The organism is Trujillonella humicola (assembly GCF_046233715.1).
GTDB classification, from domain to species: domain Bacteria; phylum Actinomycetota; class Actinomycetes; order Mycobacteriales; family Geodermatophilaceae; genus Trujillonella; species Trujillonella humicola.
This window is the reverse complement of the sequence record NZ_JBJNRJ010000039.1, coordinates 1-46,971: the sequence shown is the minus strand read 5'-3', so window position 1 is coordinate 46,971 and position 46,971 is coordinate 1. Positions and strand designations below refer to the sequence as shown.

At 75.5% G+C, this 46,971-nt stretch carries 49 protein-coding genes, 2 tRNA genes and 1 pseudogene; 27 read left to right on the top strand and 25 right to left on the bottom strand.

Features of this window, described 5'->3' with window-relative positions:
* Positions 1–190 precede the first annotated feature (190 nt).
* Complete coding sequence (locus ACK586_RS17705) at positions 191–793, top strand: dTDP-4-dehydrorhamnose 3,5-epimerase family protein (protein WP_409331812.1); 603 nt, start codon at positions 191–193, stop codon at positions 791–793.
* Here ACK586_RS17705 and ACK586_RS17700 read toward each other — a convergent pair.
* Positions 790–1,179, bottom strand: coding sequence for a S26 family signal peptidase (locus tag ACK586_RS17700; protein WP_409331811.1), 390 nt, complete (start codon positions 1,177–1,179; stop codon positions 790–792). The genes ACK586_RS17705 and ACK586_RS17700 overlap by 4 nt on opposite strands.
* Before the next feature lie 50 nt (positions 1,180–1,229).
* Between ACK586_RS17700 and sodN the strand changes: the two genes are divergently transcribed.
* From sodN to ACK586_RS17665, 7 genes are all read left to right on the top strand, one after another.
* A complete protein-coding gene (sodN, locus tag ACK586_RS17695; RefSeq protein WP_409331810.1) occupies positions 1,230–1,634 on the top strand; it encodes a superoxide dismutase, Ni in 405 nt (134 codons plus the stop codon).
* A 266-nt stretch (positions 1,635–1,900) separates the two neighbouring features.
* Positions 1,901–2,314 (top strand): VOC family protein, encoded by a 414-nt coding sequence (locus ACK586_RS17690; protein WP_409331809.1) that lies wholly within the window; start codon positions 1,901–1,903, stop codon positions 2,312–2,314.
* Positions 2,315–2,378: 64 nt separating this feature from the next.
* Positions 2,379–3,638, top strand: a complete 1,260-nt coding sequence (locus ACK586_RS17685; protein WP_409331808.1) for a PP2C family protein-serine/threonine phosphatase — start codon at positions 2,379–2,381, stop codon at positions 3,636–3,638.
* A gap of 34 nt (positions 3,639–3,672) precedes the next feature.
* On the top strand, positions 3,673–4,338 hold the full coding sequence (locus ACK586_RS17680) for a phosphatidylserine decarboxylase (protein WP_409331807.1): 666 nt from the start codon (positions 3,673–3,675) through the stop codon (positions 4,336–4,338).
* 12 nt (positions 4,339–4,350) lie between these two features.
* On the top strand, positions 4,351–5,178 hold the full coding sequence (gene pssA / locus ACK586_RS17675) for a CDP-diacylglycerol--serine O-phosphatidyltransferase (RefSeq protein ID WP_409331806.1): 828 nt from the start codon (positions 4,351–4,353) through the stop codon (positions 5,176–5,178).
* Positions 5,175–5,660, top strand: a complete 486-nt coding sequence (locus ACK586_RS17670) for a GNAT family N-acetyltransferase (protein ID WP_409331805.1) — start codon at positions 5,175–5,177, stop codon at positions 5,658–5,660. The genes pssA and ACK586_RS17670 overlap by 4 nt, the downstream gene beginning before the upstream one ends.
* Positions 5,657–6,439 (top strand): HAD-IIA family hydrolase, encoded by a 783-nt coding sequence (locus ACK586_RS17665; protein ID WP_409331804.1) that lies wholly within the window; start codon positions 5,657–5,659, stop codon positions 6,437–6,439. The genes ACK586_RS17670 and ACK586_RS17665 overlap by 4 nt, the downstream gene beginning before the upstream one ends.
* Positions 6,440–6,443: 4 nt before the next feature.
* Here ACK586_RS17665 and ACK586_RS17660 read toward each other — a convergent pair whose 3' ends face one another.
* On the bottom strand, positions 6,444–6,962 hold the full coding sequence (locus ACK586_RS17660; protein WP_409331803.1) for a hypothetical protein: 519 nt from the start codon (positions 6,960–6,962) through the stop codon (positions 6,444–6,446).
* An 83-nt stretch (positions 6,963–7,045) separates the two neighbouring features.
* Between ACK586_RS17660 and ACK586_RS17655 the strand changes: the two genes are divergently transcribed.
* Positions 7,046–8,068 carry a diacylglycerol/lipid kinase family protein gene (locus ACK586_RS17655; protein WP_409331802.1) on the top strand — a complete coding sequence of 341 codons (1,023 nt, stop codon included), beginning with the start codon at positions 7,046–7,048 and terminating at the stop codon, positions 8,066–8,068.
* A gap of 320 nt (positions 8,069–8,388) precedes the next feature.
* A complete protein-coding gene (locus tag ACK586_RS17650) occupies positions 8,389–8,637 on the top strand; it encodes a WhiB family transcriptional regulator (RefSeq protein WP_091943317.1) in 249 nt (82 codons plus the stop codon).
* 70 nt (positions 8,638–8,707) lie between these two features.
* Here the strand turns inward: ACK586_RS17650 and ACK586_RS17645 are convergent, their stop codons facing one another.
* From ACK586_RS17645 to ACK586_RS17630, 4 genes are all read right to left on the bottom strand, one after another.
* Complete coding sequence (locus ACK586_RS17645) at positions 8,708–9,364, bottom strand: response regulator (RefSeq protein WP_409331801.1); 657 nt, start codon at positions 9,362–9,364, stop codon at positions 8,708–8,710.
* Positions 9,336–11,492, bottom strand: a complete 2,157-nt coding sequence (locus ACK586_RS17640) for a sensor histidine kinase (RefSeq protein ID WP_409331800.1) — start codon at positions 11,490–11,492, stop codon at positions 9,336–9,338. Before ACK586_RS17640 ends, ACK586_RS17645 begins: the two co-directional genes overlap by 29 nt.
* A gap of 30 nt (positions 11,493–11,522) precedes the next feature.
* Positions 11,523–12,218, bottom strand: coding sequence for a hypothetical protein (locus ACK586_RS17635; RefSeq protein WP_409331799.1), 696 nt, complete (start codon positions 12,216–12,218; stop codon positions 11,523–11,525).
* A gap of 145 nt (positions 12,219–12,363) precedes the next feature.
* The gene (locus ACK586_RS17630; RefSeq protein ID WP_409331798.1) at positions 12,364–13,848 is read right to left on the bottom strand and encodes a sensor histidine kinase; all 1,485 of its coding nucleotides are present in this window, start codon (positions 13,846–13,848) and stop codon (positions 12,364–12,366) included.
* 44 nt (positions 13,849–13,892) lie between these two features.
* On the opposite strand from ACK586_RS17630, the gene ACK586_RS17625 reads away from it, so the two are divergent.
* Positions 13,893–14,453: a GNAT family N-acetyltransferase gene (locus tag ACK586_RS17625; RefSeq protein ID WP_409331797.1), complete on the top strand. Its 561-nt coding sequence runs from the start codon at positions 13,893–13,895 to the stop codon at positions 14,451–14,453.
* Between the two features lie 25 nt (positions 14,454–14,478).
* On the opposite strand, the gene ACK586_RS17620 is transcribed toward ACK586_RS17625, so the two are convergent.
* Positions 14,479–14,736 (bottom strand): biotin/lipoyl-binding carrier protein, encoded by a 258-nt coding sequence (locus ACK586_RS17620; RefSeq protein ID WP_409331796.1) that lies wholly within the window; start codon positions 14,734–14,736, stop codon positions 14,479–14,481.
* Between the two features lie 32 nt (positions 14,737–14,768).
* On the bottom strand, positions 14,769–15,812 hold the full coding sequence (locus ACK586_RS17615; protein ID WP_409331795.1) for a biotin carboxylase N-terminal domain-containing protein: 1,044 nt from the start codon (positions 15,810–15,812) through the stop codon (positions 14,769–14,771).
* A 186-nt stretch (positions 15,813–15,998) separates the two neighbouring features.
* Here ACK586_RS17615 and ACK586_RS17610 point away from each other — a divergent pair, with 186 nt between their 5' ends.
* On the top strand, positions 15,999–16,073 hold the full coding sequence (locus ACK586_RS17610; protein WP_014377707.1) for a 50S ribosomal protein bL37: 75 nt from the start codon (positions 15,999–16,001) through the stop codon (positions 16,071–16,073).
* 102 nt (positions 16,074–16,175) lie between these two features.
* Here ACK586_RS17610 and rsrA read toward each other — a convergent pair whose 3' ends face one another.
* Complete coding sequence (gene rsrA / locus ACK586_RS17605; RefSeq protein ID WP_409331794.1) at positions 16,176–16,544, bottom strand: mycothiol system anti-sigma-R factor; 369 nt, start codon at positions 16,542–16,544, stop codon at positions 16,176–16,178.
* On the bottom strand, positions 16,541–17,263 hold the full coding sequence (locus ACK586_RS17600; protein WP_409331793.1) for a sigma-70 family RNA polymerase sigma factor: 723 nt from the start codon (positions 17,261–17,263) through the stop codon (positions 16,541–16,543). Before ACK586_RS17600 ends, rsrA begins: the two co-directional genes overlap by 4 nt.
* Before the next feature lie 232 nt (positions 17,264–17,495).
* Between ACK586_RS17600 and ybaK the strand changes: the two genes are divergently transcribed.
* Positions 17,496–17,969 (top strand): Cys-tRNA(Pro) deacylase, encoded by a 474-nt coding sequence (gene ybaK / locus ACK586_RS17595; protein WP_409331792.1) that lies wholly within the window; start codon positions 17,496–17,498, stop codon positions 17,967–17,969.
* On the opposite strand, the gene ACK586_RS17590 is transcribed toward ybaK, so the two are convergent.
* Together ACK586_RS17590 and ACK586_RS17585 are read right to left on the bottom strand one after the other, a co-directional pair.
* Positions 17,966–19,480 carry a fused MFS/spermidine synthase gene (locus ACK586_RS17590; protein WP_409331791.1) on the bottom strand — a complete coding sequence of 505 codons (1,515 nt, stop codon included), beginning with the start codon at positions 19,478–19,480 and terminating at the stop codon, positions 17,966–17,968. The genes ybaK and ACK586_RS17590 overlap by 4 nt on opposite strands.
* Before the next feature lie 16 nt (positions 19,481–19,496).
* Complete coding sequence (locus tag ACK586_RS17585) at positions 19,497–20,243, bottom strand: SOS response-associated peptidase (RefSeq protein WP_409331790.1); 747 nt, start codon at positions 20,241–20,243, stop codon at positions 19,497–19,499.
* A 153-nt stretch (positions 20,244–20,396) separates the two neighbouring features.
* On the opposite strand from ACK586_RS17585, the gene ACK586_RS17580 reads away from it, so the two are divergent.
* From ACK586_RS17580 to rsgA, 3 genes are all read left to right on the top strand, one after another.
* Positions 20,397–21,860 carry an NAD-dependent succinate-semialdehyde dehydrogenase gene (locus tag ACK586_RS17580; RefSeq protein ID WP_409331789.1) on the top strand — a complete coding sequence of 488 codons (1,464 nt, stop codon included), beginning with the start codon at positions 20,397–20,399 and terminating at the stop codon, positions 21,858–21,860.
* Positions 21,861–21,904: 44 nt separating this feature from the next.
* Entirely contained in the window at positions 21,905–23,173 is a 1,269-nt protein-coding gene (aroA, locus tag ACK586_RS17575; RefSeq protein WP_409331788.1) for a 3-phosphoshikimate 1-carboxyvinyltransferase, read from the top strand.
* A gap of 79 nt (positions 23,174–23,252) precedes the next feature.
* Positions 23,253–24,275 (top strand): ribosome small subunit-dependent GTPase A, encoded by a 1,023-nt coding sequence (rsgA, locus tag ACK586_RS17570; protein WP_409331787.1) that lies wholly within the window; start codon positions 23,253–23,255, stop codon positions 24,273–24,275.
* A 60-nt stretch (positions 24,276–24,335) separates the two neighbouring features.
* Here the strand turns inward: rsgA and ACK586_RS17565 are convergent, their stop codons facing one another.
* Both ACK586_RS17565 and ACK586_RS17560 read right to left on the bottom strand, forming a co-directional pair.
* On the bottom strand, positions 24,336–25,046 hold the full coding sequence (locus ACK586_RS17565; RefSeq protein WP_409331786.1) for a hypothetical protein: 711 nt from the start codon (positions 25,044–25,046) through the stop codon (positions 24,336–24,338).
* A gap of 138 nt (positions 25,047–25,184) precedes the next feature.
* Complete coding sequence (locus ACK586_RS17560) at positions 25,185–25,733, bottom strand: DUF2087 domain-containing protein (protein WP_409331785.1); 549 nt, start codon at positions 25,731–25,733, stop codon at positions 25,185–25,187.
* 43 nt (positions 25,734–25,776) lie between these two features.
* Between ACK586_RS17560 and hisN the strand changes: the two genes are divergently transcribed.
* Entirely contained in the window at positions 25,777–26,580 is an 804-nt protein-coding gene (gene hisN / locus ACK586_RS17555) for a histidinol-phosphatase (protein WP_409331784.1), read from the top strand.
* A 15-nt stretch (positions 26,581–26,595) separates the two neighbouring features.
* On the opposite strand, the gene ACK586_RS17550 is transcribed toward hisN, so the two are convergent.
* Entirely contained in the window at positions 26,596–27,135 is a 540-nt protein-coding gene (locus tag ACK586_RS17550; protein WP_409331783.1) for an XdhC family protein, read from the bottom strand.
* Between the two features lie 141 nt (positions 27,136–27,276).
* On the opposite strand from ACK586_RS17550, the gene ACK586_RS17545 reads away from it, so the two are divergent.
* From ACK586_RS17545 to nhaA, 5 genes are all read left to right on the top strand, one after another.
* On the top strand, positions 27,277–28,683 hold the full coding sequence (locus ACK586_RS17545) for a cystathionine beta-synthase (RefSeq protein ID WP_409331782.1): 1,407 nt from the start codon (positions 27,277–27,279) through the stop codon (positions 28,681–28,683).
* Positions 28,680–29,834 carry a cystathionine gamma-synthase gene (locus ACK586_RS17540; RefSeq protein WP_409331781.1) on the top strand — a complete coding sequence of 385 codons (1,155 nt, stop codon included), beginning with the start codon at positions 28,680–28,682 and terminating at the stop codon, positions 29,832–29,834. Before ACK586_RS17545 ends, ACK586_RS17540 begins: the two co-directional genes overlap by 4 nt.
* A gap of 23 nt (positions 29,835–29,857) precedes the next feature.
* Complete coding sequence (locus ACK586_RS17535) at positions 29,858–30,016, top strand: hypothetical protein (protein ID WP_409331780.1); 159 nt, start codon at positions 29,858–29,860, stop codon at positions 30,014–30,016.
* A gap of 76 nt (positions 30,017–30,092) precedes the next feature.
* The gene (locus tag ACK586_RS17530; RefSeq protein ID WP_409331779.1) at positions 30,093–30,602 is read left to right on the top strand and encodes a VOC family protein; all 510 of its coding nucleotides are present in this window, start codon (positions 30,093–30,095) and stop codon (positions 30,600–30,602) included.
* Positions 30,603–30,606: 4 nt separating this feature from the next.
* Positions 30,607–31,989, top strand: a complete 1,383-nt coding sequence (gene nhaA, locus ACK586_RS17525) for a Na+/H+ antiporter NhaA (protein ID WP_409331778.1) — start codon at positions 30,607–30,609, stop codon at positions 31,987–31,989.
* Positions 31,990–32,082: 93 nt separating this feature from the next.
* Here the strand turns inward: nhaA and ACK586_RS17520 are convergent.
* The 4 genes and pseudogenes from ACK586_RS17520 to ACK586_RS17505 form a co-directional block, all read right to left on the bottom strand.
* Positions 32,083–32,556, bottom strand: a pseudogene (locus ACK586_RS17520) (DsbA family protein); the annotation flags it as partial.
* 38 nt (positions 32,557–32,594) lie between these two features.
* A complete protein-coding gene (locus tag ACK586_RS17515; RefSeq protein WP_409331777.1) occupies positions 32,595–32,885 on the bottom strand; it encodes a GNAT family N-acetyltransferase in 291 nt (96 codons plus the stop codon).
* 95 nt (positions 32,886–32,980) lie between these two features.
* Positions 32,981–33,057 (bottom strand) — tRNA-Met (locus ACK586_RS17510).
* A 240-nt stretch (positions 33,058–33,297) separates the two neighbouring features.
* Entirely contained in the window at positions 33,298–34,878 is a 1,581-nt protein-coding gene (locus tag ACK586_RS17505; protein ID WP_409331776.1) for a BCCT family transporter, read from the bottom strand.
* A gap of 171 nt (positions 34,879–35,049) precedes the next feature.
* Here ACK586_RS17505 and ACK586_RS17500 point away from each other — a divergent pair, with 171 nt between their 5' ends.
* Positions 35,050–36,402, top strand: a complete 1,353-nt coding sequence (locus tag ACK586_RS17500; protein ID WP_409331775.1) for a threonine/serine exporter family protein — start codon at positions 35,050–35,052, stop codon at positions 36,400–36,402.
* A 10-nt stretch (positions 36,403–36,412) separates the two neighbouring features.
* Positions 36,413–36,781 (top strand): hypothetical protein, encoded by a 369-nt coding sequence (locus ACK586_RS17495; RefSeq protein ID WP_409331774.1) that lies wholly within the window; start codon positions 36,413–36,415, stop codon positions 36,779–36,781.
* A gap of 16 nt (positions 36,782–36,797) precedes the next feature.
* Here ACK586_RS17495 and ACK586_RS17490 read toward each other — a convergent pair whose 3' ends face one another.
* Both ACK586_RS17490 and ACK586_RS17485 read right to left on the bottom strand, forming a co-directional pair.
* The gene (locus ACK586_RS17490) at positions 36,798–37,673 is read right to left on the bottom strand and encodes an ATP-grasp domain-containing protein (protein WP_409331773.1); all 876 of its coding nucleotides are present in this window, start codon (positions 37,671–37,673) and stop codon (positions 36,798–36,800) included.
* A 7-nt stretch (positions 37,674–37,680) separates the two neighbouring features.
* A complete protein-coding gene (locus ACK586_RS17485; protein ID WP_409331772.1) occupies positions 37,681–38,562 on the bottom strand; it encodes an alpha/beta hydrolase fold domain-containing protein in 882 nt (293 codons plus the stop codon).
* 567 nt (positions 38,563–39,129) lie between these two features.
* Between ACK586_RS17485 and ACK586_RS17480 the strand changes: the two genes are divergently transcribed.
* On the top strand, positions 39,130–39,369 hold the full coding sequence (locus ACK586_RS17480) for a hypothetical protein (protein WP_409331771.1): 240 nt from the start codon (positions 39,130–39,132) through the stop codon (positions 39,367–39,369).
* 270 nt (positions 39,370–39,639) lie between these two features.
* Here ACK586_RS17480 and ACK586_RS17475 read toward each other — a convergent pair.
* The 3 genes from ACK586_RS17475 to ACK586_RS17465 all read right to left on the bottom strand — a co-directional run bounded on the left by ACK586_RS17475 (position 39,640) and on the right by ACK586_RS17465 (position 44,081).
* A tRNA-Met gene (locus ACK586_RS17475) sits at positions 39,640–39,713 on the bottom strand.
* Between the two features lie 85 nt (positions 39,714–39,798).
* Positions 39,799–42,810 carry a UPF0182 family membrane protein gene (locus tag ACK586_RS17470; RefSeq protein ID WP_409331813.1) on the bottom strand — a complete coding sequence of 1,004 codons (3,012 nt, stop codon included), beginning with the start codon at positions 42,808–42,810 and terminating at the stop codon, positions 39,799–39,801.
* A gap of 245 nt (positions 42,811–43,055) precedes the next feature.
* Positions 43,056–44,081: a YlbL family protein gene (locus ACK586_RS17465; protein ID WP_409331770.1), complete on the bottom strand. Its 1,026-nt coding sequence runs from the start codon at positions 44,079–44,081 to the stop codon at positions 43,056–43,058.
* 208 nt (positions 44,082–44,289) lie between these two features.
* Here ACK586_RS17465 and ACK586_RS17460 point away from each other — a divergent pair, with 208 nt between their 5' ends.
* The gene (locus tag ACK586_RS17460; RefSeq protein ID WP_409331769.1) at positions 44,290–45,639 is read left to right on the top strand and encodes a zinc-dependent metalloprotease; all 1,350 of its coding nucleotides are present in this window, start codon (positions 44,290–44,292) and stop codon (positions 45,637–45,639) included.
* Here ACK586_RS17460 and ACK586_RS17455 read toward each other — a convergent pair.
* The gene (locus tag ACK586_RS17455; protein WP_409331768.1) at positions 45,636–46,295 is read right to left on the bottom strand and encodes a M48 metallopeptidase family protein; all 660 of its coding nucleotides are present in this window, start codon (positions 46,293–46,295) and stop codon (positions 45,636–45,638) included. The two genes, ACK586_RS17460 and ACK586_RS17455, sit on opposite strands and share 4 nt — an antisense overlap.
* A 398-nt stretch (positions 46,296–46,693) precedes the next feature.
* Here ACK586_RS17455 and ACK586_RS17450 point away from each other — a divergent pair, with 398 nt between their 5' ends.
* Positions 46,694–46,846: a DUF5679 domain-containing protein gene (locus ACK586_RS17450; protein WP_170977676.1), complete on the top strand. Its 153-nt coding sequence runs from the start codon at positions 46,694–46,696 to the stop codon at positions 46,844–46,846.
* Positions 46,847–46,971 lie beyond the last annotated feature (125 nt).

Below are 46,971 nucleotides of genomic sequence, written 5' to 3'. Positions count from 1 at the left end.
AGCCACGTGTCATCCGCCAGCAGCTTGCGCAGTTGCTGCCCGCTCACCCGGCCCGGGCCACCCGGGTCGCCGGCCTGCTCATCGGTCACGGTCATCAGAATGCTCCCTCCCAAGGCCACAGCCCCAGGGCTCAGGCAGCTCCTACACAGACCATCTGACACGCCCGACGGAGGATCGCTACGGTGCGCCCGTGGACATCCGCGAGCTCGCCGTGCCCGACGCCTACGCCATCGACCTGGTGTCCCACGGTGACACCCGGGGCCGCTTCACCGAGTGGTACCGGGCCGACGTCCTCGCCGCCGCGACCGGCTCGGCCCTGCCGCTGGTGCAGGCCAACCACAGCGTCTCCGCCCGCGGCGCCCTGCGCGGCGTGCACTTCGCGCTGGTGCCCCCCGGGCAGGCCAAGTACGTCTACTGCCCGGCCGGCCGCGTCCTCGACGTCGTAGTCGACGTCCGCGTCGGCTCGCCCACCTTCGGCGCGTCCGAGGCGGTGCTGCTCGACAGCGAGCAGCCGCGGGCGGTGTACCTGGCCGAGGGCCTGGGCCACGCCTTCCTCGCGCTGGCCGACGGCAGCTCGGTCACCTACCTGGTCACCAGCGGCTACGACCCGTCCCGCGAGTTCGGGATCCACCCGCTCGACCCCGAGCTGGACCTGCCCTGGCCCGCCGACGTCGACGTCGAGCTGTCGGCCAAGGACCGGGCCGCCCCCACCCTCGCCGAGGCCCGGGACCAGGGCCTGCTGCCGACGATGGCCGAGTGCACGGCCCGCTACGCCGAGCGCCGCAGCGGCTAGCGACCGTCCGGGGCCGGCGGAGGGCCGCCCAGGCGCCCCGGCCGCGGCCACAGCCGGGTCACCACCCGCCCGACGACGACGGCCGGGCCGAACGCCCGGCTGTCGTCGGTGACGAACGGGTTGTCCCCCTGGACCCAGTGGCCACCGGGCAACGGGTGCACCACCCGCTTGACCACCAGCAGCTCCGGACGCGCCGGGAACCGGGCGAGCACGACGTCGCCGCCGCGCACCCGCCCGCCCGCGCGGACCCGCCGCGCGAGGAGACGGTCGCCGTGGCGCAGCGTCGGGGACATCGACGGACCGCTCACCCGGACGAGCACCCAGGGCGTGAGCAGGGCGGGGACCAGGTCAGGGACCCGCTCCTCCCCGCTGTCCGAGCCGCTCACCACGAGTAGGGTCGCAGACGACCGACCACACGATTCCCGGAGGCACGTCCATGCGTCTGTCCCGCATGCTCTCCGCCGTCGAGGCCACCGCGCACTGCGACCTCCCCTGCGGCGTGTACGACCCGGCCCAGGCCCGCATCGAGGCGGAGTCCGTCAAGGCCATCCAGGAGAAGTACCAGGCCAACGACGACCCGGCCTTCCGCACCCGCGCGATCCTGATCAAGGAGCAGCGGTCGGACCTGGTCAAGCACCACCTGTGGGTGCTCTGGACCGACTACTTCAAGCCCCCGCACTTCGAGAAGTACCCGCAGCTCAACGAGCTGTTCAACAAGGCCACCAAGCAGGCCGGCGCCGCCGGCGGCAAGGGCAGCATGGACCCCGCCGAGGGTCAGAAGCTGCTCGACTACATCGCCGAGATCGACAAGATCTTCTGGGAGACCAAGGCCGCGGCCTGAGCACACCGGACCTCCCACCGGCCGGTGCCCCCTCGGGGGCGCCGGCCGGTGGCGTCCGTACCCGCCGGCCGAGCGCGTCCGTACCCGCCGGCCGGTGACCGTCGTCCCGTCACCGGCCATCCCGGCCGCCCGGGTGGCCGACGGGGGGCCAACGCCTGCAGGCACCGCCGGCGGACGTCGCGCAGGACCGGGCGGACCGGTGCGCCGATGACTTCCCGCCGCGGCCGCCGTCTCCACCTCGACGTCCCACGACCCGAGGAGCGACCATGGCCGTCCGGCTCAACCCGTACCTGCACTTCGCCGGCGACGCCCGCGCGGCGCTGGAGTTCTACCGCTCCGTCCTGGGCGGGCAGCTCGAGGTGATGACCTTCGGCGACGCCGGCGGGGGCGGCGGGCAGTACCCCGACGACGGCGTGATGCACGCCTTCCTGCGCACCGACGCCGGCCTGGAGCTGATGGCCTCCGACGGCCACGACCCCGAGGCGGGCGGCCCGGACAAGGTCTCCTGCTCGATCTCCGGGGACGACGCCGAGACCCTCACCCGGTACTTCGAGGGGCTGGCCGAGGGCGGCACCGTCGACGTCCCCTTCGAGAAGCAGATGTGGGGTGACACGTTCGGCCAGGTCACCGACCGGTTCGGCGTCCGCTGGCTGGTCAACGCCTCCGCGCCCGCGTCCTGACCCGCTGCGGCCCCCTCCGGCCCGCACGGGCGTAACCTGCCCGCGGACCTGACGGGAGCGAGCGGTGGGACGAGGTGACGGCATCGACGTCGGTGCGCTGCTCGAGCTGGTCGAGGCCGCGCCTCCGGTCGAGGCGGTCGACGCCGTGGCGGCGGCGCTCGCGGAGCTGGTCGACGCCCGCGAGGTGAGCCTGCTGCTCGCCGACTTCAGCGGCCGCGCGATCGTGCGGCTGACCACGGCCGCCCGGGACCTCGCACCGGACGCGGGCTCCCGGGCCGCCGGCGAGGAGCGGGCGGAGACCATCCCGCTGCCGGGCAGCCGGTACGAGCGGGTGCTGCGCACCCAGGACCACGACGTCGAGCGGGTCGGCGACCTCTGGCGCGTGGTCGTCCCCGTCACCGACCGCGGTGACGCGATCGGCCTGGTCGAGCTGCTGCTGCCCGCCGAGCCGGTCCCCGCGGTGCTCGCCGAGGTCCGCACCGCCGCCCACGCGCTGGGCTACGTCGTGATCGCCGCGCGCCGGCACACCGACCTGTTCGAGTGGGGCCAGCGCACCACACCGTTCTCCCTGGCCGCCGAGATCCAGCGCCGGCTGCTCCCCGCCTCCTACACGTGCGAGGCCGGCCAGTTCACCCTGGCCGGGTGGCTGGAGCCGGCCGGCGAGGTGGGCGGCGACACCTTCGACTACACGCTCGACCGGCGCTCCCTGCACCTGTCGATCAGCGACGCGGTCGGCCACCAGGTGCCCGCCGCGCTCCTGGCGACGCTGCTCGTGGGCGCGCTGCGCAACGGCCGCCGCCGTGGCCACGACCTGGCCGCGCAGGCCGCCGAGGCCGGCCGGGCGCTGGCCGCCGAGGCCGCGCCCGGGCAGTTCGTGACCGGCCAGCTGCTGCGCATCGACCTGGAGACGGCGACGGCGACCGCGGTCAACGCCGGCCACCCGTTCCCCCTGCGGCTGCGCGACGGCCGGGTGACCGAGGTGCCGCTGGCGATCGACGCGCCGTTCGGCGTCTCCCCCGAGGTGCCCTACCGGGTGCAGTCCTTCCCGCTGGAACCCGGTGACCGGCTGGTCTTCCTCACCGACGGCATGCTCGAGCGCAACGCCGCCACGCTCGACGTCTCCCGGGCGCTGGCCGCCAGCGCCGACCTCCACCCCCGCGAGGTCGTGCACGAGCTGGGCGCGGCGGTGCTCGCGGCCACCGGCGGGAACCTCCGTGACGACGCGACCATGCTCTGCCTCGACTGGTACGGCGGTCCGCCCCGGGTCCGCACGAGCGAGCAGGGCGCCGACCGCGCGCGCACGTCCGGCCCGCCGTCCGTCTGAGCGCCGGAGGCCGTCCCGGTAGCGTGGGGCCACCATGCGCATCGACCCTGCCGGCTGGCCCTTCGTCGCCGGCCCGCTGGCCCCTGCCGCCGTCCTCTCGACCGCCGCCACTGTGTCCGGCCGCCGCTGGCCGGCGCTCCTGGCCTGGCCGCTGGTCGGCCTGTCGGCGTACATGGCGCTGTTCTTCCGCGACCCCGATCGCCGCTGCGACCGCGAGGCGGCCGCGCCCGACGACGTCCTCTCCCCCGCCGACGGCGTCGTCATGGTCGCCGGGCAGCCGCAGGAGGGCGTGGCCCCGCCCGGGGACTGGCAGCAGGTCAGCGTCTTCCTCTCGGTGGTCGACGTGCACGTCAACCGCTCCCCCTACCGCGGTGAGGTCGTGGAGAGCTCCTACCGCAGGGGCAGCTTCCTGGCGGCCTACCGCAAGGAGTCCGCGCACCGCAACGAGCGCAGCGAGCTGTGGCTGCGCGACGGTGACCGCACCGTGGTGTTCCGCCAGCTCGTCGGGGTGCTGGCCCGCCGGATCGTCACCCGCACCGGCGTCGGCCGGCACCTGGCCACCGGGGAGCGGATGGGCCTGATGAAGTTCGGGTCGCGGATGGACGTCTTCGTCCCGCCCGAGTGCGAGGTCACGGTGACCAGGGGCCAGCGCGTGCGCGGCGGCGAGACCGTCATCGCGCGCTTCCCGTCGGCCGGCTGAGGAGCCGCGGCCATGCCCAGTTCCGCGTCCGGTGCCGGCGTCCCGCAGACCCGGCGGACGGCGACGGTGGAGTTCGTCCGGGGGTCGGTGCGGGGCACCCGCCGCCGGGCGCTGGCGACGCTGCCCAGCCTGTTCACCCTGGCCAACATGATGTGCGGCTTCGTCGCCATCCTGGTCTCCATCCGCGGCGACTACACCCTGGCCGCCGTCCTGGTCGGCCTGTCGGTCGTCTTCGACATCGCCGACGGCGCGGTGGCCCGGCTGGTCGGGGCGGTCACCCCCTTCGGGCTGCAGTTCGACTCGCTGGCCGACCTCGTCTCCTTCGGCATGGCTCCGGCGCTGCTGGCCTTCACGCTGTTCTCCGAGGGCCGCGACGGCTGGGACCCGCTCGGCTGGATCGTCTGCGGCCTGTGGATCTCGTGCGCCGCCATCCGGCTGGCCCGCTTCAACACCACGATCGACCCGACCGCCGACAAGCGGTACTTCACCGGCCTGCCCAGCCCGGGCGCTGCCGGCGTCGTCCTCGCCTCGGTGTTCGCCTTCGGCGACCAGATGCAGGGCCGCGACCGGCTGTGGGTGCTGCTGATCGTCGCCGTGCCGGCCCTGCTGATGGTGAGCACCGTCCGCTTCCGGTCGTTCCGCTCGCTGGTCAGCCCCAAGAGCGGCCGCCCGTACGGGCTCATCGCCGCTGCGGTCGTGATCGTCATCGGCTTCGCCACCGTCCCGGTGGTCACCGGCTGCGTGCTGGCCTACGGCTACCTGTTCGCCCCCGTCCTGGTGCCGGTGCTGTCACCGCTGGCCCGTCTCGTCCCCGGCCGCGTGAAGGAGCTGCTCACATGACGATCCGGGAGATCCGGCCCACCGACGTCCCCGCGGTGGTCGGCCTGGTCCGTGAGCTGGCCGAGTACGAGAAGGCCGCGCACGAGGTGCGGCTCACCGAGGACGCGCTGACCGCGGCGCTGTTCGGCGACTCCCCCGCGCTCTTCGGCCACGTGGCCGTGGCCGGCGACGGCGCCGTCGTGGGGACGGCGCTGTGGTTCCTCAACTTCTCCACCTGGCGGGGCACGCACGGCATCTACCTCGAGGACCTCTACGTGCAGCCGGCCGCCCGTGGCACGGGCCTGGGCCGGGAGCTCCTGCGGACCCTCGCCGAGGTCTGCGTGCAGCGCGGGTACGACCGGCTGGAGTGGTCGGTGCTGGACTGGAACGCCCCCTCGATCGCCTTCTACGAGGCCGCCGGTGCGGTGCCCATGGACGAGTGGACGGTCTTCCGGCTGACCGACGACGCGCTCACCGGCTTCGCGGCGGACCGGCGGCCGTGAGCACCGAGCGCCGGCCGGCCGAGTGCTGGCTGACCGACATGGACGGCGTCCTCGTGCACGAGGGGCAGGCGCTGCCGGGGGCCGCGGAGTTCCTCGCCCGGCTGGTCGAGCGCCGTCGCCGGTTCCTCGTGCTGACCAACAACTCGATCTTCACGCCCCGCGACCTCGCCGCGCGGCTGGCCCGCTCGGGTCTGCAGGTCCCCGAGGAGGCCATCTGGACCTCGGCCCTGGCGACGGCGCACTTCCTGTCCACCCAGCTGCCGGGGGGCTCGGCCTACGTGATCGGCGAGGCCGGGCTGACGACGGCCATGCACGAGGTCGGCTACACGCTCACCGACGTCGACCCCGACTACGTCGTCCTCGGGGAGACCCGCACGTACTCGTTCGAGGCGATCACCCGGGCGGTCCGCCTGGTGGAGGCCGGCGCCCGGTTCATCGCCACGAACCCCGACGTCACCGGGCCGTCCGCGGAGGGGCCGCTGCCGGCCACCGGCGCGGTGGCCGCGATGATCACCAAGGCGACCGGGGCGCAGCCGTACTTCGTCGGCAAGCCGAACCCGATGATGTTCCGCAGCGCCATGAACCGGATCGAGGCGCACTCGGAGAGCACCGTGATGATCGGCGACCGGATGGACACCGACGTCGTCGCCGGGATCGAGGCGGGGCTGGACACGATCCTCGTGCTCACCGGCTCGACGCGGATGGCCGACGTGTCCCGCTTCCCCTTCCGCCCCGGCCGGGTGCTCGACTCGATCGCCGACGTCGTCGACCTGGTGTGACGGCCTAGGTCTCGGCACGCTCCGAGCGCTCGTGGAAGGCGAGCCGGGCCTCCGGCGTGGCCAGCAGGTACAGCTCCACGGCGACCAGGACCAGCACCGGGATGCCGATCTCGGGGCGGTCGGCGTTGGCGATGGTCTCGTAGGCCAGGGCGGCCAGGACGAGCTGCAGGACGATGACCGGCCCGCGCGCCCACGCCGACACCCGCCAGAGCCCCACCGCGGCGGCCGCCATCGCCACCCCGAAGATCGCGACGTAGACGACCTCAGCGACGGCGTTGCGGACGCTCTGCGCCTCGCTGGTGAGCGTCAGGTACAGCAGCACGACAGCGCCGCCGAGCAGCAGCAGCGCCTCCAGGCCGGCGACGAGCGCGGCCCGGCGGACGGCGGCCGGCGCCTGCGGCCGCTCGACCCGCGGCGCGGGGGTGCCCGGCTCGGCCGCGCCGCCCAGCAGCCGGTCGGCCCGGCTGCGCCGCTGCGGCCCCTCGGCCCCGCCGCGCCCGGCCGCTGCGCTCTCCTGCGTCACACCAGCGAGGCTACGCGTCAGGGGTCACAGGATCGGGCCGCTGCGGTGCGGGGGCGGTCACCTGCGTGGTTAGCCTGGCGGGCATGCGTGCGCTCGTGGTGGCCAATCCCGCGGCGACCTCCACCAACGCCAAGGTGCGCGACGTCCTCGTCGGCGCCCTCGGCAGCCAGCTGAAGGTCGACCTCGCCGAGACGACCCACCGCGGCCACGCCCGCGAGCTGGGCTGCCAGGCCCGCGACGACGGCGTGGACATCGTGGTGGCCCTGGGCGGCGACGGCACCGTCAACGAGGTCGTCGACGGGCTCCTGCACGCCGGCCCGGGCGCGGAGGTCCCCACCCTCGCCGTCGTCCCGGGCGGCTCGACCAACGTCTTCTCGCGGGCGCTGGGCCGGTCCCGGGACCCGGTGGAGGCGACGGCGGAGATCCTCGACAGCATCCGGGCCGGGCGCACCCGGCGCGTGTCGCTGGGCACCGCCAGCGCGTCGGGCACCAGCACCGCCCCGGCCGAGCCGGTCGACCCCGCGGCCGCGCCGGTCCTCGCCGCCCGCGACGCCGCGGCCCACCCGGCGTGGACCGAGCCGCGCTGGTTCGTGTTCGCCGCCGGCCTGGGCTTCGACGCCGAGGTCATCGCCCGGGTCGAGGGGCAGCGCGCCCGCGGCCGCCGCTCCACCGGCGCGCTGTACGTCCGGGAGGCGACGGCGGCGTTCCTGCTCGGCCGCGAGCGGCGCCGGCCGGCGGTGACCGTCCAGGTGCCGGGCGAGCCGGCCCGGGACGCGGTGTTCCTCTGCCTGGTCTCCAACGTCAGCCCGTGGACCTACCTGGGCGCCCGGCCCATCAACCCCAGCCCCGAGGCCTCGTTCGACGCCGGGCTCGACGTCTTCGCACTCGGCCGCACGGGGTCGGTCGGCATGCTCCGCACGCTGCGGCAGGTCATGAGCCCGCAGCCGGCCGTGCGCGGCCGGCGGGTGCACCGCTGGCACGACCTCCCCGAGGTGACCCTGACCGCGAGCCGGCCGCAGGGGTGGCAGCTGGACGGCGACCACCTCGGCACCGCCACGGGACTGCGGCTGCGCTCGGTCCCGGCCGCGCTGCGCGTCATCGCCTGACGCACCGGCTCCGCGGCCCCCTCGCGCGCTGCGCGCCGGCCGTCGAGGGCACGGACAGGGCCTCCTGTCAACGATCCGGACCCACCCGAGTGGCGGCCCTATCACGGCCGTGGTGAGCTTGCTCACGAGGGGTCCCACCGGGCCCTGGTATCGCTTGACAGGCGTCCGTGTCGTGAAAACATCGCGACCAGGAACGCAACCTGCCGGTAACAAGAGCAGGCGGTCGCTGGTAGACGACACGGAGTGGTGTCGCCCGCGCAGACGCCCGGAGACAGCGGCCCGACCGGCACACCGTAGACGACTTCGAGGAGCACACCACCATGGACTGGCGCCACCGCGCCCTCTGCCGCGACGAGGACCCGGAGCTGTTCTTCCCGATCGGCACGACCGGCCCCGCCACCGTGCAGGTCGAGCAGGCCAAGGCGGTGTGCCGGCGCTGCCCGGTCGTGCAGTCCTGCCTGGACTGGGCCCTGCGCTCCGGCCAGGACTCCGGCGTCTGGGGCGGCCTCTCCGAGGACGAGCGCCGCGCGCTGAAGCGCCGTCAGTCCCGGACCCGCGTCCGCGCCTGACGAGGCACCGCACCACCACGCGAGAGGCCGGCCCGGCTCCCGGGCCGGCCTCTCGCGTGTCCGGACCCGGTCAGCGGGCGGGGCCGCCCAGCCCCGAGCGCTGCGCCATCTCCGCGGCGGCCGCCCGGTCGGCGACCTGGAGCTTGGCGAACACGTTGGACACGTGGTTGCGCACCGTCTTGCCGCTGACCCCGAGCGCGTCGGCGATCTGCGGGTTCGTGCGGTTCCGGGCGACCAGGTCCAGCACCTCGCGCTCCCGCGCCGTCAGCTCGGGGAACGGCGGCTCCGACAGCGTCGCCGGCGGGGTCGCGAAGAACGCCGCCAGCCGCAACGCGATGCTCGGCCCGAAGATGGCCTCCCCCTCGGCGACCGCGCGCACCGACCGCAGGATCTCCCCCCGCCCCGCGCCCTTCAGCAGGTAGCCGCGGGCGCCGGCCCGCAGCGCGGCGAACACCGAGTCGTCGTCGTCGGACATGCTGAGCACGAGCACCCGCGCGTGCGGACTCGCCGCCACCAGTGCCTCGGTGGCCGCGACGCCGCCCATGCCGGGCATCCCCAGGTCGAGCAGGACCACGTCGGGCGAGGTCCGGCCGACCACGGCGAGCGCCTCCTCGCCGCTGGCCGCCTCCCCGCAGACCTCGAGGTCCGGTGCGGTGCCCAGCAGCGCCCGCAGACCGGCGCGGAAGTGCGCGTGGTCGTCAACCAGCAGGACGCGGATGCGCTCCACGGTCCCCTCCGTCCTCCCCCGGCTCCAGCGGCAGCTCCGCGCGGACGACGGTCCCCCCACCCGCGCGGGCGGTGACGGTACAGCTCCCGCCGAGCTCGGCCGCCCGCTCCCGCATCGAGGCCAGCCCCACGCCGGTCGCCGAGGAGCGCGCGCCGCCGCGGCCGTCGTCGGCGACCTCGACCAGCAGGAGCGCGGCGCCACCGGTGAGCCGCACCCTCGCCGCCGCGGCGCCGGCGTGCCGGTCGACGTTGGCGACCGCCTCGACGGCGATGCGGTAGGCGGCGACCTCCACCGCGGCCGGGAGGGACCCCAGCGGCTCGGGCACCTCCAGCGTCACCGGCGTCCCCGACCGCGGCCGGCCGGCCAGCGCGGCGGCCAGGGCACCGGCGAGGCCGAGGTGGTCCAGCGCCGGCGGGCGCAGCCCGTCGACGAGCCGGCGGACGTCGGCCAGCGCCGTCCGCGCGTCCTCGGCGATCTCCTCGAGCAGCCGCCGGACGACGGCGGGGTCGTCGACCTCCTGCGCGGTCTCCGCCCTCATCGCCAGGCCGGCCAGCACCGGGCCCAGGCCGTCGTGGAAGTCCCGGCGCAGCCGGCGCCGCTCCTCCTCGCGGGCGAGCACCAGCCGCTCGCGCGAGCGCTGCAGGTCCGCCGCCAGCCGGCCGGCCCGCTCGCTCTCCCGGGTGGCCCGCACCGCACCGGCGATCGCCGCCGCTAGGTCGCGCAGCACCCGCAGGTCCCGCCGGCCGAGCGTCGCCTCCCCGGGACGCGGGGCCAGGAGCAACCGGCCGACGGGCTCACCGGCCGACAGCAGCGGCAGCGCGACCGGGGCGCCGGGCAGCTCACCCGCCGCGATCCGGGCGCCCCCGGCGACCTCGATACCGGCGCCGGGCAGCTGCAGGGCGTCGCGGACCGTCTCGGCGGCCGCGGAGAGGGACACGGCACCCGGCGCGGTCTCCAGCTGCCGGCCGAGCCGGGCCAGGATCGCGTGCGGGTCGCCGCGCTCGCCGTACAGGAGCCGGTCCACCCGCCGCTGGAGGACGCTGCGCACCGGCGCCAGCAGGACCGCGGCGACGACGGCGGCCCCGAGCGAGGCCGGCAGCCGCACCGTGCCGCCGAGCAGGGAGCTCGCCGCCGCCACGCCGGCGAGGTACAGGCCGGCGACGGCCGCCGTCAGCCCGACGAGCACGACCGTGCGGCTGATCAGCCGGTCGATGTCGAGGAGCCGGTGGCGGACCACGGCCACCCCGAGCCCGACGGGCAGCAGGCTGGCCGCGACGGCGCCGGCCAGCTCCCACCCGTGCCCGGAGGGGAACAGCTCGCCGGGGGTGGCGTCGGTCGCCCCCACGAGGAAGCGCCCCGCGACGAGGAGCGTGGCCAGGCCGACGGCGTAGGCCAGCCACTCGCCCTGCTGGCGCAGCCGGGACCCGGCCGGGGCCCGGAGCACCCGGCGGACCAGGTCCGCACCCGCCGTCACCAGCACGACGCCGGCGACCACCGTGCAGACCCCGGCCACGGTGTCGGCCAGCGGGCCCAGCCCCGGCACCCCCAGCGGGTTGGGCCGGCCCGGGGCACCCAGCTGCTCGTCCCGTCCCGGCCGCAGCGCCGAGACCACGGCGGTGGCGGCGGTGACGGCCCAGAACACCCGCAGCGGCCAGCGCCAGCCCGGCGCCGGCCGGCCGTCGGGGAAGAACACCGGCGTCACGGTGAGCAGCGCGTTGGCCGGCACCCACAGCCACGTCTGCGGCCAGCCGAGCACCGCCGCGGCGACCGATCCCGCCGGCAGGTGGAGCGCCAGCTGCCCGCACCCCTCGAGCAGTGCGAAGGCTGCCGCGCTGCCCAGCAGGAGGTGGCCCAGCGGGTTGTCGGGGCGGCGGCGGACCACGAGGCCGCCGGTGACCGCGCAGACCGTGACGGGGAGCAGGTGCAGCGACCCGGCGACCGGCACCCCGCGGGCCAGGGCGAGGACGAGGCCGGTGGCGGCCAGCGCCACCGCCGTGGCCGGCAGGGCGGCGCGGCCCAGCCGCGCCGCGCCCCGGCCCCCCGCCTCGTCCGGCGCGTCCCCGGCGTGCGCACGGCCGGCCGCCGAGGGGGCGGGGGCGACCCGGGGACCGGCCGCGGTCGACGACACGGCGGGCACGGTAGCGGCCGGCGGCCGGGATCAGGCGCGCCGGCGGCCGAGCGCCGCGGAGAGCGCCGTGACGGCGACCCACGTCCCGCCGGGCAGGACGGCCACGTACTGGACCGGCAGCACCTGCGAGGCGGCCAGCAGCACCGCGAGGACGGCGCTCAGCACCGCGATCGGGCGCCCGACCGAGCCGTTGCGGAACCCGCCGACGGCCACGGCGGCCGCCGAGACGCCCAACGCGCCCCAGAGCCACGGGAGCGTGTTGTAGAGCGCCAGGTGGGCGCCGACGGTGTCGGGGTCGAAGGGCTGGTCGCCGGCCAGCGCCCAGTAGAGCTCGGTGCAGATGCCGCCGCCGACCAGGAGCGCCCCGGCGGTCACGACGAGGCCGGCCGCGGCCAGCCCGGGCACCAGGCTGCCGGCCGGCTCCTGCCGCGCCAGCGAGCGGTGCAGGCCCGCGGCGAAGACGAGGAGGCAGGTGGCCGCCACGGCGCACACGACCTGTTGGGCCCACACCAGGCCGGCGCTGCCGGTGACGGCCGCGAGCAGGGCGTCGTTGTCCTCGACGACGCCGGTGGACGCGTCGTAGGTGTTGCCGGTGAGCATCAGCCCCGGGACGCCGACGAGGGCGCCCGCCAGGCCCGTCCAGGCCCAGGCGCGGCCCGGGGGGCGGGTCGGCGACACCGGCGGCGGGGTGTACGGGGTGGCGGGGACGGGCTGGGTGGCGGTCACGGTGGTCCTCCTCGGGTCCGGTTCGAGGAGGGGACCCTCGCGCCGCGAATGACCCGGCCGCACGGGGCGACGCGTCCCGAGCGTCCGGGACATCCGCGGGACGTCGGGCGACGACCTGGTGCCCCGGCCGTCGGGCGGCCGCGCGTCAGCGGCGGGGGCGGCCCGCTCCGGGGAGGTCGAGCACCACCTCGGTGCCCGCGCCACCGTCGGCCGGCCGGCCCATCGTCAGCCCGCCGCCGAGCTCGCTGGTGACCAGCGTCCGCACGATCTGCAGGCCGAGCCCGTCGCTGGCGGCCGGATCGAAGCCCTCCGGCAGGCCGGTGCCGTCGTCCCGGACCCGCACGACGAGGTCGTCGCCGGCCCGCTGCGCCTGCAGCTCGATGCTGCCGGTCTCCCCGTCGGGGAAGGCGTGCTCGGCGGCGTTGTGCAGCAGCTCGGTGACCGCCAGGACGAGCGGCGTGGCCGCGGCGGCGGGCAGCTCGCCGAAGGCCCCGGTGCGGCAGGTGCGCGCGGCGGGGCCGATGGAGGCCAGGTCGCCGAGCATGGGCAGCACCTGGTCCAGGACGTCGTCCACGTCGACGACGTCCTCGCGGCTGCCGGCCAGCGTCTCGTGCACGATGGCGATCGAGGCGACCCGGCGCACCGACTCCTCGAGGGCCGCCCGGGCCGCGGGCTCGGTCATCCGCCGGGCCTGCAGCCGCAGCAGCGCCGCGACGGTCTGCAGGTTGTTCTTGACCCGGTGGTGGATCTCGCGGATGGTCGCGTCCTTGGTGAGCAGCGCGCGGTCGCGGAGCCGGACGTCGGTCACGTCGCGCACCAGCACCAGCGCGCCCTCCTCCCCGCCCGGCGCCTGCAGCGGCAGCGCCCGGACGAGCAGCGTGGCGCTGACCCCCTCGAGGTCCATCGGCTCGGGGAAGCGGCCGGCGACGGCGGCGCGCATGCCGGCCCCCACCGCCTCGCCCGCGACCCGGTCGACGGCCACCTCGCGGCTCAGCCGCGCCAGATCGGCGCCGACCACGTCCCCGGTCACCCCGATCCGGCGGTAGGCCGACAGGGCGTTGGGGCTGGCGTACACGGCGCGCCCGGCGCCGTCGAGCCGGACCAGGCCGTCGCCGACCCGCGGGCTGATCTCGGCGTCGAGCACCTTCTGCGGCGGGAACGTGCCGGCCGACACCATCAGGCACAGGTCCGCAGCGATGTCGAGGTACGTGAGCTCCAGCGTGGACGGCGACCGGGTGACGGCCAGGTTGGTGTCGCGCGCCAGCACCGCGACGACGACGCCGTCGTGGCGGACCGGGATCACCTCCCGCCGCCGCGGCGTCGCGCCCGACCAGTCCGGCTCGCCCTCGGTCACCGGCCGGCCCTCCTGGTGGGCGACGACGAAGGGCTCGGCGTCCTCCCCCTCGACCTCGCTGCCGACCAGGTCCTCGGGCTGGCTGGTGGGCGCCGTCAGCGGTCGCACCTGCGCCACGCACCACCAGGCGCCGGTCTTGAGCGGCACCCACAGGGTCAGGTCGGCGAAGGAGAGGTCGGCCAGCAGCTGCCAGTCGGCGACCAGGCGGCGGGCGTGGTCGACCTGGGACGGCGAGGTGGCCGAGCCACGCGTCAGGCGATCGGAGAGGCTGCTCATGGTGGCCCGAGGGTATGTGGCGGCGCCGCCTAGTCTCGGACGTCGTGACCCGCACGACGCCGCCCGCGGCCTCCGCTGCCTCCCCCGCCGCGCCCGTCGTCGAGCCGGCGACCGCCGCGGACTTCGACGACATCCGCCGGCTGACCGTCGGCGTCTACCGCGACGAGGAGCTCGCCTCGCCGGTCTACCTCGGCGAGCTCGGCGACGTCGAGGGCCGGGCCGCCCGCGCTCTGCTGCTGGTCGCCCGGCGGGGCGGCGCGGGGGCCGGTGGCAGTCCCGGCAGCGGCGTCACGGGCATCGTCGGGAGCGTCGCGCTCGTGCTGGACGGCGACTTCGGCGAGATCACGGCCGACGACTCCGAGGCCGCCTTCCGCATGCTCGTCGTCGACCCGGCGGCCCGGGGTGCGGGCATCGGCGAGCTGCTCGTGCGGGAGTGCCTGGCGCGGGCGCGCGCCGCCGGGAAGACCACGATGGTGCTCTCCACGGATCCGCGGATGAGGGCCGCGCACCGGCTCTACGAGCGGCTGGGGTTCCGCCGGCTGCCCGAGCGCGACTGGTCGCCGGTGCCCGGCGTGGACCTGCGGGTGTACGCCCTGCCGCTCTGACCGGCGCGCAGCTCGCCCCGGGGGCTCAGGACGCGTCGACGGTGGCGATCAGGTCGCCCTCCTGGAGCACCTCACCCTCGACCACGTGCAGCGCCGTCACGGTGCCGGACCGCTCGGTGAGGACCGGGATCTCCATCTTCATCGACTCGAGGATGACCAGCGTGTCGCCCGCGGCGACCGGGGCGCCGGGTGCCACCAGGACCTTCCACACGCTGGACACCATCTCGGCGTGGATCTCCTCGACCGCCACCGGCACCTCCCCACCTCGACGCTGCCGGTTCATCCAACCACTCCCCGCGTCGGCGGCGGACCGGGTCAGGCGTCCGGGGTCAGGTCCCCGGAGGCGAGCCGGTCCAGCACGGCGCAGACCTCGGGCCCGTCGTGCGGGACGCCGGTCCCGCCCAGGCCCGTGAGCGCGTCACTGACCGCCCGGGCCGCGGCCGGCACGTCGGCGGCGCCGGCGCTGACCGTGGCCAGCAGCGCGTCGTACCAGCCGTCGAGGCGGTCACCGGGCTCGTAGCCCCGGGTCGCCACGAGCTCCAGGGACCGGCGTCGCCCGCGCAGCCGACCCGGCCCCGGCAGCCTGCCGGTCACCCGTCCCGCCGTGCCCGGCGGCAGCGTGGCGCGCAGCTGGACGGCGACCGCGGCGCGCGTCGGGTCCGCGGGGGTGGGCAGCTGCCCGGTCGTGCCCGCCGCGCTGCGCAGCGCGAGCTCGACGGCGTCCACCGCGTGCGCCCGCTCGAGCACCGCCATGTCGAGGGAGAAGCCGGCGGCGACCTCGGCCAGCTCACCGTCCGGGTCGACCCCGACGGTGACCAGCCCCCGCCAGCCGACGTCGACCAGCCGGCGGACGGCCGCGGGCAGCGGCGGCGGCTCCCGCGGCGTCCACGAGACCCGGGCGATGCCCGCCGCCCGGTCCCGGGTCACCGGGGTGAGGCAGCGCAGCCCCTCGTCGGTCACCCAGCCCAGCAGCCCCCGCTCGCTGGCCGGCTCCACGCCGTCCCCGCCGAGCCGCTCGAGCACGGCGGCGTCGGGACCGACCCAGGTGAGCCCGGCGGCGACGACCGCGCCCGCGAGGCGGGCGTTGCCCGCCAGCGCCGGCGGGACCGGCAGGACGGCCCGGACGCCACTGCGGCGCGCGGCCTCCACGATCCGGTCGACGGCCAGGTAGGACTCGGCGGCCGGCGCCGGCCCCAGCAGCACCGCGTCGTCGGCCAGCCGCACGTGCAGCGCGTGCCGCTCGGCCTCGGAGTGCACGGCCACGGCCTTGACCTCCAGCCGCGAGCAGGCCGCGATCACCGCGCACGCCGCGGGACCGCGCCCGGCGACGAGCACGCTCTCGATCCCCAGCTGGGTCACGGCCAGCAGCCCTCCCCTGTCCGTCCGTGCCGTCCGGCGCGGTCCCCCGCCCCGGACGTGAGAGGCTTGTCCGGTCAGCTTGGCGGGTCCGCCAGGAGCCCGCACACCCGGGTCCCCTGCCGCCCGCCGGTCCGGGGCGCCCGCCGCCGATGCGTCGGGCGCACGAACGAGGAGAGGAGGGCAGCGATGTCCAAGCGTGGACGCAAGCGTCGCTCCCGGAAGGGCAACAAGGCCAACCACGGCAAGCGGCCCAACGCCTAAACAAGGACCCCCTCGCCCCTCGCCGCTCGCGAGCTCGCGGCGCCGGCCCCGTCCAGAGGCTCGCCCCGAGCTGGCGAGGGGTGAGGGGGACGGGGTCCTTCGTCAGGCGGTGGGGCGCTCGCCGGTCCGCTCGGTGACGACCTCGGTGGTCAGCCGCTCGACGCTGACCGTGGTGCCGTCCTCCTCGAAGGAGACGGTGGTCAGCTGCATCTTGATCCGGTCGCGCAGCCCGACCGGCGGCGCGTCGCCCCCGCAGCGGCGGCGGACCAGCGCCTTGAACTCCTGCTCGATCCCAAACTGCCGCAGGCAGGGCGAGCAGTCCTCGAGGTGCTCGGCGATGACGGCGCGGCGGCTGTCGTCGGTCTCGTGGTCGAGGAACTCGAACACGTGCGACAGGACGTCGTCGCAGGAGTCGATCTGCAGGGGCTCGTCCTGGTGGCCGTGCCCCTCGTGCCCGGAGTGCTCGCTCACGACGCCTCCTCCCCGGCACCGGCGCGGACGAAGCCCCGCTCGCGGGCGTAGTCGGCCAGCAGCTTCTGCAGCCCCCGGCGGCCGCGGTGCAGGCGGGACATCACCGTGCCGATGGGTGTCCCCATGATCTCGGCGATCTCCTTGTAGGCGAAGCCCTCGACGTCGGCGAGGTAGACCGCGAGCCGGAAGTCCTCGGGCAGCTGCTGCAGGGCCTCCTTGATGTCGGAGTCCGGCAGGTGGTCCAGCGCCTCGATCTCGGCCGAGCGCAGGCCGCTGGAGCTGTGCTCCTCGGCGGCGTAGAGCTGCCAGTCCTGGATCTCGTCGGTGGGGTACTGCTGCGGCTGCCGCTGCTTCTTGCGGTAGCTGTTGATGTAGGTGTTGGTGAGGATCCGGTACAGCCACGCCTTGAGGTTCGTGCCCTCGGCGAACTGGTGGAAGGCGGAGTAGGCCTTGACGAAGGTCTCCTGGACCAGGTCCTCGGCGTCGGCGGGGTTGCGGGTCATCCGCAGCGCGGCCGGGTAGAGCTGGTCGAGGTAGGGCAGCGCGTCGCGCTCGAAGCGGGCGTCGCGCTCGGCGCGGGTCTCGGCCGCCTCGGTGCGGCTGCCGCCCTCGCGCGCCTCCGGCACCTCGACGGGAGCGCCGGGCACGGGCTCGGTCGCGGGCGCGGCCCGACCGGCCGTCGGCTCCTCCGGGGGTGTGCTCGTGGGCTCCTGGGCCACCGACCGTCCTCTCTGCGCACCCCGGGCGCGGGGTGCCACCTCGGACGATCCTAGTCGCGCGGCATCGGGGCGGCCCGGCGGCCGGCGGTGCACGGTCGGGCCGGCACCGGCCCGCGCGCGGGCGGTGGGGAGGGCGCTGCTCACGGCGGGTGCAACCGGCACCGCGCGCGACCTGTTCCCCCGGTCGGGGAATCGACGCCGGCCGGGGGACGCCTGGTTAGAGTGCCGCCCCGTGGCGGCCACCCCCGCGGTCCGGGTCCTCGAGAAGGCCGGCGTCCCGCACACCCTCCACCCCTACGATCCCGAGCACCCCGACGACCAGGGGTACGGCGAGGCCGCGGTCGCGGCCCTGGGCTCGGACCCGCGCCAGGTGTTCAAGACGCTGGTCACCCGGGTGGACGGTGCCCTGACCGTCGCCGTCGTCCCGGTGGCGGGCAGCCTGGACCTCAAGGCGCTGGCCGCGGCCGCCGGTGGCCGCCGGGCCGCGATGGCCGACCCGGCCGACGCCGAGCGGACCACCGGCTACGTGCGGGGCGGGATCAGCCCGCTGGGTCAGCGCAGGGCGCTGCCGACCGTGGTGGACGACTCCGCCCTCGGCTTCGCCACGGTGCTGGTCAGCGCCGGCCGCCGCGGGCTGCAGGTGGAGCTGGCACCTGCCGAGCTGGTGCGGCTCACCCGGGCCCGCACCGCGCCGATCGGGCGCTAGCCCGGAGCGCCGTAGGGCGTCAGCAGCTGGTCGACCGGGGCGTGGTCGTCGGTGAGCACGCCGGCGTCGCCGATGAACGCGTCGAGCCGGGCGCCGTCGGCGACGTGCCAGGCGAGGTCCCGCTCGGGCAGCGCGGCGGTGATCTCCTGGACCGGCAGCGGCCGCTGCGAGGCGACCGCGACGACGTTGCCGCCGTCCTCCCCCGCGAGCACCGGCGCCCGCGCCAGCAGGACCACGTGCGCGAAGACCGCACGCAGGGTGGCCAGCTCGGCGCGCACGAAGTCCAGCGGCGGGTGGTCGATGAGGTTGACCACGTACACCCCGCCGTCGGCCAGCGCGGCGTCGACGTCCTCCAGCGCCTCCCGCGTGGTGAGCTGCCACGGCACCGAGAGGCCGCCGAAGGCGTCGCCGACCACCAGGTCACGCCCTCCGGCGGGCTCGTCGGCCAGGCCGATGCGGGCGTCGACGACCCGCACCGCCAGTTCCTCCGAGGTCCGCAGCCCCAGCTGCTCGCGGTCGACCTCGACCACCCCGGGGTCGACCTCCAGCACCAGGCTCTCGGTGCCCGGCCGGACCTCGGCGAGGTAGCGCGGCACGGTGAGCCCGCCGCCGCCCAGGTGCAGCGCCGACAGCGGCTCCCCCGCCGGGGCGACGACGTCGGCCACCGAGGCGATCGCGCGGATGTACTCGAACTCCAGGTGGGTCGGGTCGGCCAGGTCGACGTAGGAGTGCCGCAGGGTGTCCAGCAGCAGCACCCGGCCGGTCGGCCGGTCGGGGTCGGCCGCCACCCGCGCGCAGTGGTAGGCGGTCTCCTCCTCGCACGGGCTCGGCGCGAACGAGGCCAGGAGGGTCGTGGCGACGGCCAGCACGAGCAGGCCGCCGGTGAGCCGGCCGGTGCCGGCGGAGCTGCGGCGCAGGTACACCGCCGCGGCGATCCCCGTGGCGACGGTGACCAGGCCGGTGCCGACGAGGATGCCGCTGGTCGGGAACAGCGCGACCAGCACGAAGCCGGTGAGGAAGGTCGCCGCGATCGCGCCCAGCGTGCCGATGCCCGACAGCCGGCCGACGACGGCCCCGGTCTCGGCGAGGCTGGCCAGCTGCAGCTTGACCACCATCGGCGGCACGGCCGACAGCAGCGCCGCGGGCACCACGATCGCGACGAACGCCAGCACCAGCACGCTGCCGGCGTCCCCGCCGCTGAACGCCTGGCCGGTGAACCGCACCAGCGGGAGGACGGCCACGATCAGCGCGCCGCCGGCCACCATCAGCGGCGGGATCAGCCGGCGCGGGTCGGTGCGGTCGGCGAGGCTGCCGCCGGCCCACGCGCCGACGGCGATGGCGGCCAGCGCGAAGCCGATGACCGCGGTGTTGGTCTGCAGCGTGACGCCGACGTAGGGCGCGATGAGCCGCAGCGCGGCGATCTCCATCACCAGGACCGCGCCGGAGCTGAGGAAGGTCAGCGCGGCCGCGACCCAGCCGGGCAGCGCGCGGACGGCCGGCGCCGTGGTCACCGAGGACGGCGCCACCTCAGAACAGCGCCGGCTGGTCGGCCGGCTCGCCGACCGACTCCGACCGCTCGGTCAGCTCGCGGCCGTTGTTCTGCACGCTGTTCACCCGGGTGCTGACCGGTCGCAGCTCCAGGCTCTCGACGAGTTCGGCCGGGGTGGGCCGGGCCAGCGCCGCGACGTCGTCGCGGCCCGGGTCCAGCCACTCGGCCCAGCGGTCGCGGGGCAGCACCAGCGGCATCCGGTCGTGGATCTCCGCGAGCGCCCCCTGCGCCGGGGCGGTCACCACGGTGCAGGTGTAGAGCCGGTCGTCGCCCTCCCCCCACACCTCCCACAGCCCGGCCATGGCCAGCACCGACCCGTCGGCAGGCGTGACGAAGTACGGCTGCTTGCCCGGCCGGTCCAGCCGCCGGGCCCACTCGTACCAGCCGTCGGCCGGCACCAGGCAGCGCCGCGAGGCGGCCGCCCGGCGGAAGGCCGGCTTCTCCGCCAGCGACTCCACGCGGGCGTTGAGCAGCCGGTTGCCGATGGACGCGTCCTTGGCCCAGGAGGGCACCAGCCCCCAGCGGACGGCGCGCAGCTCCCGGTGGCCGCCGCCGGTGAGCGCCCCCTCGGCGTCGCGCTCGCGCCTGTGCCGGACGACGTACACGTCCTTGGTCGGGGCGACGTTGTAGTCGGCCGGCAGCGGCCGCTGCCCCTCCGCCGGGACCGCCTCGAACTCCACCACCAGGTCCTCGGGACGGCGGCTCGCCGCGTACCGACCGCACATGGCGCGGCTCCTCCTCGGGGGCTGACGGACTCCTCGCGGGACTGTCCCCCCGACCTTAGGTCTGGAGTACGACGGCCCGCGCCGCGCGTGAGACCACGGTCTCCGGGTAGGGGTCGGTGTCGGGACGCAGCGACGAGAGACGAGGATCACCGCGTGACCGCGACACAGCAGCCAGACACCCAGCAGCCGAAGACCGCCGGCGACTCCGCCGCCCGGAGGTACGCGACGGTCAACCCCTTCACCGGCGAGACCGAGCGGGAGTTCGACTTCACCCCGACCGGGGAGATCGACGGCATCGTCGGCCGGGCGCACGCCGCCTACCAGGAGTGGCAGCGGCGACCGGTGGCCGAGCGCGCCGCCGTCGTCGGCCGGGCCGCCGAGCTCATGGACGAGCGCCGCGAGGACCTCGCGAAGCTGATCACGACCGAGATGGGCAAGCGGCGCGACGAGGCGACCGGCGAGCTGTACCTGTGCTCGATGATCCTCAAGTACTACGCCGAGAACGGCCCGGGCTTCCTGGAGCCGACGCCGATCCAGCCGCTCATGGGCAAGGGCGAGGCGGTGGTCGAGACCCGGCCGATCGGCGTCCTGCTGGCCATCGAGCCGTGGAACTACCCCTTCTACCAGGTCATCCGCGTGGCCGGCCCGAACCTGGTGCTGGGCAACACCGTCATCCTCAAGCACGCCGAGATCACCCCGCAGTGCGCGCTGGCCCTCGAGCAGCTGTTCGCCGACGCCGGCGCGCCCGAGGGGGTCTTCACCAACACCTTCCTGCGGATCGAGGACGTCGAGCAGGTCATCGCCGACCCCCGCATCCAGGGCGTCACCCTGACCGGCAGCGAGCGGGCCGGCAGCGCCGTGGGGGCCCTGGCCGGCAAGCACCTGAAGAAGTCGGTGCTGGAGCTGGGCGGCAGCGACCCGTTCATCGTGCTCGACGCCGACGACATGGCCGCCACGGTCAAGGCCGCGACCTCGGGCCGCATGCAGAACACCGGCCAGGCCTGCACGGCGTCCAAGCGCCTGATCGTGACCGAGGAGCTGTACGAGCCGTTCGTCGAGGGGCTGAAGCAGGCGTTCTCCACCTTCTCCCCCGGTGATCCGGCCGACCCGTCGACGTCCCTGGCGCCGCTGTCCAGCGAGCGCGCCGCCCAGGACCTGCACGCGCAGATCCAGGACGCGATCGACAAGGGCGCGACCGTCGTCGCCGGGGGGAAGCGGCCCGACCGCCCCGGTGCGTTCGTCGAGGCCACGATCCTCACCGACGTCACCCCGGAGATGCGGGCCTTCCGCGAGGAGCTGTTCGGCCCCGCGGCCGTCGTCTACCGGGTGAAGGACGACGACGAGGCCGTCGCGCTGGCCAACGACAGCGACTTCGGCCTCGGTGCCACCGTCATGAGCAGCGACCTCGACCGGGCCCGGGCCGTGGCCGAGCGGCTGGAGGCCGGGATGGTCTGGATCAACCAGCCCACCGGCTCCTCGCCCGAGCTGCCCTTCGGCGGCGTGAAGCGGTCCGGCTACGGCCGGGAGCTCTCCGAGCTGGCGATGTTCGAGTTCGCCAACCGCCGCCTGCTCCGCACGGTGCCGGCGAGGAAGGCGTCCAAGCCCGTCGCCGGCTGACGCCACGGGGAGGGCGCGTGACCCCCGACCGGCAGACTGGGGACGTGACCGAGGTCTGGCCGGCGCCCTGCGCGCCCTCCCCCGTGGACGCCGTCGTGCCCCTGCCCGGGTCGAAGTCGATCACCGCCCGGGCCCTGGTGCTGGCCGCGCTGGCCGACGGGCCCGGCCGGCTGGTGCGGCCGCTGCGCGCCCGCGACACCGACCTGATGGCCGGCGCGCTGCGCGCGATGGGCGTGCGGATCGACGAGGACGGCGAGGACCTGCTCGTCACGCCGGCACCGCTGCGCGGGCCGGCCGACGTGGACGCCGGCCTCGCCGGCACGGTGCTGCGGTTCCTGCCGCCGGTGGCCGCGCTCGCCGAGGGCGCGGTCCGGGTCGACGGCGACCCGCGGCTGCGCGAGCGGCCCAACGCCGGCCTGATCGCCGCCCTGCGCGACCTCGGCGTCGAGGTGGACGACGGCGGCCGCGGCCGGGCCCCGTTCACCGTGCACGGTGCCGGCCGAGTCCGGGGCGGTCCGGTGACGGTCGACGCCTCCGAGTCCTCGCAGATCGTGTCGGGGCTCCTGCTGGCCGCCGCCCGTTTCGACGACGGCGTCGACCTGGTGCTCGCCGGCGGGCTGCCGTCGATGCCGCACGTCGAGATGACCGTGACCGCCCTCGCCGAGCACGGCGTCGCGGTCGCGGCGACCGAGGCCGGCTGGCGGGTCGCCCCCGGCCCCGTCCGGGCGGTCGACCGCGTGGTCGAGCCGGACCTGTCCAACGCGGCCCCGTTCCTGGCCGCGGCCCTGGTGACCGGGGGGCGGGTCACCGTGCCGGACTGGCCGGAGAGCACCACCCAGCCCGGCGCCCGGCTCGACCGGCTGCTCACCGCCATGGGTGCGCACGTGGAGCGCACCGCCGCGGGACTGACCGTCACCGGCAGCGGCCCGATCGCCCCCCTGACCGCCGACCTCGGCGAGGTCGGCGAGCTGACCCCGGTGCTGGCCGCGCTCTGCGCCCTGGCCGACGGCTCCTCCCGGCTCACCGGCATCGGGCACCTGCGCGGGCACGAGACCGACCGGCTGCAGGCCCTCGACGAGGTCCTCACCGCGGTCGGCGCCCGCGTCCAGCAGCTGCCCGACGGCCTCGTCATCGAGCCGGGGCCGCGCCGGGCGGCGGTCCTGGACTCCTACGCCGACCACCGGATGGTGCACGCCGCGGCCGTCCTCGGGCTCGTCGTCGACGGGGTCGGGGTGACCGGCGCCGAGGCGGTCACCAAGACGTTGCCGGACTTCCGCGAACGGTGGACGGCGATGCTCGGGGCGCTCCGCTGAGCGCCGCGATGACGACGGGCGAGGGAGCGTCGCGGAGGGCGCCGGCGACCGGGGAGCGGATCGAGCGCGGAGCCCAGCCGTGAGCCCCCGCCGGCTGGACAGCCGCTCGGACGAGGACGACGTCCGGCAGCGGCCCGGCAAGCACGGGTCGCGGCCGCGCACCCGGACCCGACCGTCGCACGAGGACGCCGTCCCGGGGCTGGTGACCGCCGTCGACCGCGGCCGGATGCAGGTGCGCATCGAGGGCCCCGACGGCGCCCCGGTCGAGGTGACCGTGATGCGCGCCCGGGAGCTCGGTCGGCACGGCGTCGTCGTCGGCGACCGGGTGCGGATCGTCGGGGACACCACCGGCCGGCCCGACACGCTGGCCCGCATCGTCGTCATCGAGGAGCGCGCCACGTCGCTGCGCCGCACCGCCGACGACACCGACCCCACCGAGCGCGTCGTCGTGGCCAACGCCGACCTCCTGGTGATCGTCACCTCGGTGGCCGACCCCGAGCCGGCGCTGGGCTTCCTCGACCGCTGCCTGGTCGCCGCCTACGCCGGCGGGCTCGAGCCCCTGCTGTGCCTGACCAAGACCGACCTGGCCAGCGCCCAGCCGCTGCTCGACCGCTACGCCGGCCTGGACATCGACGCCGTCCCGATGTCGCGGGAGGCGCCGCTGGACGACCTGCTGGCGCGGCTCGGCGGCCGGATGAGCGTGCTGGTCGGTCAGTCCGGGGTCGGGAAGTCGACGCTGGTGAACCGCCTGGTGCCCGACGCGTTCCGCGCCATCGGCGACGTGAGCAAGATCGGCAAGGGTCGGCACACGTCGTCGTCGGCGGTGCTGCTCGACCTGCCCGACGGCGCCGGCGAGGTCATCGACACCCCGGGCATCCGGTCGTTCGGGCTGGCCCACGTCACCGCCGGCGACGTGCTCACCGCGTTCGACGAGATCGCCGAGGCCGCCGAGGAGTGCCCGCCCGGCTGCGGGCACACCGCCGAGGACCCCGACTGCGCCCTGGACGCGTGGGCCGCCGCCGGTCCGGCCACCCGGCAGGACCAGCTGCGGGCGGTGCGGGTGCTGCTCGCCGCCGTCGGCCAGGTCGGCCCCGGCTACTGAGGAAGGACCTCCCTGCCCCCGCCGCTCGCGAGCTCGCGGCGGGCCCCTGCAGGCAGGCCGTCAGAACAGCGCGTCGTCCATGGGCTCGTCGACGGCCTCGATCAGCACCTCGTGCCCCTCGCCGGCCCAGGTGCCGTCGAGCGCCTCGGTGAGCACGCAGACGCCGGTGCCGACGTCGACGCGGACGCGGGTGGCGCTCGGGTACTCCGCACCCTCGAACGGCGCGCCCCACTCGAGCCGGTCGATCTCCGGGTCCCGCAGCAGCGGGCAGCAGGAGCAGCGCGGGTCGTAGGTCGACGTCGGGGTCACGACGGCCTCCCACGCCAGCCGCCCGCCGTGCACCACCTCTCGGAGGTCGCCGATCCGCACGGGCGGCCCCGCGGGACCGTCGTCGTCCCGGAGCTGACCATCGGCGAGCTCGAGCGGGTCCAGCGCCGCCACCCAGACGTAGTTCTGCCACATCGGGTCGTCGGCCTGGCTCAGCTCCCCCCACTCAGGGCGGACGGCGACCAGCCCGTCAGGGCGGAACACGGGCGTCGGCTCGGGCGGCGGCTCCACCGGTCCGATTCCGGCGACGAGTGTCGTGCTCGTGCTGGAGCGACCGCGCACGACGCCGATCCCGCCGGCGGCGTCCTCCACCCGCAACAGGTCCGGGCGGCGCAGCCACCCGCGCACCGCCGGCGACCGCCCCTGGCGGAACGTGAACCGCAGCGTGGACCACAGCCACGGCGAGGACCGGGCGAGCGCGCGGAAGTCCTCGGCGTCGGGCACCGGACGAGTGTCCGGCGCCCGTGCTCCCCCGTCGACCGAGTTCACCGGCGGGCGTTGCCCCTGGGGCGGCCACTCGACCAGCGGATGTGGCCGCTGGAGGGGCACCGCTGCCGGGAGCCGGCAGGACACCCCTCCGCGTCACACGTCGACCCAGCCGCCGCTGCGCCAGTACAGCCCGGCCTCCCGGGAGAGCAGCCCCTCGTCGACCAGGTACCGGCGCAGCGCCGCGGTGTCGGGGTGCCAGACCGCGAGCAGCGCGTTGACCTCGCGCTCGGGGTAGCGGACGCCGACGTCGAACACGCGCACGAGGTGCTCGAGCACCAGCCGCCGCTTGGTCGCCTGCGCCGGGATCGACACCAGCCGGCCGTCACGGACGAAGGCCGAGAGCACCGCGTCCTCGGCCGGGTCGTCCGACAGCGGCTCGGGCCGGGGGGCGGACCGTGCGGCGGCCCGCGCTGCGGCGCCGAACCGGTCGGTCAGCAGCTCCAGCGCGTGCCGGTCCCGCCGCACCAGTCCCGCCCGGGCCAGCCGGCGGGCGGCCAGCGCGACGTCCTTGAGCGACAGCCCCGACGCCTCGGCGGCCTCCTCGAGGGTGGTCGCGCCGAGCGCCAGCGCGCCGACGACGCGCAGCCGGACGGGGTCGGCCAGCAGCCCGGCGATCGTCGTCGCATCGGGTCGGGCGTCCACACGTCCGACGGTAACCAGGCCCCGCCCGCTAGGTTCGGTGTCCATGACGTCGGGGCGGGACCACACCGGGGACATGCACCTGGCGCACGTGCTGGCCGACCAGGCCGACTCCATCAGCATGGACCGCTTCCGCGCGCAGGACCTCCAGGTCGACACCAAGCCCGACCTCACGCCGGTCACCGACGCCGACCGGGCGGTCGAGGAGCAGCTGCGGATCACCCTGGCCCGGGCGCGCACCCGTGACGCCGTCCTCGGCGAGGAGATGGGCACGACCGGCCACGGGCCCCGCCGCTGGGTGCTCGACCCGATCGACGGCACCAAGAACTTCGTCCGCGGCGTCCCGGTCTGGGCCACCCTCATCGCGCTGTTCGACGGCGACGAGCCGGTGGTCGGGCTGGTCTCGGCCCCGGCGCTGAACCGCCGCTGGTGGGCGGCCAAGGGCGTGGGCGCCTGGACCGGGCGGCGGCTGGAGTCGGCGACCCGCTGCCGGGTCTCCGGCGTGCGCGACCTGGCCGACGCCAGCCTCAGCTACTCCTCGCTGTCGGGCTGGGAGGAGCGCGGCCTGCTCGGCGGCTTCCTCGACCTGACCCGCACGGTGTGGCGGACCCGGGCCTACGGCGACTTCTGGAGCTACGTGCTGCTGGCCGAGGGCGCGGTCGACGTCGCCTGCGAGCCCGAGGTGTTGGTGTGGGACCTCGCCGCCCTCGACGTCATCGTCCGCGAGGCGGGCGGCACCTTCACCGACGTCACGGGCACGCCCGGGCCGGCCGGGGGCAGCGCGCTGGCCACCAACGGCGCGCTGCACGCCGCCGCGCTGTCCTACCTGCAGGCACCCGCTCGACCCTGAGCCGCGCCGGCGCGGTCAGCCCGACGCCGCGGCGGCGCGGCCGTGCGCCGTGCCGCCGGACCGGCCGTTGCGGTCGGCCAGCAGCCCGGCGAGCGTGCTCAGCGCGATCTCCGCCGGCGCCCGGGACCCGATGTCCAGCCCGATCGGTCGGTGCACCCGGGCGATGTCGGCGGCCGGGACGCCGAGCGCGGTCAGGGCGGCGACGTGCGGGCCCTCGTGCCGCGGGTTGCCCATCACGCCGACCCAGCGCACCGGCCGGGCCAGCGCGTCGCGCAGGACCTCGCCGAGCTCGGGCCGGTGGTGGTCGGTGACGACGACGTCGGCGTCCCCGGCCGGCAGGTCGAGCCCGTCGAACCCGGTCGTCCCGGCGCCGCGGGAGGGGTCGGGGTCGAGCAGCACCGTCCGGTAGCCGAGCTCCGGAGCCCAGCGCAGCAGCACGTCGGCCACCGGAGAGGCGAAGACGGCCACCAGCACCCGGTCGGTCGCCCCGGCCGCCGGCGCCCCGTGGGCCACTCCGCAGGTCGGGTCGGTGCTCGGGCCGCCGGGAGTGGTCACCCCGGCATCCTCGCGCCGCCGCCCCGCGCCGCGCCAGGCCCTCGATCGGGGACACCTCCGACGCACGCGGCGCGCCGCTCTGCTGGGATGGGGACGGCGCCGCCCGACCGGGCTCCCGGGCGCCGAACGAGGAGGTCCGCCGTGCAGTACGCCGAATCCGTGGTCGACCTGGTCGGGAACACCCCGCTGGTCCGGCTGAACTCGGTCACCCGGGACCTCGGCCCCGACGCACCCCTGGTGCTGGCCAAGGTCGAGTACCTGAATCCCGGCGGCTCGGTCAAGGACCGCATCGCCGTCCGGATGGTCGACGCCGCCGAGGCCAGCGGCGCGCTGCAGCCGGGCGGCACGATCGTGGAACCGACCAGCGGCAACACCGGCATCGGCCTGGCCCTGGTGGCCCAGCAGCGCGGCTACCGGTGCATCTTCATCTGCCCGGACAAGGTCGGCCAGGAGAAGATCAACGTCCTCAAGGCCTACGGCGCCGAGGTCGTCGTCTGCCCCACCGCCGTCGACCCGTCCGACCCCCGCTCCTACTACTCGGTCTCCGACCGGCTCGCGCGGGAGACCCCCGGCGGCTGGAAGCCCGACCAGTACTCCAACCCGGCGAACCCGCAGTCGCACTACGAGACCACCGGTCCGGAGATCTGGGCGCAGACCGAGGGCCGCATCACCACCTTCGTCACCGGGATGGGCACCGGCGGCACCATCAGCGGCATCGGCCGCTACCTCAAGGAGGTCTCCGGCGGTCGCGTCCGCGTCGTGGGCGCCGACCCGGAGGGCTCGGTCTACTCCGGCGGGACCGGCCGCCCGTACCTCGTCGAGGGCGTGGGCGAGGACTTCTGGCCGTCCACCTACGACCGGGGGATCGCCGACGAGGTCATCCCGGTATCCGACGGGGACTCCTTCGCCATGACCCGGCGGCTGGCCCGCGAGGAGGGCCTGCTGGTCGGCGGCTCGTGCGGGATGGCCGTGGTCGCCGCGCTCCGCGCCGCCGAACGGCTGACCCGGGACGACGTCCTCGTCGTGCTGCTGCCCGACGGCGGCCGCGGCTACCTCAACAAGATCTTCAACGACGCGTGGATGGCCGACTACGGCTTCCTGGCGGCCACCGGCGAGGAGACCGTCGGCGAGCTGCTGCACATCAAGTCCGGCGAGACGCCGTCGCTGGTGCACACCCACCCCAACGAGACGGTCCGCGAGGCGATCGACATCCTGCGCGAGTACGGGGTCAGCCAGATGCCGGTGGTGCGTGCCGAGCCGCCCGTGACCGCGGGCGAGGTCATCGGGTCGGTCGACGAGAAGGTGCTGCTCGACGCGCTCTTCGCCGGCCGCGCCTCGCTGGCCGACCGGGTGGAGAAGCACATGTCCGCCCCGCTGCCGATCATCGGATCCGGCGAGCCGGTGAGCGAGGCGGTGAGCGCCTTCGGAGCGGCCGACGCGCTGCTCGTGCACGTCGACGGCAAGCCGGCCGGCGTCGTCACCCGGCAGGACGTGCTCGGCCACCTCGCCGGCATCCCCGCCGGCACCGCGCCTACGGTCGGCGCATGAGCACGCACGGCTTCAGCACCCGCGCCATCCACGCCGGGCAGGACCCCGACCCGGCGACCGGGGCGGTGGTCCCGCCGCTGCACCTGACGACGACGTTCAAGCAGGACGGCGTCGGCGGCCTGCGGCAGGGCTACGAGTACAGCCGCAGCGCCAACCCCACCAGGACGGCGCTGCAGGAGGCCCTCGCCGCGCTGGAGGAGGGCACCGCCGGGCTGTCGTTCGCCTCGGGCCTGGCCGCCGAGGACACGCTGCTGCGCACCGTCTGCACGCCGGGCTCGCACGTGGTGCTGGCCGGCGACGCGTACGGCGGCACGTTCCGGCTGCTGTCGAAGGTGGCCGCCCGCTGGGGCGTCGAGCACACGCCGGTCGACCTCGGCGACCTCGACGCCGTCCGCGCCGCGATGCGCGACACCACGGCGGTCCTGTGGTGCGAGACGCCGACCAACCCGCTGCTCAACATCGCCGACGTCGCCGGGCTGGCCCAGATCGCGCACGACGCCGGTGCGCTGCTCGTGGTCGACAACACCTTCGCCTCGCCCTACCTGCAGCGGCCGCTGACGCTGGGCGCCGACGTCGTCGTCCACTCGACGACGAAGTACCTCGGCGGGCACTCCGACGTCGTCGGCGGAGCGCTGGTCGTCGCCGACGACGGCCTCGCCGAGCAGCTGGCCTTCCACCAGAACGCGATGGGCGCGGTCAACGGCCCCTTCGACGCCTGGCTGGTGCTGCGCGGCATCAAGACCCTGGGCGTGCGGATGGACCGGCACTGCGCCAACGCCGGCCGGGTGGTGGAGTTCCTCACCGGCCGGCCGGAGGTCTCCGCCGTCCTCTACCCGGGCCTGCCCGACCACCCGGGGCACGCCGTCGCGGCCCGGCAGATGTCCGGCTTCGGCGGGATGGTCTCGTTCCGGCTGGCCGGCGGGGAGGAGGCGGCCCTGCGGGTCTGCGAGCGCACCGAGCTGTTCACGCTGGCCGAGTCGCTGGGCGGCGTGGAGTCCCTCGTCGAGCACCCGCACCGGATGACGCACGCCAGCGCGGCCGGGTCCCCGCTGGAGGTACCGGGCGACCTGGTGCGCCTGTCGGTGGGCATCGAGGACGTCGAGGACCTGCTCGCCGACCTCGAGCAGGCCCTGGCGCAGGCACCGGCCTGACCTCGACCCCGGAGGAGGACGGCATGGCTCTCAAGGTGATCGGCGCGCTGCTGGTGCTGTGGCTCGTCGTGACCGTGATCGGGGCGGTGGTCAAGGCGCTGTTCTGGCTGGCCGTCATGGGCGCGGTGCTGGTCGTGGCCACCGCGGTGCTCGGCGTGCGGCGGAGGCACACCCGGCCGTGACCGCCGGGAAGCGATCCCGGATCGCGGCGGTTGTCGGGGGCACCCAGGAGCGCCCCGGCACGGGAGGATCGCCGCCATGAGCACGCCCCACAGCACCGTCGACCCCGCTGCGGCCGAGGCCGAGCGGGCCCGCATCCGGGCGGCGCACCTGCGCCCGGCCGGGCAGCGACCGGCCTCGACCGCCCGCGGCCTGCACCACACCGCGCTGATCAGCTCCGACGTGGAACGGACCGTCCGCTTCTACCAGGACGTGCTCGGCTTCCCCCTGACCGAGCTGATCGAGAACCGGGACTACCCCGGCTCCTCGCACTTCTTCTTCGACATCGGCAACGGCAACCTGATCGCCTTCTTCGACTTCCCGGGCCTGGACGTCGGCCCCTACGCCGAGGTGCTCGGCGGTCTGCACCACCTGGCCATCAGCGTCGAGCCCGAGCGGTGGCACGCGCTCGTGGAGCGACTGGCGGCCGCCGGTGTCCCGCACGAGGTGCACAGCGGAGTCTCGGTGTACTTCCGCGACCCGGACGGAGCGCGCGTCGAGCTCATCGCCGATCCGCTCGGCGAGATGTACGGCCAGCAGGTCCTGTGAGCCGGTGAGCCAGCCACCTCGCCCCGGTCCGGCGACGCGGGTCACCCTCCCGACGCTCTCGCCGTCGTCGCGGCTGTACGTCGGGACCGAGGCCGGCGGCTCGGCGCTGCTGCTGATCGCCACGCTCTGCGCCCTGGCCTGGGCCAACTCGCCGTGGTCGGACGGTTACGACTCCTTCTGGCACATGCCGGTCTCGCTGGGCGCCGGTGACCTCGTGCTCGAGATGGACCTGCGGCACTGGGTCAACGACGGCGCGATGGCCCTGTTCTTCCTCGTCGTCGGGCTCGAGATCACCCGCGAGGTCAGCACCGGGGAGATGCGCGACCGCCGGTCGGTCGCCGCGCCGGCGCTGGGTGCGCTCGGCGGGCTGGCCGTGCCCGCGGCCATCTACCTGGCGTTCAACCCCACCGGGGAGGCGTCGGCCGGGTGGGGCGTCGTCATGTCCACCGACACCGCCTTCGTGCTCGGCGTGCTGGCGTTGTTCGGACCCCGCTGCCCCGACCGGCTGCGGCTGTTCCTGCTGACCCTGGCCATCGTCGACGACATCGGCGCGATCTCGGTGATGGCGCTGTTCTACTCCGACGACCTCGTCCTGCCGGCGCTCGCGGTGTCCGCGCTGCTGGTGGCCGCGGTCGTCGCGCTGCGGTGGGCCGGGGTGTGGCGGCTGTGGCCCTACGTCGTCGTCGGGACGGCGCTGTGGCTGGCCGTGCACGAGTCGGGGGTGCACGCCACGCTGGCCGGGGTCGTCCTCGGCCTGCTCCTGCCCTCCCGGCCGCCGTCGCGGGAGGAGGTCCAGCGCACCAGCGCCTACGGCCGGGCGCTGCGCGAGCAGCCCGACGCCGAGCGTGCCCGGCTGGCCTCCCTGGCCGTGGCCTCGACGGTGCCGGCGAACGCGCGCCTGCAGCACCGCCTGCACCGGTGGACGGCCTACGCCGTCGTCCCGGTGTTCGGGCTGGCCAACGCCGGTGTGCCGCTGGACCCGGCGACCCTCGGCGACGCGCTGACCTCACCGGTGACCATCGGCGTGGCGGTGGCGCTGCTGGTGGGCAACGCGGTCGGCATCACCCTGGGTGCGACGCTGGCGCTGCGCACCGGGTGGGGCGTGCTGCCCGGCGGGGTCCGCTGGTCACACCTGGTGGCCGGCGCGACGCTGGCCGGCATCGGCTTCACCATCTCGCTGTTCATCGCCGACCTGGCCTTCCGGGACGCCCCGGCCCTGCGCGAGCAGGCGATGATCGGCATCCTCGGCGGCTCGCTCACCGCGGCCGTTGTCGGCGTGGTGCTGCTGCGCGTCCTCGGTGACCGGTTCCCGCTGTGCACGCCGGAGGCCGACGGACCACCGGCGCTTCCGCCGCGGCCCTGGCTGGAGCCCGCCCTGCGGCGCTGAGGGTCCGGCGCCGGGAGCCCACGTGCAGGAGTCGCCCTCGGGCGGCGGTCCGGCGTCGGCCACGATGCCGGGGACGGCGGCCACGGCCCGGCGCAGCGCGGCGATCTCCACCCGCCCGGCGTAGCGCCGGCCCCCGACGAAGAGGGTCGGCGTCCCCTCGACCCCCATCGCCAGGCCGGCGGCGAAGTCGGCCTCGACCTTGTCGCCGAACGGCTGCGCCGCCGCCCCGACCACCCGGTCGGCGTCCAGTCCCAGCTTGCGGGCGTACTCGCGCAGCGCGGCGTCGGTGAGCCGGTCCTGCTTGGCGAACAGCAGCTCGTGCATTCCCCAGAAGGCGCCCTGCGCGCCGGCCGCCTCGGCGGCCAGCGCGGCGGTCAGGGCGTAGGGGTGCCGGTCGGCGAGCGGGAAGTTGCGGAACACCAGGCGGACGCGGCCACCGGACTCCGCCACCAGCCGGCGCAGCACCGGCGCGGCGGCCGCGCAGTACGGGCACTCGTAGTCGCCGTACTCCAGCACGGTGACCGGTGCGTCGGGGTCGCCCAGGACGTGCTCAGCGGCGTCGTGCACGGCGTCATGCTGCCCGACCGGACCCGCGCCGGTCACGGTCACGCCCCGGCGCCGTCGACCAGGTCGGCGTACTCCGGGTGCCGCTCGATCCAGCCGCGCACGAAGCTGCACTGCGGGACGAGGCTGCCGCCGCGGGCCCGGACGTCGTCGAGCGCTCCGCGGACGAGGCGCCCGCCCAGGCCCGATCCCTCGGCGTCGTCGTCGATCTCGGTGTGGGTGAAGACGGTGCGCCCGCCCTCCCGCCGGTACGCAGCCAGCCCGAGCACCCGGTCGCCGTCGCGGATCTCGTAGCGGGAGGACTCGGGGACGTCCTGCACGGTGGGTTCCATGCCCCGCCCCAACCCGGGCGGCGCGGCGGCTGTTCCCCGTCGTGCCGCCCGGACGCGACGAGGGCCCGGTCACCGTGGTGACCGGGCCCTCGTGGTGGTAGCGGGGACAGGATTCGAACCTGTGACCTCTGGGTTATGAGCCCAGCGAGCTACCGAGCTGCTCCACCCCGCGTCGGTAGCACCACCGTACACGTCCGCCGGCCGCGCCGCCGCGGGGGCGTCCGGGTGGCCCGCCGGGACGGCGGCACCGCCGGTCCCCGGGACCGCCGGAACTCGGCGCCGGCGAGCAGCAACGTGCCGGTGAGGAACAGGAGGCTGCCGAGTGCGACGAGCAGGGATCCGCGCGACAGCGCCGATCCGACGAACACCCCGCTGCCCAGTGCGTAGCAGCCGTAGGCGGCCAGTCGCCCGGTCACCGGCCGGCCGCGCGCACCGGGTCGTCGCCGGGCGTCGGATCGGCCGGCACGGGCTCGGCCGGCAGCGGGGCCGCCGGCACGGGGGCTGCCGGTGCGGTGGCAGCGGGGAGGGCCTCCTGCCGCAGCCCCCTCACGAGGGAGACGAGGACGAGGATGAGCACGACGGCGAAGGGGAAGGCCGCGACGATCGAGGCGGTCTGCAGCCCGCCGAGGCCGCCGCTGACCAGCAGCGCGGCCGCGGAGGCGGCGATCACGAGCCCCCACACCACGGTGACCGACCGGGCGGGGTCGCGGCCCTCCCGCGAGCTCAGCGATCCCAGCACGAAGGTGGCCGAGTCGGCGCTGGTGACGAAGAAGGTGACGATCAGGATCATCGCCCCGATGCCGGCGACCACCCCGCCGGGCAGGGTGGCGAGCAGCCCGAACAGCTGCGACTCGGCACCCTGCTCCGAGAGCTCCGCGCCGTCCCGCTCGGCGAGGACGCCGGCGCCCCCGAACACCGAGAACCACAGGCCGGACAGCGCCGTGGGGACCGCCAGGACGCCGACGACGAACTCGCGGACGGTGCGACCGCGGGAGATGCGGGCGATGAAGGTCGCGACGAACGGCGACCAGGAGATCCACCAGGCCCAGTAGAAGACCGTCCACCCGTTGATCCACTCCGACCGCGCCGTGTCGAACGGCCCGGTCTGCAGGCTCATGGCGGGCAGCTCGGACAGGTAGCCGCCCAGGGTGGTGGTGAAGGCCCCGAGCAGGCGTCCGCTCTGGGCGGTGAGCAGCACGAACAGCAGCAGGCCGACGGCGAGCACCACGTTGGCCGAGGACAGCCACTTGATCCCCCGGTCCAGCCCGGACAGCGCCGAGACGAGGAACAGCACGGTGATGACGGCGATGATCGCCAGCTGCACCCCGGGTTCGACCGCGATGCCCCCGGCCAGTGCCGCGAGCCCGCCGTTGATCTGGGCCGCTCCGAGACCGAGGGAGGTGGCCACGCCGAAGACGGTGGCGACCACCGCGACGGTGTCGACCGCCACGCCCAGCGGCCCGTCGACGCGGTCGCCGAGCAGCGGCCGCAGCGCACCGCTCACCGTGGCCTTCCACCCGCGGCGGAACCGGGCGTAGGCCAGCGCGAGCGCCAGCACCGCGTAGATGGCCCACGGGTGCAGGCCCCAGTGGAAGAAGGAGTACCGGAGGGCGTCGCGGGCGGCCTCGGTGCTCCCCGGCTCGGCGGTGGGCGGCGCCAGGAGGTGCGACACCGGCTCGGCCACGCCCCAGAACACCAGCCCGATGCCCATGCCCGCGCTGAACAGCATCGCGAACCACGCGCCGGTGCTGTACTCCGGGCGTTCGTCGTCCGCGCCGAGGCGGACCCTGCCGTACCGGGACGCCGCCAGGGCGATGACACCGATGAGCAGGCCGGACGCGGTCAGCAGGTAGAACCAGCCGAACCGGTCGACGACGAAGGTGCGGGCCGCCTCCGCGCCCGACGACAGCGTCTCCGGGGACAGCGCACCCCACAGGACGAAGGGCAGGACGAGGGCCAGCGAGGCCCAGAAGACGACGGAGGTCCTCCGCACGGGCGGTCTCTCCAGACGTGGTCGGGGTTGCGCAGCCGGGATCGGCGCAGACGGTCGGGTGGCCACATCGATGAGCAAGACAACTTTTCGAAGGTATACGGCTCCTCCGCCCTTCTCATCGTGAGCAGACCCACGTCACGCGGGCGACCGGCGTTCGGTCATCGTGGGCGGGTGGACACCGCACGGCCCGGGCAGGACGAGGCCCAGCGCGTCCTCGACCTGACGCTGGCAGTGGGCGAGGTCCTGCTGGCCGGCGGCGTCGGCGCCGCGGCGGTCACCGACGTGTGCACCGCCGTGGCGCGGGCCGGCGGCCTGCGCCGGGTGGAGTGCGACATCACCTTCACCTCGATCGCGCTGTCCGCGGTGCCGGCCGGTGGGTCGACGCCCGTCTCGGCGATCCGCCTCGTCCACGCCGGCGAGCTGGACCACACCCGCGTGACCGGGGTGCACGTCCTCGTCGAGGACTTCGTGGCCGGGCGCATCCCCCTCTCCGCGGCCGAGGAGCGGTTCTCCCGGGTGACCGCCGCGCCCTCCCCCTACCGCCGGCCCGTGGTCACCTGCGCCCGCGCCGTCCTGGCGGCATCGGTCGCGGTGCTGCTGGGGGCCGGCCCCGTGGTCACCGGGGCGGCCTTCGGCGCGACCGTGGTCATCGACGTGGTGAACGCGCGGCTGGGCCGGGCCGGGCTCCCGCCGTTCTTCCTCAACGTGACCGGCGGGCTGCTGGCGACGGCGGTGGCACTGGCCCTGGTCGCGGCGGAGGCCGGCGTGCGGCCCGCCCTCGTCGTGGCCGGCGGCATCGTGCTGCTCCTGCCGGGGGTGACGCTGGTCGGCGCGGTGCAGGACGCCATCACCGGCTTCTACGTCACGGCGGCCGCACGGGCGCTGGAGACCGTCCTGCTCACCGCGGGGATCGTCAGCGGCATCGCCGTGGCCCTGGCCGTCGGGGTGCGGCTCGGCCTGCCGGTCCGCATCGTCGACCCACCGGCGGCCCAGCTGGGGCGGGTGGTCGCCGAGGTGCTGGCCGCCGCGGTCGTCGCGACGGCCTTCGCCCTGGCCAACCGCGCTCCCGCGCGGGCGCTGCCCGCCGTCGCCGCGCTCGGCGCGGGCGGCTGGGGGCTGTCGCTGTCCATCACGCGGCTCGAGCTGCCCGCCGTCCTCGCCGCCGCGAGCGCCGCGGTCGCGATCGGCGCCGCCGGACACCTGCTGGCCGGCTGGCAGCGGATGCCCACGGTGGTCCACACGGTCGCCGGCGTGGTGCCGCTGCTGCCGGGGCTGACCATCTACCGGGGGATGCGCCACCTGGCCGAGGGCGACGACCTCGGCGGGATGGAACTGCTCGGCTCGGCCGTGACCACCGGCCTCGCGCTGGCCGCCGGGCTGATCCTCGGTGAGCTGGTGGTCCGGCTCGCGCGCCGCCGCCCGCTGCGGCCACCCGGATGGCGTCGCGGGGCCCGCCGCGCCGGAGCGGCCTCCGCCGGCCGCGGCCGTGCGCGCCTCCCGGGCAGTGACCGCTCAGCGACCTAGGGTCACGCACGTGGGTGCGGAGTCGACGGTGACCTTCCTCCGCCGCCCGAAGCCGGTGGAGGTGCTGCACCGGGGCAGCTGGTGGATCGGTGCGCTGCTCGGCTGGCGGCACGACGCCGACGGCACCTGCTGGCTGCGGGTGACCGCCCTGGTCGAGGGCTACAAGCGGACGGCGTGGGTGGACCTCGAGACCGTCCGGCTGCCACTGCCGCCGGCCCTGCCGGACCGGCCCGCCCCGCCTGCCCGGTCCGCCCACGAGGAGCGGGCCACCCAGCGGCTCCCACGCCACGGGGACCGGGGACCCCGCAGCTCGCTGCCCGCGCTGCCGCGGCCGCGGCACGGACGGGACGCGGGGCAGCTGCACGCAGCCGGGGTGTGACCGGCGCCGGCCGGCATCAGCCGAGCCGGGCGGCGATCGCCGACGCCAGCCGCTGCGCCGCGCCGTCGGCCACGCCCAGGAACAGGCTCGGCTCGGTGAGCTCCAGCTCGAGCAGCAGCGGGCGCCCGTCGGGGCCCGGGACCAGGTCGACCCGCGCGTAGAGCGGCACCTCCCCCGTGCGCGCCCGCAGCACCGCGAGGACGTCGTCGCCGATCGCGCGCTGGTCGTCACGGGCCGCCCGGGCGGTGATCGTCTCCTCCGCGAACAGCCCGGCCCCGAGCGGTCCGGCGGCCAGCAGCGCCCCCTTGCCGAAGGCGTGGCTGAAGGAGCCGTCGAGGTGCACGAGGCCGGTCTCCCCCTCGGCGTCCAGCCGGTCGAGGTAGGGCTGCACCATCACCGGCCGGCCGGCGTCCAGCAGCCGGCGGGCGAACGCGGCGGCCCGGTCCCGCCCGGCGACCGGGAAGCGTGCGGTGTCGCGCGCGCCCGCCGAGACCACCGGCTTGACCACCACGTCGCCGTCCCACCGCGCCAGCGCGGCGGGCAGCTCCCCGGCCTCGGTCACCCACGCCGTGGGGACCACGGGCAGACCCGCGGCGGCGAGCTCGGCGAGGTACCGCTTGTCGGTGTTCCACTCGAGGACGCCGACGGGGTTGAGCAGCGTCGTCGCCGCGGCCACCCGCCGGGCCCAGGCGAGGAACTGCTCCCGGCGCGGCGCGTAGTCCCAGGTCGACCGGACGACGACGAGCTCGGCGGCGGCCCAGTCCACCCCGGGGTCGGCCCAGTCCGCGACCGCGGCGGTCAGCCCGGCGTCGGCGAGCGCGGACAGCAGGAGCGGCTCGTCGTCGTCCCGCCCGGCGGCGTCGGCGCAGCTGGCGAGCAGGACGTGCGGCATGCCCGGATCATCCCGCGGCGATCTCGCGCACCACCCGCTGGGCAGCGGCCTGCCCCTCCGGTGCGGGCACCAGCGGGTACACGTGGACGGCGCCCGGGCACACGGTGAGCTCAACGTCGGCACCCTCGGCCCGTGCGCGGTCGCGGAGGGAGAGGGCGTCGGGCAGGCAGATCTCCCGCGTACCGACGTACACGTGCACCGGCGCCAGCCCGGCCAGGGGGCCGGCGCCCGGGCTCAGCCGCGGATCGGTCGGGTCGTCGCCACCCGCCCACGCGTCGGCGGCGATGCGCAGGCCCGTGCTGCACAACCACGGGTCGCGGTCCTCCACCGCGGGCAGGTCCGGGTGGCTCAGCGTCAGGTCCAGCCACGGCGAGAGGAGCACCACCCGCCGCGGCTGCCGCAGGCCCCCGGCTGCGAGGGTCTGCGCCAGACCGAGGGCCAGGCCGCCGCCGGCGGAGTCGCCGGCCAGGGTGACCGCGGAGGCGTCGACGTCGGCGAGCAGCTCCCGGTACACGGCGGTGAGGAAGGGGTACGCGTCGCGGTGCGTGTGCCGCGGCGCCAGCCCGTAGTGGGGCACCTCCACCCGCACCCCGGCGTCGGCCAGCCGTGACACCAGCGCCCAGTGCTGCGGGGAGATCGCGCTGATGTAGGCCCCGCCGTGCAGGTACACCGCGGCGCGGACGGGCGGTCGGCCGCGCGGGGCGACCATGGTGCACGGGAAGCCGCCCACCTCGCGCGTGCCGACCCGGTGCCGCCGGGCGAGGTGGGCGGGCGGCGTGGCGGACCCCTTGGCAGCGGCCAGCCGCCGGCGGGCCCGCTCCGGGGTCGCCATCGCGCGCTTGCGGGTCAACCGCAGCACGGCCGCCACGGCGTGCATCTGCAGGCTCACGCTGCTGCTCCTCCTCGATGCGCCGGACCGGCGGGACCACCGCCGTTGCTGGTCGACTTCGCCTCTTCCCGCAGGTCACGACCTGATGCCGACGCTCCTGCGCACCCCCTGGTGGTCCGTTCCCCGCCCCTCGTTCCTCCATGCGGAGCACGACGATGCCCAGGACACCGGTGTCGGACAGCGTGATCTCGACGCCGCCGCGGGCCGTCGGGACGCCCCGCCGCCCGTGGCCCGGCCGCCCCGTTCCGGTGGGCCCGGCGGATCACCTGGGCACGGTCGCAGGCGGCGGTCCCGGCGACGATCCGGTCGGTCGACGTGCGTCGTGACCGTCGGCTCGGACGCCGTCCACCAGGGCATCCGCAGTCCGTCGGGACGGCGTGGGGTGCCCTCAGGCGACCGGCTCGAGGGCCTGCGCGCCGTCCTCGGCGACGCCGACGAGGTCGAGGGCGGTCGGCCGGCTCCGGCAGCGCGGTCGGCCCCTCGCGCACCAGGTGCTGGTCGACGACGCGGGTTCACCTGGACGCAGATGGCGGCCGGGCTCCGCAGCACCGGGTTAGCGTGGCGCTCGTGGCTCTCGCTCCGTTCCGCCCGCCCTGGTTCGGCAACCGCGGCGTGCAGGTGCTGGCCGCCGCCGCGCTCGCCTACACCCTGGTGCAGATGGTGGTGCGGCTGGTCGACGCGGCGTGGGCGGAGGCGTTCCTCCAGGCCGCCTGGAGCGTCCTGTTCGGCTACGTGCTGGTCGAGTCGCTGCGCTTCCGCCGCGAGCAGGACGCCGCCCCTGACGAGCCGGCGGAGCCCACCGACTGACCCGGCTCCGGCGGGGATCGGACGGGGAGGGCAAGGGGATGGCCTCGGACCCTCGAGGAGAGCTCGCCAGTCGCCGGTGGCGGCGGCCTCGAGTGCCCAGGCCGGGGTAGGCCGGGGGCACGGTGGTGGCGGCGTGCGGAGGATGCCTGACAGCAGCGCTCCCCCGGATGCCGGAGCACCGGCGGCCCGCACCGCGGCCGGAAACGGCACCGGCCCCTCCGCTGAGCGGTAGGGGCCGGTCCTGACGAGCGGAATCACACGTCCGCGTAGTAGCGGGGGCAGGATTCGAACCTGCGACCTCTGGGTTATGAGCCCAGCGAGCTACCGAGCTGCTCCACCCCGCGTCGGTGAGATCAGCTTACACGCCTCCCGACGGCCCGGCTGCGGGGGGCGGGGTGTCACCGGGCACACCCCGCCCCCGCGGCCGGCTCAGCCGCCCGGTCCGCCCGCAGCCGCCTGGGCGGCCTGGTACGCCTCGACCGCCTGCTGGAGGTTCGCCAGCGCCTGGCCCTGCGCGGAGAAGTCTCCGCTGCGCTGGGCGTCGGCCAGCGCGTCCAGCGCCGCGTCGAGGTCGGCGACGGCCTGGTCCAGCTCGGGCGTGGCGCCGTTCCCACCGCCCGCCGGCGGTGGCGGGGGCGCGGTCGTCGGATCGTCACCCGGCGTCGGCTCGGGGGTCCCGTTGGCCGGCGGCTCGGGCTCGGGATCGGGCTCGGTCCCGGCGTCGTCGCTGTCGACCGCGACGTCGCCGGCGCCGGTGCCGAACACCTGGTCCAGGGCCTCGGACAGCGTGTTGGCGTAGCCGACCTGGCCGCCGTAGTTGACCAGCACCTTGCGCAGCAGCGGGAAGGAGCTCTGGCCGGTCCCCTCCACGTAGAGCGGCTGCACGTACAGGAGCCCGTCCCCGCCGATCGGCAGGGTCAGCAGGTTGCCGAAGACGGCCTGCGAGTCCTGGCTGTTGAACAGCGTCAGGTCACGCGCGACCTCGTCGTTGGTGTTGAACGACTGCTGCACCTGCTGGGGGCCGCGGAAGGGGGTGTTGCCCGGCAGTCGCAGCACCACGATCTCGCCGTAGGTGTCGGGGTTGCTCGACGCCGAGATGAACGAGGACAGGTTCTCCCGCCGGAACGCGTTCAGCGCGCTGGTCAGCTGGAAGATCGCCTCGTCGTCCCCCGGCCGCTGGGCGAGGATGTAGTACGGCGGCTGGGCGTCGTCGGTGTCCACGGTCGGGTCGGCCGGGACCTGCCAGCGGTCGTTCTGGGCGTAGAAGTCGATCGGGTCGTCGACGTGGTAACGCGTCAGGATGTCGCGCTGCAGCTTGAACAGGTCCTCGGGGTACCGCACGTGCTGCACCAGGTTGTCCGACATCTCCTCGCGCGGCTGCACCACACCGGGGAACGCCTTCATGTAGGTCTCGAGGACCGGGTCCTCCTCGTCCCAGGCGTACAGCGTCACGGTGCCGTCGTAGGCGTCGACGGTGGCCTTGACCGAGTTGCGGATGTAGTTGAACTGCTCCTCGGGCAGCGCCGTCGTCCCGGTGCCGGTCAGCGCGTCCTGGGCCGCCTCGCGCAGCTCCATGAACTCGGCGTAGGGGTAGGCGTCCGAGGTGGTGTAACCGTCGAGGATCCAGGTGATCCGCCCGTCGATGACCGCCGGGTAGGGGTCGCCGTCGACCTCGAGGAAGGGCGCCGCCTTCTCCACCCGGTCGCGCGGGTTGCGGACGTAGAGCACGCGGGAGGCGTCGTTCACGGCGCTGGAGAGCAGGAAGTTGCGCTCCCGGTAGTGGATCGCGAACGTCAGCTGGCGGAAGAAGCTGCCGATGGCCACCCCGCCCTCGCCGTCGTAGGTGTTGTTCACCTGGCCCTCGTCGGAGCCGTCCTCGGGACGGTCGAACTCCCGCGGCGCCTCGCCCTCCGGCGCCCCGACCACCGAGTACACGTCCTCGCCCTGGTCCTGGATCAGCTCGCCGTAGTAGATCCGCGACTGCTCGACCTCGATGTCGCCGACGGTCGGCAGGTCCCGGGTGGTGAAGTTCGGCTCGCCACCCTCCTGACCGGCGACGACCTGGTTGGCCGGGGCCGCGACGAAGCCGTTGCCGTGGGTGTAGACGGTGTGCCGGTTGATCCAGCTCGACTGGTTCTCCGACAGGCTCTCGCTGTCGAGCTCCCGCACCGCCACCACGTAGTCCCGCGTGACCAGCTCGCCGGTCTCGGGGTCGGGCAGCGTGTACCGGTCGATGTCGAGCTTCTCGGGGAAGCCGTACACGTTGCGGATCTGCTGGCGCGCGGTGAAGGTCGCCGACAGGACGTTGGGGTCGAGCAGGCGCGCGTTGGGGATCGTGTCGGTGTCGTTGCGCAGCTGCCGCTGGGCGGCGTCGGTGTCGACGTCGTCGCCCTGGTTGCGCTGCGCGTAGTCCACGTACCGGACGTTGTCCTCGGTGAGCCCGTAGGCCTGCCGGGTCGCCTCGATGGCCCGCGCCACGTACTCGGCCTCCCGCTCGTTGGCGCTGGGCCGCACCACGAACTGCTGGACGATCGCCGGGTAGGCGACACCGATCACGAGGCTGGACAGCAGCAGCAGGACCAGCGCCGCGGCGGGCAGCCGGATGTTGCGGACCACGATGTTGGCGAAGAAGGCGACGGCGCAGAAGGCCGCCGCGAAGACGAGGATCGTCTTGGCCGGCAGCAGCGCGTTGGTGTCGGTGTAGCTGGCGCCGGTGAACAGCTCACCGCGGGCGGAGTAGACCAGCCCGTAGCGGTCCAGCCAGTAGGCCACCGCCTTGAGCAGCACGAACAGCCCCAGCAGCACCGACAGCTGCACCATCGCCGCGGAGGTCAGCTTCTGCCCCGGGGTCTGCAGGCGCAGGCCGCCGAAGAGGTAGTGGGTCAGCAGGGAGCCGATGAGGGCCAGCAGCACGATGGCGAAGCCGAACCCGAGCAGCAGCCGGTAGAAGGGGTAGTCGAAGACGAAGAACGAGATGTCGAGGCCGAACTGGGGGTCCACCTGGCCGAACTCGGTGGCGTTGCGGAACTCCAGCCAGGTCTCCCAGTTGCCCTGGGCGGTGAAGCCGGCGAAGAGGCCGACCACGACGGCGACCGCCGAGAGGACCAGGGCCCGGCGGGGCTCCAGCGACTGCCGGTAGCGCTCCAGGTTCTGCTGCTCCAGCGACATCGGCCGGAAGGTGGGCCGGAAGCGGTAGGCGAGGTAGATCGCCAGCGCGGTGAGGCCACCGGTGGCCACCCCGGCCACCGCGAACAGCAGGGCACGGGTCTGGAGCTCGGTCCAGAACACCTCGGTGTAGCCGGTCTCGTCGAACCAGAGGTAGTCGACGTAGACGCTGGTCAGCGTCCCGATGGCGGTGAAGAGCACCAGCAGGACGGCGATGGCCCCGATGACGATCTTGGCGCGCCGCGACAGCGTCGGCACGGACACGGGGGGCCGCATGGCCACGAGCGGTCTCCTTCACTTGCGGGTGGCGCGGGGCTCCGGGGGTCCGCACCCCCCGGAGCCGGCATTGCTCAGTCGTCCGGCCGCGGGCGGCCGGACGGCATCGGGTCGGAGCCGGCCGGTCCGGCGCCGGCCCGGTCAACCCGGACAACGCACGGCGCCGCCCGGGGTTCCCGGGTGCCCTCAAGCTTCCCCCAGCGCCGCTCCGGGCGGAACGGCGGAGGGTGGACGGCGGGCGGAGGTCAGCACCCCTGCGGCGTGCGGCCGGCGCGGTGGTCGGCCAGGGCGTCGAGCGCGTCGTCGAGGCTGGCCACCCGCGCCAGGGTGAGCCCGGGCCGCGGGGCGTCCAGCGCCTCGGCGCAGTTGTCCGCGGGAACCAGGAACAGCTCGGCGCCGATCTCCTCGGCGGCGACCATCTTGAGCTGGATGCCGCCGATGGGCCCGACCGCGCCGTCCTCGGTGATGGTGCCCGTCCCGGCGATGACCGCACCCTCGGTGAGGTCGGTGTCCCCGACCAGGTCCAGGATGCCCAGGGTCAGCATCAGGCCCGCCGAGGGACCGCCCACGTCGGCCACCTGGATGTCCACGTCGAACGGCGCCGACGGCCGGTCGGCCACCTCGATGCCCAGCAGCGATCCCTCGCGACCGGTGGCCGCCATGGTCGTCACCTGACCGGTGCCGGCCTCCCCCAGCCGCGTGTAGCCGACGACGACGGTCGTGCCGCCGGGGATGCCGGTCAGCACCTCGGTGAGCGCGTCCAGGTCGGCGATCGGCCGCCCGTCGACCGTCTCGATCGCGTCGTTCTCCTCCAGCACGCCCCGCGACGGCGAGTCGTCACCGGAGAGCCCGCGGACCACGGGCCGGACCGGGTACCCCAGGTGGGCCAGGGCGGCGGACTCGGCGCGCTCCTCCGAGCTCAGGAACGCCTGCAGGTTGGCCTGCCGGGTCTCCTCGGCGGTGCGGTCGGGCGGGTAGACCGACTCCTCCGGGACGATGCTCACCTCGTCGTCGAAGTACCCCTGCACGGCCTCGACGAGGCTCAGCCCGGGCCGGCCGACGCCGACGGTGGTCAGGGTCAGGTCGCCGCTGACGTCGTTGCGGTCACGGCCCTCGATCGAGATGACCGGCTCGCCGTCGACCTCCCCGACCGTGTTCAGCGTGGGCCCGGGGTACTGGGCGACGAAGGGCACGGGCAGCACGGCCCCGAGCACGCCGAGGACGAGGAGCAGCACCACGCCGGTCCCCAGGACGGCGATCCGACGGGTCACGACCGGCGAGCTTAGGGTAAGGACCTGGGTGCCCCCCGGCGCTCGCCAGCTCGCACCGGGCCCCTGCACCCAGGCCGGAGCGGTGACCCCGGCGCTCGCACCCCGGCGACCACTCCGGCGAGGCGGCCCTGCTCCGCCGGTCGTCCGCCGTGCGCGGAAGGCGGCCGCGGCCGGGTCGTGACGCGATCACCGCGACTACCGTGGAGCCATGAGCGACGTGCCGTTCGGATTCGGACTCCCCGACCGCGACCCCGAGCGTCGGGACCAGCCCGGTGCCGGCAACGACCCCTTCGGGCTCGGCGCGCTCTTCGGCGGCGGCGCGGCCGGCGCCGGCACCCCCCAGGAGTTCCTGGCGAAGATGCCGCTGTTCGCCGAGCTGCAGAAGCTCATGAACTGGTCCGGCGGACCGGTCAACTGGGACCTGGCCCGCCAGGGCGCGATCAGCGCCCTCGCCGCCGGCACCCAGCCGGTCTCCGACGGCGAGCGGACCGCGGTCGCCGAGGCGCTGCGGCTGGCCGACCTGTGGCTGGACCAGGTGACCGACCTGCCCTCCGGGGTCGAGCGCACCCTGGCCTGGTCGCGGGTCGAGTGGGTGGAGCAGACCCTGCCCCAGTGGGGCCGGCTGATCGACCCGCTGGCCGAGCGGGTCGTGGCCGCCATGACCGGCGCGCTGCCCCAGGAGGCGATGGCAGTGGCCGGTCCGCTGGCCGGGATGATGGGCCAGATGGGCGGCCTGATGTTCGGCGCCCAGGTCGGGCAGGCCTTCGGCAAGCTGGCCGGCGAGGTGCTGACCGGCACCGAGGTCGGCCTGCCCCTGGCCCCCGACGGCGCCGCGGTGCTGGTGCCGCAGAACGTGGCCGCGTTCGCGGCCGGCCTGGACCGGCCGGCCGACGAGGTGCGGCTGTTCCTGGCGCTGCGCGAGGCCGCCTCGCTGCGGCTGTTCGCGCACGTGCCGTGGCTGCGCCAGCAGCTGCACGACGCCGTCCACGCCTACGCCCGCGGGATCACCGTCGACCGGGAGGCGATCGAGCGCGGCGTCACCGAGGCGATGGGCTCCGGTGGCATCGACCCGAACGACCCCGAGAGCCTGCAGCGGCTGCTGCCCATGCTCGAGCCGGAGGAGACCCCCGAGCAGCAGATGGCCCTGCGCCGGCTGGAGACCCTGCTCGCCCTCGTGGAGGGCTGGGTCGACGTCGTCGTCGCGGCCGCCGCGGGCGACCGGCTGCCCGGTCACGGTGCGCTCGCCGAGACCATGCGCCGCCGCCGCGCCTCGGGCGGACCGGCCGAGCAGACCTTCGCCACGCTGGTGGGACTGCAGCTGCGGCCGCGCCGGCTGCGCGACGCGGCCACGGTCTGGGGGGCGATGGGTCAGCAGCACGGCGCCGACCTGCGGGACCGGCTCTGGTCCCACCCCGACCTGCTCCCGACGTCGGAGGACCTCGACGAGCCGCTGGACTTCGTCGCCCGCCAGGGGGTGGACGACGAGCTGCGCTCCCTGACCGAGGACCCGGGTGACCCGGGCCGGCCGGACGACGAGGGCGACGCCGGGAAGCGCTAGTCGACCAGGTCGTCGTCCTCGGGGGGCGGGAGCTCGCCGGGCGCGTGCCGGGCCAGCTCCACGCCCTCCAGGAAGCCCCGGGCCCGCTCGGCGCGCGGGTAGCGGGCCACCAGCGCCCAGAACCGCTCGTCGTGGCTGGGCTCGATCAGGTGCGCCAGCTCGTGCACCAGCACGTAGTCGACGACGTACTGGGGCATGCCGCGCAGCCGGCTGGACAGCCGGATGCTGCCGTCGGCGGGGGTGCACGAGCCCCAGCGCCGCTGCTGGTTGTCGACCCAGCGCACGCTGCTCGGCTGCGGCACGCCGTCGAGGTGTGCCGCCGACAGCGCGCGGGCGTGCGCCATGAGCTCCTCGTCGCCACCCACCGAGCGGCGCCGCCGTTCCTCGCGGGTCTGCAGCTTGGCCACCATCTGCGCCACCCAGCGCCGCTCCTCCGCCGGGGTGAACGCGGCCGGGATGAGCACGACGGTGCGGCCGGACTCGCGGTACGCGGTCACCGTGCGCCGTCGCCGGGAGCTGCGGCGGACCTCCACCGGCCCCATGCCGGCACCGGACAGCTCCGACGCCGCGGCGGGGACGGCGCGGGCAGCCCGCTGCGCCGGCGGGCGGTCCGCCGGTCCGGGGCTGGTGGGGGTGTCAGGAGTCCTTCCGGGCACGGTCTGCACGGTAGTCACGGCGGCCGGGCGCCGCCGCTCCGCGACACCCGCTCGGGTGCAGGTCCCCACGGTCGGTGGACACCGGGTGCGCCCGACCCGGGGACGTGCTGCACTCTGCGCCCCTCCACAGCCCCCGGACGGTGTTCCTGCAGGTGGGGCAGCCGTCGGGACTCCGGACCGGTCTCCGGAGAGCGGCCCTCTCCCCCGCCGGCCCACAGCGACACGCCGCCTGCTCCCCAACGCGTCCACAGTCCCGTCCACAGGCTGTGGGGAGCCGGTCACCGGTCCGGGCCCCGGATCGGCCCGCGGGACCGGACGGCCTCTCCGTGCCGGGTAGCGTTCCCGCCCAGCGGCGCCCCGACCGGGCACCGGATGGACCGAGCAGGAGGAGGAGCACGGTGGCGGAGAGCTACAACGGCTACTGCGTGAAGTGCAAGGACAAGCGCGACTTCGACGGCGAGGTCAAGGTCAGCGAGTCCGGCCGCCGGATGGCCCAGGGCACCTGCCCGGTGTGCGGCACCAAGATGAACCGGATCCTCGGCAAGGCCTGAGCGAGGACCCCCTCGCCCCCCACCGCTCGCTAGTGGTCCCCACCGTTGGAACGTCGGGGGTCATGCGGCCAGCGGTTCGTGGTCGGCAAGTCTTTCGAGCAGGTGGTCGAGGGACTTCCGTCCGA

What these genes read in the sequence shown, in the direction of transcription:
- sodN (WP_409331810.1), top strand. Translation starts at nt 1,230, where the DNA reads ATGCGTCTGTCCCGCATGCTCTCCGCCGTCGAGGCCACCGCGCACTGC.
- ACK586_RS17690 (WP_409331809.1), top strand. Translation starts at nt 1,901, where the DNA reads ATGGCCGTCCGGCTCAACCCGTACCTGCACTTCGCCGGCGACGCCCGC.
- ACK586_RS17680 (WP_409331807.1), top strand. Translation starts at nt 3,673, where the DNA reads ATGCGCATCGACCCTGCCGGCTGGCCCTTCGTCGCCGGCCCGCTGGCC.
- pssA (WP_409331806.1), top strand. Translation starts at nt 4,351, where the DNA reads ATGCCCAGTTCCGCGTCCGGTGCCGGCGTCCCGCAGACCCGGCGGACG.
- ACK586_RS17670 (WP_409331805.1), top strand. Translation starts at nt 5,175, where the DNA reads ATGACGATCCGGGAGATCCGGCCCACCGACGTCCCCGCGGTGGTCGGC.
- ACK586_RS17655 (WP_409331802.1), top strand. Translation starts at nt 7,046, where the DNA reads ATGCGTGCGCTCGTGGTGGCCAATCCCGCGGCGACCTCCACCAACGCC.
- ACK586_RS17650 (WP_091943317.1), top strand. Translation starts at nt 8,389, where the DNA reads ATGGACTGGCGCCACCGCGCCCTCTGCCGCGACGAGGACCCGGAGCTG.
- ACK586_RS17630 (WP_409331798.1), bottom strand. Translation starts at nt 13,848, where the DNA reads ATGAGCAGCCTCTCCGATCGCCTGACGCGTGGCTCGGCCACCTCGCCG.
- ACK586_RS17620 (WP_409331796.1), bottom strand. Translation starts at nt 14,736, where the DNA reads ATGAACCGGCAGCGTCGAGGTGGGGAGGTGCCGGTGGCGGTCGAGGAG.
- ACK586_RS17585 (WP_409331790.1), bottom strand. Translation starts at nt 20,243, where the DNA reads ATGTGCGGTCGGTACGCGGCGAGCCGCCGTCCCGAGGACCTGGTGGTG.
- hisN (WP_409331784.1), top strand. Translation starts at nt 25,777, where the DNA reads ATGACGTCGGGGCGGGACCACACCGGGGACATGCACCTGGCGCACGTG.
- ACK586_RS17540 (WP_409331781.1), top strand. Translation starts at nt 28,680, where the DNA reads ATGAGCACGCACGGCTTCAGCACCCGCGCCATCCACGCCGGGCAGGAC.
- ACK586_RS17535 (WP_409331780.1), top strand. Translation starts at nt 29,858, where the DNA reads ATGGCTCTCAAGGTGATCGGCGCGCTGCTGGTGCTGTGGCTCGTCGTG.
- ACK586_RS17530 (WP_409331779.1), top strand. Translation starts at nt 30,093, where the DNA reads ATGAGCACGCCCCACAGCACCGTCGACCCCGCTGCGGCCGAGGCCGAG.
- ACK586_RS17515 (WP_409331777.1), bottom strand. Translation starts at nt 32,885, where the DNA reads ATGGAACCCACCGTGCAGGACGTCCCCGAGTCCTCCCGCTACGAGATC.
- ACK586_RS17490 (WP_409331773.1), bottom strand. Translation starts at nt 37,673, where the DNA reads ATGCCGCACGTCCTGCTCGCCAGCTGCGCCGACGCCGCCGGGCGGGAC.
- ACK586_RS17470 (WP_409331813.1), bottom strand. Translation starts at nt 42,810, where the DNA reads ATGCGGCCCCCCGTGTCCGTGCCGACGCTGTCGCGGCGCGCCAAGATC.
- ACK586_RS17460 (WP_409331769.1), top strand. Translation starts at nt 44,290, where the DNA reads ATGAGCGACGTGCCGTTCGGATTCGGACTCCCCGACCGCGACCCCGAG.